The following is a 57,671-nucleotide window of genomic DNA, read 5'->3' on the forward strand; positions in this document are numbered from 1 at the left end:
AGTTTGATTTGACTTTGTTTGTAGAAGAGGTAAATTCAGGACTAAAAGCGACTTTTGAGTACAATACCGACTTGTTTGAAGCTGATACTATTGAACGGATGGCAGGGCATTTGCAAACACTGTTGTCTGGAATAGTTGCTAATCCCCAGCAGCGACTTTGGGAGTTACCACTGCTTACTGAGGCTGAAAAGGTGCAGTTTGCACGCTGGAATCAAACCCAAACTGAGTATCCACAACAGTGTATTCATCAACTATTTGAAGCGCAAGTAGAGCGTACACCCGATGCTGTAGCTGTAGTGTTTGCAGACCAAAATTTGACCTACGCACAACTGAATCAGCGTGCCAATCAACTGGCGCATTATTTGCAAAAGCTGGATGTGAAGCCAGAAATGCCTATAGGCATCTGTGTAGAACCTTCCCTTGAGATGATAGTGGGGCTTTTAGGAATTCTCAAGGCTGGTGCAGCATATTTGCCGCTTGACCCTGCTTATCCACAACAGCGATTAGCTTTCATGTTATCTGATGCAGCTGTTCCAGTGATATTAACTCGGCAACAGTTAATTAAAAGACTTCCCGAACATAAAGCACAGTTAGTTTGCCTAGATACAGACTGGGACACCATTGCCCAAGAAAGCCTAGAGAATCCCTTTAGTCATATAACAGCCGACAATCTTGCTTACGTCATCTACACCTCTGGTTCTACTGGCAAACCTAAAGGAGTTCTCGGACTTCATCGAGGTGCTGTCAATCGTTTTTACTGGATGTGGCAGACTTACCCATTTACAGAGGGAGAAGTTTGTTGTCAGAAAACATCCTTAAATTTTGTAGACTCAGTTTGGGAAATTTTTGGGACTTTACTGCAAGGAGTAAAAACGGTAATTGTACCCGATGATGTTGTCAAAAATCTACAACAGTTTGTGGAAACACTGGCCAACAATCACGTTACGAGGTTGGTACTTGTTCCTTCATTGCTGCGCGTACTATTAGAGATTGACAGCGACTTGCAAAAGCGACTACCCCAATTGAAGTTTTGGGTAACTAGTGGAGAAGCTCTATCTTTAGAACTTTCGCAGAAGTTTCGGCAGACTATGCCTAATAGCATCCTCTTAAATCTTTATGGTTCTTCAGAAGTATCTGCTGACGTTACTTGCTATGAGATGGGTACTGAAGATGAGACTTTGCGTGTTGCGATCGGTCGTCCTATTAACAACACACAAGTTTATGTAATGGATAGTAACCTACAGCTTGTTCCTGTTGGCGTACCTGGAGAGCTGTATGTTAGCGGTGCAGGATTGGCAAGAGGCTATCTCAATCAACCAGATTTGACAGCACAGAGGTTTATCTCAAGTCCGTGTGAGAAGGTAGGGAAAGCAAAGGAGCAGAGGAGCAGGGGAGCAGAGGGAGAAAACTATACTCAGCACCCCTTACTCAGCACTATTTCAATTCTGGAGGATAAACCAAAGCGTTTGTACAAAACAGGAGACTTAGTACGTTATCGAGCTGATGGTAACTTAGAATTCTTGGGGCGAGTTGATTATCAAGTTAAGCTACGTGGCTTCCGCATTGAACTAGGAGAGATTGAAGCGGTGTTAAGACAACACCAAGGAGTGCAGGAAACTGTAGTCGTGGCTAAAACAGATGAACACAGTCAACAGCAGTTAGTAGCTTATGTTGTTTCTCAAGCCGAGCAAATCATCACTATTACCGAGTTGCATCGCCTGCTAAAAGAGAAGCTTCCCGAATACATGGTACCAACAGCTTTCGTAATGTTAGAAGCTTTACCATTACTGCCTAATGGCAAGGTTAACTACCAAGAACTTCCGATGCTGGAGGGCGCACGTCCCGAACTAGACCAAAAATTACAGCTTCCTCAAACCGACATAGAACAAGCCATTACTGATATTTGGCGTGAGGTGCTTCATATTCAAGAAATAGGTCTACATGATAATTTCTTTGAACTTGGTGGTCATTCACTAATATTGATTCAAGTTCATCACAAGTTACAACAAAAATTTCAACACGACTTTTCTTTAGTTGAAATGTTTCGATATCCAACTATTAGTCACTTAACAAAGGTTTTCAATCAAGGGGAAAGCGCACAAATATCTTTAGGACAAAATGTTCGCCAATTTGAAACCAGAACAGCATCAATACAGCGTCGTAAAGAAGTTAGACAAAGGTACAGAACAGCTAAACCAAAAGGGTAGAATTTTTATATTAAAAATTCTATTTAATGAGTAAAAACGAATTTTTGAGAGCCACAGAGAAAGCAAAAATATTTTGGATAAAAATCACATGACATTAAGCCAACAAGAAATTTCCAAGCTAAATTATTTTGTTGATAGCGAGCAAATATTGCATTACGGGATTGAGAAAGAAATAATGCAATTGTTTAATCCATCTAGCCAATCGACATCTGTAGAAAAAAATATAGATGAGTTGGTTGATAATTTATGTAATTCTTTTTTAAGCGCAAATAATGCTAATACTGATATTGATTTAAATTTTTTAAAAAATCAGTTCTTTGACAGTGAAATACCTGAAAATCCTGCTGATTTTGAAAAGTATATTGAATATTTAAGCGATAATGTTATTGACCATTCAATACACACATCTTCGCCAAGGTTTATTGGTCACATGACCTCGGCACTCCCTAATTTTGTGATACCCATTGCCAAACTGATGACGGCAATGAATCAAAACGCCGTTAAAATTGAGACTGCTAAAGCTCTCAGCTTTTATGAACGTCAGGCTTTGGCGATGATGCACCGTCAAATTTACAATTTTTCTGATCGCTTTTACGAGCAACATATTCAAAATAGTCAAAGTACGTTGGGAATATTGGTATCTGGTGGTACTACAGCAAATATTGCTGCACTTTGGTGCGCTCGCAATGCGGCTTTGGGAGCTAAGGATGGTTTTTCTGGTGTAGAAAAGGAAGGCTTAACAGCAGCACTCAATTTTTACGGTTACAAAGGAGCCGTAATTATTGGCTCGGAATTGATGCACTATTCTTTTGATAAAGCCGCAGACTTATTAGGTATGGGTCTTCGGAGTTTAATTAAAGTTCCCACTGACAGTAACAATCGAGTCAATTTGCGATCTCTACGCCAGGCTGTGACAGAATGTCAAGAACAAAACTTGTGTATTATTGCGATCGCTGGTATTGCTGGCACTACAGATTCTGGTGGGGTAGATTCGCTCTTAGATATTGCAGAAATAGCACATGAAGCTAATGTTCATTTTCATGTAGATGCTGCTTGGGGCGGGCCGTTAGTTTTTTCCAGACAACATCGCTACAAGCTTGCAGGTATCGAACTGGCTGATTCAGTCACCATTGACGGACACAAACAACTTTATCTGCCAATGGGTATTGGTATGGTTTTCATGCGCGAACCGTACACCGCACAGGCGATTGAAAAGCAAGCTAGCTATACCATGCGTAAGGGATCATTCGATTTGGGCAAACGTGCTTTGGAAGGTTCTCGACCAGGTATGGCTTTATTCTTACACGCAGGACTGAATCTCATCGGGACTCAGGGATATGAATTTTTGATTGACGAGGGAATTAGAAAAACTCAGTATCTTGCTAATCGTATTTCTGCAATGCCTGAGTTTGAATTGCTCGCAGAGCCTGATACTAACTTAGTTATATATCGCTATATTCCTGAGCAATTTCGAGAAATTGTTGCTCAAAAAAATTTGACAGAAATTGATAATTTACTCATTAGTGAATTTAACCAAACTCTGCAAAAATTACAGCGTCAAGCTGGTCGTACTTTTATTTCGCGAACAACAAAAACGACTAACTGCACGGGTAAAGAAATTCCGATTATTGCTTTGCGTGCAGTCCTCGCTAACCCGTTAACAACTGAAAATGATATTGATGCAGTTTTGAACGACCAAATACAGATTGCATCGGAAATTTCTATATCTTGAACTGGGGATTGGGGACTGGTGAATTAATTATTTCTCACCCTGCTCCCCTGCCTCCTCTGCTTCTTCTGCCTTCTACTAAACACCAGGAATAAATTTAACAGATTTGATAAGGTATAGATTGATGGATATTTTGCATGATTTAAATAGCTCCTCTGGACAGGATGAAATAGCTATTGTTGGTATGGCCTGCCGTTTTCCTGGTGCGAAAGATGTTGATAGCTTTTGGCAAAATTTGCAAAATGGTGTAGAGTCAATTTCTTTTTTTAGTGATGAAGAATTGAACACAGCAGGAATAAACCCTACTGTATTAAATGACCCCAACTATGTTAAAGCTGGCGGTGTAATGAAAGATATAGAATTATTTGATGCTGCTTTTTTTGGTTTTACTCCTCAAGAGGCAGAAATTACAGATCCCCAACATCGCCTTTTTATGGAATGTGTTTGGGAAGCTTTAGAAAATGCTGGGTATAATTCCGAAACTTATCCCGGTCAAATTGGTCTTTTTGCTGGTACCGCTCTCAGTTCTTACTTACTAACAAATATATTTTCTAATTTCTATGCCCATTGGGATTTATTGAAACCAGCAGAAACATTCAAAATTTTTATTGGCAATGATAAAGACCACTTACCAACTCAAATTTCTTACAAATTAAACTTGAGGGGCCCAAGCGTTAATGTTCAAACAACCTGTTCTACATCCTTAGTGGCTGTTCATTTTGCTTGTCAAAGTTTGCTCAATGGCGAAAGTGATATTGCTTTAGCAGGTGGTGTTTCAATTACAGTGCCACAAATAACTGGTTATTACTATGAACAAGGGGGAATTGTTTCACCAGATGGACACTGTCGAGCCTTTGATACCAACGCTGGGGGGACTGTTTTTGGTAATGGTTTGGGTGTGGTAGTACTGAAGCGACTAGAGGATGCTATTAGCGATCGCGATTATATTCATGCAGTTATTAAAGGTTCGGCAATTAACAATGATGGCTCTTTAAAAGTTGGTTACACAGCTCCAAGTGTGGATGGACAAACAGCAGTAATTTCGGAAGCAATGGCTTTAGCTGGAGTCGCTCCCGAAACTATTTCTTATGTCGAAACTCATGGTACTGGCACTTCCTTGGGAGATCCAATTGAAATTGCCGCTCTGACACAAGCTTTTGCTTGCAGCACTGATAAAAAGAATTTCTGTGCAATTGGTTCTGTAAAAACTAATGTTGGACACCTAAATACAGCAGCAGGTGTAACTGGCTTAATCAAAACTGTTCAAGCTCTAAAATACAAGCAAATACCCCCCAGCTTAAACTTTGCTCGTCCCAATCCCCAGATAGATTTTGCCAACAGTCCGTTTTATGTTAATACCACACTATCAGAATGGAAAACTAACGGTGTCCCTCGCCGTGCTGGAGTTAGTTCCTTTGGTATAGGAGGAACTAACGCTCATGTGATTTTAGAAGAAGCACCTGTAACAGAGCAGGGGTACAGAGAGAAGTCCGAGCGGAGGCTTCCTCCGTTGGCGAAGCCCGCCGAAGGCATCGGAACTTCGGAGGGTGCAGGAGTGCAGGGGAGAGCATATCAGTTGTTGTGTTTATCGGCTAAAACTGAGAATGCTCTTGAGCAGGTGACAGCTAATCTTGTTAACCATTTAAAAGAGCATCCCGAACTTAACTTGGCTGATGTTGCTTATACACTCAACATCGGGCGGCAGACTTTTGAACATCGCCGGATGGTGGTTTGCCATGATTTTGATGATGCATTAAAGGCTTTGATTACCCTAGATCCGCAACGAGTTTTTAACTATTACCAAAAACCTAGCAACCGTCCAGTCATCTTGATGTTTTCTGGACAAGGCGTGCAATATGTAAATATGGCGCGGGAACTCTACGAGGTTGAGCCAATCTTTCGTCAACAAGTGGATATATGTGCGGATATTCTCAAACCTCACTTGGGGCTTGATTTACGTCAGCTAATTTATCCCAGCAAACAACAAATAGCAACAGCCCCAGCGCAACTGCAACAAACAGCACTCGCTCAACCTGCACTATTCGTGATTGAATATGCGATCGCCAAGTTATGGATGCAATGGGGAGTGCGCCCCACTGCTATGATTGGTCATAGCATCGGTGAATATGTAGCCGCAACTTTAGCAGGCGTTTTCTCTTTGGAAGATGCTTTAGCTATAGTCACAGCCAGGGGTGCAATGATGCAGTTATTACCTGCTGGAAGTATGCTTGCTGTACCACTACCAGAAAAAGATGTACAACAATTTTTGGGTAAGGAACTCTCTGTTGCTGCCATTAACAGTCCATCTACTTGCGTAGTGTCGGGAAGAACAGAGGCTATAGAAGCACTACAAACCTACTTAGGCTCTAAAGATATAGATTGTCGCCTTTTGCATACATCTCATGCCTTTCATTCTCAGATGATGGAACCTGTTTTAGCATCGTTTCAAGAGCAAGTCAAAAAAGTTCGCTTAAAATCGCCTCAAATTCCTTTTATCTCCAACCTTACTGGCACTTGGATTAGAAATGATCAAGCCACAAATTCAAATTATTGGAGCCAGCATCTACGCTCTTGTGTGAGATTTTCTGCTGGGATATCTGAGTTATTGAAACAGTCAGAAGGAATTTTTTTAGAAATTGGCCCAGGACGAACATTAAGCACATTAACTAAACAACATTTAGCACCGGATACAAATAAATTGGTACTCACATCCTTACGTCATCCTCAAGAACAACAATCAGATATTGCTTTTTTATTAAATACATTAGGTCGCCTTTGGCTGGCAGGTATAGAAATAGATTGGTCGCAATTATATCAGCAAGAACAGTGTTATCGCATTCCTTTGCCTACTTACCCTTTTGAACGTCAGCGTTATTGGATTGAAGCCAAATTGCCATCTTTATTAACAGATGAAAGAAATCAAACTTTTGATTCTATAGCGCATCCGCAAGATACAGAAGTAAAAGACTTATACTCACAATATTCCCGACCCAAACTCGGTAATTCTTACGTTGCGCCAACTAACGAATTGGAACAAAGAATTGCCCAGATTTGGCAAGAAGTTTTGGGAATTGAGCAAGTCGGTATTTATGATAATTTCTTTGATTTAGGAGGAGATTCTTTAATTGCTACTCAATTAGCTTCTCGTCTACAAGTGAATTTTCCTATGGAATTACCACTACGTGAACTTTTACTGCAAGCTTTGACTGTCGCCAAGCAAGCAGAAATGATTGAGGCATTTATGATTGAAAAAATTGCTGAATTATCTGAAGAAGAAGCTGAAGCTTTTTTGAATACTATTCAGGGTTGATTGTTTCTTTACTTTTTTAAACGCATACCGCTAATACCAATTCGCAATTGATAAATCCTGACTTGACAAGGGTTTCTGGGTTTGGATCTGTATCAGAATTTTAGTGAATGGGTATAACGCAAAACCCGCAGGATAGGTGCGCGGAGATTGGCGCAAAGGTACGCAGAGTTTTTATAAAGTTAACTGGGCAAATTTTTATTGGGGATTGAAGTTTATAAACGAAATAAAAGCCTGTTTGACATCTGACTCCTAACTCATGTTTTAATTATCAGTACATCTTTAATTATGGACAAGCAATATTCTAATTTATCAACTACTAAAAAGGCTCTTTTAGAAAAATTAAAAGGAGGAAAATTTAAAGCTGAGACTATTCCTCAACGTCAAAGCTCTGAACCTGTACTTTTGTCTTTTTCTCAGCAGAGACTGTGGTTTATTGACCAACTTTATTACGGTAGTTCTTTTTACAATATTTCTAGTGCTTTACATTTAAAAGGTTTTTTAAATGTCACAGCACTTCAGCAAAGTCTTAACGAAATTATTCACCGTCACGAAGCTTGGCGAACAAACTTTATTACGGTAGATGAACAACCATTACAAGTAATATCATCCCAAGTCAATGGCAATTTAAATATTATAAATATTGAACATTTATTTGGGACAAATTGGGAAGTAGAAGTTACAAAAATAGCAAATACAGAGGCTAAAAAGCCCTTTGATTTAGCTAAAGATTTGTTAGTAAGAGCTACTTTGCTACGCTTGAGCGAAGAAGAACACGTTTTGCTTTTGACTATACATCACATTGTCACAGATGGATGGTCTATGGGTGTATTTGCACAAGAACTGGCAAAGTTGTACGCTGCTTTTTGTGCAGGTAAACCTTCCCCTCTACCCGAACTTCCCATCCAGTATGGAGACTTTGCTATTTGGCAGCGCGATCGCCTGCAAGGTAAACTACTCGAAACCCAACTTAATTACTGGAAGCAACAATTAGGAGGTAAGCTACCAGTACTACAGTTGCCTACGGATCGTCCACGTCCTGCTGTTGCTACTTTTAAAGGTGCAAAACAATATTTTACGTTTTCCAAACAATTGACTCAAGCACTCAATAAGTTCAGCCAGCAAGAAGGATGCACCTTATTTATGACTCTGCTGGCAGCTTTTAATACATTACTTTACCGTTACACAGACCAAGAAGATATTTTAGTAGGTTCTTCAATTGCAAACCGCAATCGAGCTGAATTAGAAGGGTTAATTGGTTTATTCGTTAATAATTTGGTACTGCGTAACAATCTAGGTGGTAATCCCAGCTTTCGAGAATTTTTAAGTCGAGTCCGAGAAGTAACTCTTAATGCTTATGCACATCAAGATTTGCCCTTCGAGAAGTTAGTAGAAGCATTACAACCCGAACGCGACTTAAGCCGTAATCCTTTGTTTCAGGTGATGTTTATTCTACAAAATGCACCCACGCCTGTTAAAGAGGTTTCTGGTTTAAACTTGCGTGCTTTGGAAATTGATGGTGGTACATCTGAGTTTGATATTTCTGTGTCTATTTCTGAATTTGAACAAGAATTAACTGGATTTTGGGAATACAATACAGATTTATTTGATTCTTTAACAATCAAAAGATTGATTGATAATTTCCATACTTTATTAGAAAGCATTGTTAGTAACCCTAATCAAAATATTTCTGAATTGCAGCTACTAACTGCTCAAGAGCAAAAACAATTATTAGGAGAGTGGAATAATACCCGCGCAGATTATCCTGGTGATGTATCTTTGCACCAATTATTTGAACAGCAAGCCAAGCGATCGCCCAATATTTTGGCACTAATTGACCAGTCAGAACAGCTAACTTATCAACAACTCAATCAAAAAGTAAATCAGCTTACTCATTATTTAATCAATTTAGGAATTACCAGTGAAACTATTGTTGGTATTTGTCTAGAACGCTCGATTGATATGGTAGTGGCAATTCTAGCTATTTTCAAAGCTGGTGGTGCTTATCTACCCCTTGATCCTAATTACCCGGTTGAGCGTCTTCAGTTTATGCTTGCTGATTCCCAAGTTTCATTAGTAATTAGTAATACATCATTAATTAATCGCTTAGACAAAATAACAGCGATCGCTCTTGATACAGAGTGGGATACTATCCAGAAAGAAAGTCCAGAAAATCCCGTCAGCAAATCTTCAGAAAACGATATTGCTTATGTAATTTACACCTCTGGTTCCACCGGAACGCCTAAAGGTGTTCTCGGTACACATAGAGGTACAGTTAATGGCTTACATTGGTTGTGGAAAACCTATCCTTTTACAACCGATGAAATTTGTTGTCAGAAAACAGCTATTAGTTTTGTAGATTCGGTATGGGAAATTTTTGCCCCCTTATTGCGGGGGATTCCTACCGTTATTATCCCTGATGCGATCGCTAAAGACCCCCAACTTTTCTTAGAAAATCTCACTCGTCACAAAGTTTCGCGCTTGGTGCTTGTTCCCTCACTGCTGCGAATACTCTTAGATTCTTACAGCCATCTCACTCAAAATTTGTCCCATCTCCGACTTTGGATTTGTAGTGGAGAAGCTCTTAGTGTTGATTTAGCGCAAAATTTTCAAAAGTTACTCCCAAATGCAAAACTAATTAACCTTTATGGTTCCTCTGAAGTCTCTGCTAACGTAACTTTTTACGATACAAGTTTGTTAACTGAAAAGTCTACAAATGTTCCTATTGGTTATCCCATAGACAATACACAAGTTTACGTCTTAAACCGTTATTTGCATATTGTTCCCATCGGGGTAGTTGGAGAATTATGTATTGGTGGATATGGATTAGCAAAGGGTTATTTACATCGTAAAGAACTAACTGACGAACGATTTATTGATAACCCTTTTGTTCCAGGGAATAAGCTTTACAAAACTGGTGACTTAGTGCGCTTTCTCAACAATGGTCAGTTGGAATATTTAGGTCGCTATGATGACCAAATCAAAATTCGTGGTTTTCGGGTAGAGTTGGGAGAAATTACTTCAACAATTACGCAACATACATCTGTGCAAGATGCTGTTGTTATATCTCGTCAAGATGCTCAAGACGAGCAATATTTGGTTGCTTATATAGTCACTAAACAAGAAGATTTAATTCCACAAATAATACAATACTTGCAGCAGAAATTGCCGAGTTTTATGATTCCTGCTGCTTTCGTGGTAGTAGATACAATACCACTAACACCAAATGGAAAAGTAGACAAAAACTCACTGCTAAATGATGATGTAATTCGTTTCCATTCTACTAAATCCTTCATTGCTCCTCGAAATTTTACAGAATTAGCATTAGAAAAAATCTGGTCAAATCTTCTCAATATTAGTCCTATAGGAGTAACCGATAACTTTTTTGATTTAGGTGGACATTCTTTTTTAGCCGTGCGCTTAATGGCTAAAATTTATGAGCGTTTTGGTCACAATCTACCTCTATCTACTCTTTTTGAAAATACAACAATTGAAAAACTAGCAAAGATTGTTAGCCAGCCAGTTAGTTTGGGTTCTGGTTCTCCTTTGGTAGCAATTCAGCCTTCTGGTTCTTTGCGTCCTTTCTTCTGCATTCATGCAGCCGGAGGGGATGTTAATAATTATCCCATTGTGGTAAAAAAGCTAGGGAAAGAACAACCATTTTATGCTTTAGAACAGACTCCCGAACAACTCGATTTTGCAGTTATTTCAGTAGAAGCCACAGCCACTAACTACCTCAAAGAAATTCGTACTGTACAGCCAAAAGGCCCTTACCTTTTGGGGGGTTGGTGTTATGGCGGTGTCATTGCCTTTGAAATAGCACAACAATTACAAAGGCAAGGTGAAACTGTTGATTTGCTTGTGGTAATTGACGCTATATTGCCAGAAACAGTTATTCAACCGACAAAAGATGATGATGCTAAATTCTTACTTCGTCTAGCTGAGTCTGTAAAAAGCTGGTTTAATGTTGATTTTTCTGTTTCTTACGAAGAATTGAGAAATTTGCCAGTAGATGAGCAATTTCATCTGTTATTTAAAAAAATAAACCTCGAATTGAGTAATACGGAGATGGAACAATATATAAGTGGTTTTAAACTATTTAAAGCTCACATTCAAGCTATGCGAAACTATGTTCCACAAGTTTATCCTCATGAGATTACTTTATTTATAGCTAGCGAAATCATTAATCACGATTTTGACAGTTCAGAATTCTATACTGATGACCCCCTGTTAGGTTGGGGCAAATGTTCTAGTCAACCCATCAAAACAGTTGAAGTGCCAGGTAATCATTTCTCTATGTTCACTGAACCCTATGTCCAAGAGCTAGCAAATCAATTAAAAAATTGTCTTGCTCATGCTCAAAAAGTTTTGATGTAAATGTATATTAATTAGGTTAATTACAATAATGAAAATACCTGAAATCAAAAAAATTCCTCTCTGGTCTGACTATAAAATTACAAAAGATCCTCTGAACTATCTCGATAAGATAGCTCAAGACTATGGGGATATTTTCACTATCCTTTTCGGTTCTACACCTATAGTCTTCGTTGGCAATCCACAGGGAATTAAGCAGATTTTTAGCAATACAAAAGATATTACAGCTCCTGGTGAATTGAACCAAGATATGGCTTTGATTACAGGGAAGCAGGGATTACTTCAACTTGATGGAGTGCGCCACAAAAATCGACGTAAGCTAATCATGCCAGCTTTTCACGGTGCTAGGATACAAGCATACGGACAGCAGATTTGCGAGATGACTCAGAGAGTCATGAATCAGCTGACCATTGGTAAACCTTTCTTAGCCTACCCTACCATCGAAGCTGTTACATTGCAGATAAGCATAGAAATTGTGTTGGGTTTACGTGAGGGAGAGCGTTACGAACGACTCAAGCAATTACTTCCTGCCCTATTTGAACATATGCGATCGCCAATGATGCAAATGGGCTTTGCTCTTCCGTTTTTGTTACAAGACTTAGGCTCTTGGAGTCCGTGGGGATACCTTCTCCAGCTAAAAGAAGAAATTTACCAACTACTCTACGCCGAAGTTAAAGAACGCCGCGAACGAGCAGACTCTTCTCGCACTGATATTCTATCCGAACTCATATTTGCCCGTGACGAAACGGGTGAACTTATAGGGGATGAAGAAGTGCGCGACTTGTTGCTTTCGCCACTGTTAGCCGCTCAGGATGCTTCAGCTGTGGCGATCGCTTGGTTGTTGTACTGGACTCATAGTTTACCAGAAGTTTGCGAACAATTGCTGAGAGAACTTAAGAGTCTTGGTGAGTCCCCCAACCCAACTAACATAGTTCAACTCCCCTATCTCAACGCTGTTTGTAATGAAGCTTTGCGAATTTATCCAACTCAATTATTCGCATTTCCCCGCAGAGTAGAATCACCAACTGAGGTAATGGGTTATGAGTTGAGTCCAGGGACAATACTCATGGGCTGTATTTATCTACTCCACCAAAATCAAGATTTATACCCACAACCACAGCAATTTAAACCAGAGCGTTTTTTAGAGCGGCAATATTCTCCTTATGAATTTATGCCCTTTGGTGGTGGCACTCGCAGCTGTATCGGGGCGGCATTAGCTGTATTTGAAATGAAGTTAATATTAGCAACTATTTTTTCACACTATCAATTAGCACTAGTCAACAGACGACCAGAGCAAGCAAATTTTGATGGTCTAATGTGTTACCCAGCCAGTGGTCTCAAGATGGTGATGCGTCAAATAAATCAACACCAAAGTCAACCACAACATTTTGTTTCTGGCTCTGTTTAGGAAAATCATCCAGCAGCTCGAAAATCAAAAGTTGCTTGGCATCACTAAATTATTGCTTATAAATATCATGAAACTACCTCAAACCTCGAATATTCCCGGTTGGTTGCTGAGAATGCAATTTGCCGCCGATCCCCTTGGTTGTATGGATAATTTTTACAAACGTTATGGTGAAATTTTCGCGATCGTGTCGGATTCTACGCCGATAGTGTATGTTAGCAATCCGCAGGGAATGAAGCAGATTTTTACCAATACAACGGAGATTATAGCCTCTGGAGAATTGAACCAAGATGTGGCTCCATTGGTGGGAAACAACGGATTACTTCTATTAGATGGTTTACGCCACAGACATCGGCGCAAGCTACTGATGCCTGCTTTTCACGGTAATCGGATACGAACCTACGGAGAGCGCATTTGTGAGTTAACAGAAAAAGTTATGGAGCAGTTGCCAGTTGGCAAATCTTTCTTAGCTTACCCAACTATGCAAAAGATTACTCTAGAGGTAATCTTAGATACTTTGTTTGGCTTACGTGAGGGAGAGCGTTACGAAAAACTCAGACAAGTACTTTCTACTTTAATGAAGTATGCCAGGTCTAGTTTTGTTGGTCTATCTTTATCTTTTCCATTTTTACAACGAGATTTGGGTAGATGGAGTCCGTGGGGTTACTTTCTTTACCTATGGCAACAATTTGACGAGTTGCTTTATGCTGAAATTAGCGATCGCCGCCAACAACCAAATTCGTCTGGTATCGATGTCCTCTCCGAGTTAATATTTGCCCGTAATGAAACAGGCGAGTTAATGACAAATGAAGAAATACGGGATTTGTTTCCTTCATTACTGTTTGGTGGTCGAGATGCTTCAGCTACTGCAATTACTTGGTCATTGTATTGGATTCATCGTCTCCCAGTCATCCGTGAGCGATTGCTAGAAGAAATCGCCAGCCTTGGTAACTCAAAAGATCCCATGAAAATTTTTGAACTCCCTTACCTCAATGCTGTTTGCAATGAAGTCTTGCGGATTTATCCGACTCAAGTAGTAACTTTTCCCAGAATCATAGAATCACCGATAGAAATTATGGGCTATAAGTTAAATCCAGGAACAATTATCATCGGCTGTATTTATTTGACACATCAAAATCAAGATTTATATCCGCAACCACAGGAATTTTTGCCAGAACGTTTTTTGGAACGACAGTACTCTCCCTACGAATTTTTACCCTTTGGCGGTGGCGCTCGTCGTTGTCCTGGCGAAGCTTTAGCTCTATTTGAAATGAAACTAGTACTGGCAACTATCCTTTCACGGTATCAGTTAGCACTTAGCAATAATAAACCAGAGCGACCTCAAGCGCAAGGTGCAAATTTTCCTCCCGCTAGCGGTTTGAAGATGATGAGACTAGAGACTATTCAACATCAAGAGCACTTAAGCATCTTAAGCAAATGACAGCAAAATTTTCATCGAATAAACATTCTCCTCTTCAACGGTTACTTAACTACGGAAAAAAATCTCAAAGACAAATTTATCAAGCTTTCACTTACTCTGTAATTAATACAATCTTAGATTTAGCACCGCCTTGGTTAATTGGTGTTGCTGTAGATATATTAGTTCAACAACAAAATTCTTTTATTGCTAAATTCGGCATTAAAGCAGTAGTATGGCAATTTGCTCTACTTTCACTATTAACTGTTATTGTTTGGATATTTGAATCCCTTTCTCAATATGCTTATGATAGACTTTGGCGTAACGTAGCCCAAGATATTCAACATAGTTTACGTTTAAATGCTTACAATCACTTACAACAATTAGAGTCAGCTTATTTTGAAGACAGTAGTACAGGCAGCTTGATGTCTATTCTCAGTGATGATATCAACCAACTGGAGGATTTTTTAAATGGGGGAGCCAATGAAATCATCCAGGTGACAACTTCGTTGATAATTTTAGTTGTTGGTGCTTTTTTTATTTTACCTACTAACATTATTATAGCAGCAATGTTACCTATACCCTTTATTCTTTGGGGTTCCTTAATATATCAAAAACGTCTTGAACCTCGTTATGCTGATGTCAGAGAAAAAATTAGTTTTCTTAATTCACGTTTAGCAAATAATATTAGTGGCATCACTACAATTAAAAGTTTCACTTCAGAAAAGTATGAAAGTGTAAGATTAGCACAAGAAAGTGAGGCTTATAGAGCAAGTAATGCTAAAGCAATTAAACTTTCATCTGCTTTCATTCCTTTAATTAGAATGTTAGTTTTAGTAGGATTTACGGCTTTATTATTTTTAGGAGGTATGGCAGCATATTCAGGAAAAATATCTATAGGCAATTACAGTGTTTTACTAGTTCTTGTACAAAGGTTATTGTGGCCGTTGGTATTTTTAGGAGAAACTTTTGATAGATATCAACGAGCAATGGCATCAACTAAGCGTGTGATGGATTTGTTAGATACGCCTATTCAAATTACCACAGGTGATGTGCCTTTAGTTGTAGAGAATGTGCAGGGTGAAGTTGATTTTAAAAATGTTACTTTTGCTTATCGTAATAGTGAACCAATCATTAAAGACTTATCTTTACATATTCCTGCGGGAAAAACGATTGCAATTGTTGGCTCGACAGGTTCTGGTAAAAGTACTTTAGTAAAATTATTATTGCGCTTTTATGATGTTTCTAGCGGCTCAATTACAATTGATGGAATTGACATTCAAAAGTTGAATTTATATGATTTACGTCGCAGTATAGGCTTAGTTAGTCAAGATGTGTTTTTATTTCACGGTACGGTAGCAGAAAATATTGCCTACGGTACTTTTGATGCTCCTGATACAGCTATTATTAACGCGGCGAAAATTGCTGAAGCACATGATTTTATTATGCGGCTGCCCCAAGGTTATGAAACAATAGTTGGGGAACGCGGACAAAAGTTATCTGGGGGACAACGCCAACGTATCGCCATAGCTAGAGCGGTTTTAAAAAATCCGCCAATTCTGATTTTGGATGAGGCGACATCTGCGGTAGATAATGAAACCGAAGCAGCTATTCAACGTTCTTTAGAAAAGATTACAGTGAATCGGACAACGATCGCGATCGCTCACCGACTTTCGACAATTCGCCATAGTCATTGCATATATGTAATGGAACATGGTCAAATTTTAGAGCAGGGTACACACAAAGAATTAATCGCGCTTGATAGAATTTATGCCAGCTTGTGGCGTGTACAGTCTGGGATTTAGCCCTCTCCTAATAAACAAGGCAGGAGGCAGAAGGCAGAAGTGAAGAGGATTTGACTTGTTTCTTCCATCCATAACGGAAGCGATCGCGTCCGTAAACAGCTTGTGTCACTTTAGGCAGAAGAAAAATAGAATTCAGGGTGATCCAGAAAGAGAAAAATTGGGGAAGTGAGCCTATAAACATACGATCAACTGGTCATGCAAAAGTTACCCTTGTAGAGCAACAAGGGGTTAATGTCTGCGTTCATAAGTACTGAGTACTTTTTAATTTACTCAGCACTCACGACTTATAACTCAGCTTTACGAAAGGACTGGTTGTGCTTCCTTAGACTCAGCTTTCTGCTTGAAGACGCTTGGTACTTCCGCGTTGAACACCTCACCTTGAACCACTTGTGAACGGGAACCATCAACCCCTACTGGAACATCGCCTGTGATGGTGGTGCGGTAGAGGAGACGTTCGACATCCAAATGATCCAAATCTTGAGGAGCCAAATGCACGGTGGCGCGGTTGTCCCAGAAGGCGATATCACCGTTGTTCCAACGGAAACGGGTGGTATAAGCAGGTTTGGTGACTTGGTTAAAGAACAACTCTAGCAACAGTCTGCTCTCTTCTGGTGACACATCAACAATGCGGGAGACGAAGCCAGGATTGACGAATAAGGCACGCTCACCAGTCTCAGGATGAACTCTGACGACTGGGTGAATAGAAACTAGGGGATTGACAGCAATGCGCTCGTCGAATTTGTTGTTGCGGGGTTGATAACCGCCTCCATTGAAGCGATGTTCCGCTTTTAATGTATCAGCTAGCGATCGCAGGGGTGCTGAGAGTCCCTCATAAGCTGCCACAAGATTACTCCACTGGGTGTCACCACCGAAACTAGGGACATTAACTGCGCGTAAAATTGACGCTGCTGGTGGGTTAATCGCCGCCGTTACATCTGTGTGCCAAGGGCCGCCAGTGCGAAAACCATACTGCTGCTCATAAAGCTTACGGTCTACGGGTTTGATCTGGGGAAATCCCGGTACTGGTTCAGGCTCTCCAAGTGGATGCGCGAAAGTTACTTCACCGAAACGAGATGTGAACTCAACCTGAGCAGCGTGATCGATGTTCTGACCACGAAAGAACACAACTTTCCATTTCAATAACGCTTTACGGATTTCTTGAACTTGCTCGTCAGAAAGAGGACGGGAAAGGTCTACGCCGCCGATTTCAGCACCGATGAAACCAGCTACCTGTTTAACTTCTATATGTTTGTAGCCCATTAGGATTCTCCAGAGTTTGATCTATCGGGAGGTGTTCACACTCGCCTATTTCCTTGAGAATTGCCGCTACCCAATATCTGCTAGCAACATTCCCATGCTGGGAGCATAACTGAAATTATCATACACTATTCCGATAGATTTATCGTAGTATATTGTTGCTAAATAGTAATTTCCTACGTTTTTACAGACCAATCCTCTTCTATAGTGATTCGATGTCAATGCGCAAAAGCCTTAGCTCAGACAGATAGCAGTCAAATACGCGATTATCTGATATTCTTAGTTAATCTAATTATTAGTAAATCATGATAAAATTTTCCTCATGAAAATTTGGCATAGACAACTAGGGGAAAGCATCAGTAATATCACTTACCACTATTTACCCGCCTTGCGCTGGCGTAACTTTCGCCTATTTTTCGGGGGACAGTTACTATCAATGTCTGGAACATTTATGACCCAGCAGTTAACTATTCCTTGGCTGGTATACGATTTGACTCAATCGCCTTGGTTGTTGGGAGTTGCGGGGTTTGTACAATTTTTACCTACCTTATTACTGATTCCCTTTTCGGGCATATTGTCCGATCGCTGGAGTCGTCGTGACTTGTTAATGGTGGTGCAGATATTAGGAATTAGCGTTTCCCTGGCTTTAACGATTCTCACCTTTACCAATTGGATTACCTTTCCTATCCTCTTGGTACTGAGTGCTTTCAATGGTTTGCTCAAGGGATTAGATATGCCCGTGCGCCATACAATCGTCACCGAAACCGTAGACGATCGCGCCGATTGGAGTAATGCGATCGCCTTGAATTCAGTAATGTTAAGTTCCTCTCTTGTCGTGGGGCCTGCTATGGGCGGGATTTTGATTGCTACACTAGGGGTAAAATATTGTTTTCTTTACGATACCCTCAGCTATATTCCTGCCATATTTACCTTGCTAGCGATGCGGCTGCCAGCCAGACAGATGCAACCCCTTACGGGCATTAGCGATACTTTGGAGAAATTGCGGGAGGGCTTTGAATATGTCTCGAAATTCCAGCCGATTAGAGTAATTTTATTAATGCTAGCGTTACATGGTTTCGTCGGGATGTCTCATGTTGCGCTGATGCCTGTTTTTGCAGCAAAGATTCTCAATGGAAACGCAACTACAATGGCTCACCTCAGCACTTCAGCACCGATTGGCTCGTTGTTTGCTTGTTTGTATCTAAGTGTCAGACGAGGGATTGTAGGCTTAGAGCGTTTGATTGTAGTCGCTCAAGTTTTGATTGGAATGAGTTTGATATTCTTTTCACTCTCGCGTCAAGTTTGGCTATCTATAATCATTCTGGTATTTGTAGGCTGCTTTTCTATCCTCAACATTACCAGTAGTAATATGATTATTCAAACCCTAGTTACCGAGGATAAGCGCGGACGGGTAATGAGTTTTTACGCCCTAGCAATGGTGGGTACAATGCCCTTTGGGAATTTGTTAGCGGGGACTTTGGCAGATAATTTTGGTGCGACTAATGCCTTGATTGTCTGTGGTAGTCTGATTATTTTAGGTGCGCTCTGGTTCTCTGCACAATTGCCAGCAGTAAGCCGTTGGATTGCTCGGTAAACAAGTCGCTTCTCTTTGTACAACAAAGCAGATATTTGGAAAACAAGCATCTTCTACTACACCTTAAAAGTGTAGTGGAAGACGATCAATTACATCAACTTGGCACAAGAAAGTTGCACTTATAGCTTAATACAGTTCAGTTAAGTATTTCTTCCTCCTCCTCCTTTGCGTTCTTCTCTGACGAGACGCTGCGCGAATGCGTCCTTTGCGGTTCGTGAAAAAATTGAATTTGACAAAGAGTTAAGCCTTAACTAAACCGTATTGACTTATAGCTGATAGCTGATTTTTTCATCCCAAGGAGCAGGTTTGCTAATTTGCTTCCATATAGGACTATACAAGGCTTCATGCAGTTCGCGTGCTAGTACTACCAAACCTGCATAACCAGCGTAAGCATGGTGACGTTCATGGTTAATGTCTAAAAAAGGAATTCCCGTTTTGAGTGCTGTATATTTATTGCCAGCCCCAGTAATCAACACATCAGCTTTTGTTTGGTGCAATACCTTTAATAATGCCTGGGGAGTTGTGTCAGACAAAAGCATTGCATCTGCACCAAGATATTGTTTAATTTTAGCTTTCTCCTCTTCTGTTGTTTTGCCATCTGTAGCTGCAATAACTTCCATTCCCAAATCTTGGGCTGCTAAAATAAGCGACCAACTTTTCACACCACCAGTAGAAAGAATAATCCGCTTACCTTTTAAATCAGCAAGGTAAGGAGCTAAAGCAATATCTAGAGCAGCATTTTCTTGAGCAATTAACTTTTCTGTACGTTCTTGCAGTTCAGAGGAAATAAGATTATCTCCCAAGGATATACTTAATTTGGTCGCAACATTCCGCAAGCAATCGTTTAAGTTAGTCGCACCATAAAACGATTCTTCAATATAAGAAATTCCATAGCGTTCTGCCATAGTTTGCGCCATTTGTATAGCTACATTTGAGCAAAGCACTACATTTAATTTGGCGCGATGAGCATAGCAAACTTCTTGATAACGAGCATCACCTGTAATTTTAGAAAGAACGCGAATTCCCATTTTTTGGAATAATGGTAAGATATTCCACGTTTCACCTGCAACATTATAGTCACCAACAATATTAATATCGAATGGTGTAGTAAATTCCGGTTCGGCTGTACCAATCACAGCATTCAATAAAGTTTCGTTACCAATGCGATTTCCTAAATTTTTACTACCAAGAAATCCAGGCGCATTTACATAGATAACTGGGATATTAACTTGTTGTGTAGCAAGTTGGCAAACACTATCAATATCATCACCAATTAAAGCAGACAGACAAGTAGCATAAACAAAAATAGCGGCAGGATGATAGCTTTGAGCAACATCCACAATCGCTTTGTACAGTTTCTTTTCTCCACCAAAAACGATATTACCCTCACTAAAGTCAGTAGTAAAAGCAGTTTGGTATAATTGTGAGCCTGATGATAGGCTGCCATGAGTTGCCCAAGGATTGTGAGTACAAGAAACAGCACCATGTACTAAATGAACAGCATCAGTAATAGCTCCGACAGAAACCATCGCTCCATCAAAAGGGCAATTTCCTTGAGTTGAACCTGGTTGTGGTGGTTTTGTGCAAGTGAGTTTTTTCTGGTTAGATTTGCAAGCTGTTTCGCTAATGGGTTCGTTTATTGTTACTTGAGTGTTTTTCATGTTTTTCCTGTGCTAAAAATAAGTACAAAACAGCCAATAATGAAGAATTAGGAGTATTATTTTTTCTCTATCTCCTATTTTTCTTACTTACCAATTTTGCTGCTTAGTCTCCACTCGTCTTTATCCCGGATTTCTCACCAAATCTCTCAAAACCTTGAGCAGGGGAGGCAGGGGTGCAGGGGAGAAATTTGCAGTAAGTCTTTCCCCTCTGCTCCTCTGCCCCTCTGCCCCTCTGCCCCTCTGCATTTCAAACTTGTGAGAAATGCGGGTTTATAGATGCTGGTAGACAAAGTTGATTGAGACTGATTTCTGAGAAATTATAAAAAACAGCAATTGATGCACTACGATTTCAGATAAAACAAGCAACTCCTCTGATGCATCCTGTATTTTTAGAAAGACTTGTTATCAAACAGAATACATGTGTCAGTCGCCAAAATTCAGAATTGAATTCTGTGCAACTGGTGGATAGCGCAGCGTTAGCGAGTCCATGAGCGTCTGAATAAACGGGTTTAAAACCCCAGACGCTCCTACGTCGCTCTAAGCGAAGCATCCCGAAGGGTGCGCTATCGTCTGCACGGTGTCTACAATTGGTTGGGGTCTGAATCCCCAACAAACATTGATTCTGACTCCTGAATTCTTACTTTTGAATTCTTCTTCAAGGCAACCCTCGCATAAGTTACGTCTTCGCCTGTAGCCCCTCACTGCAACGAGATGTAACTCACTCAGACGATAAACACTATAATTCTTTGGCTAGTGTTAGCTTATCTAAATATTAGTATAGCTAATAATTTATGAAATCAAGTATTGTTTTGAGATTTTTAGAATATAAATTATTAGATAATAAAATAGGATAATTTACACACATATTTCCTATGTAACTTATGTTATTTTTTATTATCTAAGCAATAAATTTATTGTTTACTAATAGTAGTTCAAGTATTTTATTTAACTAAAATAATAATCTATCCAGGTAATTGTAGCCTTAACTATTTTAAAAGGCTCTAAAACTATCGATAAGTATAACTATATTAAAAATTTTCTTGAAATTTGAAAAGTATACACTATTTGAACTATGAGCTTTAGCCGTAGCCCTAGTTGGATTGACGGTGGCGATCGCTTTGGAGATCCGAGAGATTTTACCAACAGCCCCCTGTGTCAAACATTTCCTGATTTCCTATTCCATATTTCTCATTTATATGCAATTCTTAATATTATAGCTAATAACTCCGGCAAGTCGATTGATATATAGTATTTTGCATCCTGGCTTTTGCAAAGCAATGCTCATAGCTCTGCAATACTCTAGGCAAATCAATGTCAAAAGGCTATAGAAATATCACAACCTTATTAAGCATCCCAACAAAAAGTAGAGCAAACCGTATGACGAAATATGTAAATCTTGGCAAAACTGGACTAAAAGTATCCCGTATTACACTAGGCACGATGACTTATGGTTCGCGTAAATTGCGCGAATGGGTATTAGAAGAAGAAGAAAGTCGTCCATTTATCAAACTGGCTTTGGAATTGGGGATTAATTTCTTTGATACCGCCGATGTCTATTCCTTGGGGAAGAGTGAAGAAATTGTCGGACGAGCGCTGAAAGACTTTGCCAAACGAGATCAAGTTGTGATTGCTACCAAAGTACATGGTAAAGTCGGCGATGGGCCTAACGATCGAGGACTATCTCGCAAACATATTTTTGACAGTATTGATGCTTCTTTGCGGCGGCTACAGACTGATTATGTAGACTTGTACCAAATTCACCGTTGGGACTATGAAACACCAATTGAAGAAACCCTAGAAGCACTGCATGATATTGTCAAAGCAGGTAAAGTCCGTTACTTAGGAATTTCTAGTGTTTACGCATGGCAGTTTGCTAAAGCCCTTTATACAGCAGACATTCACGGCTGGACTCGTTTTGTATCAATTCAAAATCACTACAACCTAGTCTATCGGGAAGAAGAACGAGAAGTGATACCCTTAGCCCTAGATCAAGGGATTGGTATTATTCCTTGGAGTCCCTTGGCGCGGGGCTTTTTAGCAGGGAATCGCAGTAAGTCAGACCATGGCCAAACACTGCGGGCAAAAACTGACGAATTTGCTCACAATCTCTACTATCAAGATTCAGATTTTAAAGTAGTCGATCGCGTAGTTGAATTAGCCGGAAAACGGGGTGTGAAACCCACACAAATTGCCCTAGCTTGGCTATTGCATCAACCAGGTGTGACATCTCCCATAATTGGCGCTAGTAAGATAGAACATCTTAAAGAGGCTGTGGAGGCGGTGGATTTAGAGCTTTCTGATGAAGAGCGTAAATTTTTAGAAGAACCTTATACACCCCATCCCATCTTAGGGCATCAACATCCCTCTGGAAATCGCCCATAGAGTAATCTTGCACCAGGCGACTGGAAGTCACGGCTACACAGGTAAAACCCGCCTACGCGGGTTAAAACCTTGATTTTACCTTTTATGACTATGCTTGAATACGCGCCTCCTCCGATTTGGCTAAATGCTCACATTCAAGAACCGCGTATCAACGTTGGAGATTACACCTACTTCGATCAGCACATCAGTTTGCCCCCTCATATTCTCAAAAATGGATAAAGTCGAGCTTAGAGGTAATCAAGCAAAGTAGCTACGGAATTAAACTTTACCCTGATCTATTATGGGAAGTATCTTGAGTTTCCACCACTAATCTGGCTCACGAGCTAATTTTAAATTTTAAGTTATTACTAATATTATTTATACAGTAAAATTACATAAGATAATGAATAAGGCTATCATTGTTGCAGCATTTCTACTGCTGATCTCTGGAATTACGCTTACTTTGGCTCCCCACTCCAACCTTGGATGCTTTTGCTATCTCAGCAGCTTGTTCAAAGCTCAGTTGATTCGGGCATTCCACCCCACCAAGTCGCGTTTTAGCCAAGCCGCTTTTAAGCAGTTCTTCCTGAAAGCTAATCTCAGCCTCACCCTGTCCACGAGCCATGACTTCAGCAACAGTGCGCCCCTGCTCATCTTTTGCCACTGGAATAATCATCAGTTGGTTATCAGCAGCAGCGACTAGCTTGAGCAATTTCTGTTTTGATTCATTGCTCAATGCTTGTCCTGGCACTTCGCCTTGTTTCACTTGTGGGGCATCAATTCCACAAAGCTCAACTGACATTTTACTGCCATCGGTTTGGCCGACTGTGATGCTGTCGCCATCTATCACTTGTGTAGCTGTCCATTCTTCGGTGAATGTGATGGATGGCTGGTTAGTTCTTTGGAAAATCAAGATAGTGGTGATGATAGCTCCAGCGATCGCAGTTAAGATTATGGGAGTTCTCCAGAATGGCTTCATGTTGCGATATCTGTTGTTGTAGGAAACCAAAATTTTAACTGCACTCCGTTCCAAATTCTGGGGAGTGCGCTCGCTACATCAAGGATTCCGTCGGTTTTCCACTGGTTCAGGTCGGCGGCTTCAAACCGTTGTAAAATAAGCTCTTTGGCTAATTGTGAGAGTGCTAGGTCGGCGTATGACTATTAAGTATGACTACATTGTTATTGGTGCGGGTTCGGCAGGCTGCGTTGTCGCCAACCGAATGTCACAAAACAGTGATACAACTGTGTTACTCCTTGAAGCAGGCGAGCCGGATACGAAACGGGAGATTCATATTCCGCCGGAATGTGTCAATCTACAAGGCTCCGAGGTGGACTGGGGCTATTTCTCTGAACCAGAGCCGTACTTGAATCATCGCAAAATGTTTTGTCCCCGTGGCAAAGTTTTGGGGGGCAGCAGTTCAATTAATCTCATGATTTATATCCGGGGCAATCCTCACGATTATGACCACTGGCAGGCACTAGGAAATCTGGGTTGGTCGTACCTTAATGTCTTGCCCTATTTTAAGAAGTCTGAGAACCAGCAACGCGGTAGTAATGCTTACCACGGGGTTGATGGTGAGTTGAGCGTCACCGATCTGATTTCCCCTGCTGTAGTATCGCAACGCTTTGTCGATGCCTGTATAGCAATGGGATACGACTACAATCCTGATTTCAACGGGATGCAGCAGTCAGGAACCGGACTTTATCAGGTGACAATCAAAGATGGTTTTCGGCACAGTGCTGCTGCTGCCTTCCTCTTGCCGATTCTTCAGCGTCCTAATTTGACTATAACGACAGGAGCGTTAGTGACTCGCTTGTTGTTTGAGGAAACTCGCGCTGTTGGAGTAGAATATCTGCACGAGGGAATGCTGCATCAGGTCAGGGTCAATCAGGAAGTAATTTTAAGTGCAGGCGCGTTTGAGTCACCCAAGTTATTGCTGCAAAGCGGCATTGGCGATGCAGAATACCTGCAAGGGCTAGGAATTTCTGTCGTGGCTGATTTGCCAGGGGTCGGTCAAAACCTGCAAGACCACCTGATCGTTCCAGTAACCCAACAGACGACTCAAGAGGTACACCCTGCCATCACTAGTAATGTGTCTGAAGCCGGACTGTTCTTTCATAGCGAGGGCAACCTGGAGGCTGCACCCGATGTCCAGTTCTTCTTCGGCCCCGATATATATTTACCGCCTGGCTATGTCCGTCCCAATTGGGGATTCACGGGTGTAGTCTCTTTGACTCGTTTCCAAAACATTGGCAGTGTCAGTTTGCGCTCATCTGACCCCCAAGATGCTCCAGTTCTGCGGATGAATTATTTGCAAAGTGAAGCTGATGTGCGTCTTCTCGTTGCCGGAATTCGATTAATGCGACAATTGTTTGAGTTTCGTGGTTTTGATGAGTTTGGCGTTAAGGAAATTGCTCCGGGTGCTGGTGTGACTAGCGATGCAGCACTCGTTGCTTACATCCGGGAAACTTGCAGTACTGGACATCATCCGGCTGGCACTTGCAAAATGGGTACTGACCTAATGGCAGTGGTAGATCCCGAACTGCGAGTATATGGGGTTAAGGGATTGCGGGTCGCGGATGCATCGATCATGCCAACTCTGGTCAGGGGCAACACAAACGCGCCCATTATTATGATTGGCGAAAAAGCAGCCGATTTAATTAAAGCCGCAGGTGGCATTTTATAGCAAGCACTGCTTGACCATTTAATGAAATTCAAAATTCACTTAGGAATAATTTGAATAATTTTGAATTAATTCTGGGTACAGAGCAAACACTGATTCAAAGAATTAGTGGTCTACAAGACGCTCTCTACGAGACGCTACGCGAACGCGGACTCGCTAACGCTACGCTATCATTGGCGGGTTCAGAGCAAACACTAATAGTGCAGCATTAGCGACGTAGGAGCGTCTTGTAATAATGAAATTGTTTTGACATACTCACAGTTAAAGTAGCTATACTAGCTGTTTGAAGAACTAGCTTGATTAAGAAGGTCAATAGCATCTTGGTCGAGATTTATATTGACAGCTTTGATGATATCGTTGAGTTGCTCAACTTTTGTTGCACTAACAATAGGTGCGGTAATGGTAGGATTAGCAATGAGCCACGCCAGAGAAACTTGGGTAGGAGTAGAATTATAAGTAAGAGCCACTTGGTCAATTGCCTCTAGAATTCGCAAACCACGAGGATTTAAATATCTCTTTACAGAGCTACCACGCAGACTAATAGACAAATCTTTTTCTGAGCGATATTTACCAGAGAGAAAGCCACTGCACAGAGAAGAATAGCTAATCACACCAATTTCCTGTTCTTGGCAAATTTGTTGTAAATCCTGCTCATAACCATCTCGGTCATACAAGTTATAACGGGGCTGAAGGCTTTCGTAGCGAGGATATCCATGTTGACGGCTAATTTCTAATGCCTGTAGTAAACGCTCTGCACTATAGTTTGAAGCACCAATTGCACGTACTTTTCCCTGACGAATCAATTCTGCGTAGGTTTCAAGAGTTTCTTCAAATGAAGTACTTTCATCGTCGATATGCGATTGATATAGATCGATATAATCGGTTTGTAACCTCTGCAACGAGTCTTCAACAGCTTGTTGAATGTGTTGGCGAGAAAGCCCTTTGCCTTTAACACCCATATCGTTGCCAACCTTCGTTGCAATCACCACTTGGTCACGATTACCACGAGAAATGAGCCATTTTCCTAAAATTGTCTCAGATTCTCCACCAATATTTCCTGCAACCCACTTGGAATAGACATCGGCTGTGTCAATAAAATTACCTCCAGCCGCTATAAAGTGATCTAAAATCTTAAATGAAGTATTTTCATCAATTGTCCAGCCAAAAACGTTTCCACCAAAAGATATTGGTGATATTTCTAGCCCTGAACGTCCAACTTTACGTCTTTCTATAATGGCCATAAGTTTTCTCTCAAAACAGTTTTAGAATTACTTGTGCCAACTATGGCTAATTCAAATGAAAAATACAGTATGCTATTAAAGCTACGATAAAGCTATCGGCAAACCGGGTTTTAAAATCCAAACGCAGATTATCATGGAAAATCATCCAAAATCAAGTCTTATTATCAGCAATAAGCTACGCTATTGACATAGACGAATGAGCATAAGCGCAGTGCTGGAAGCGATCGCACCCAATAATTGTTAACAAGTTTTAGTTCTGGGGGAAAGTATGGGAGAAGCGATCGCCCTAATTCAAGCGAACGCGAGTTAACTAATTTTCGACTTTGTAACTTTCAGGCTTACCTAGCTGAATCATGCGGTTAAGGGCAGCACATTGTAAAAATAACTCCACAGCCTGAGTGTCAAAAAAGCGTCGTCTTAACTTACCACCAAAAATGGTTTTGAGCTGAAAGATAGCAGTTTCGGATAAAGAACGGCGATGATATCCGCTTTCTTGTTTCCATTGTTTACGTCCAACTTGATTGATCCGACGCAGATTCTCATCCCTGTGATAGGGACTTGCTTGAGTGTTTGCGTGAAGTTGAATTTTGGCGTTGCTACGAGGTGGAATTGCTGCTTTTGCCCCTCGCTCGGCAATAGTGTCATAATAGCCTTTTGTGTCATAGCCACCATCACCAGAAACTTGCTCTATGGGCTGCTCTATCTGCTCTAATATATCTGGTAGTACTTCACAATCCGCTAAATCATTAGTAGTGACTACCGCAGCCAAAATTTCTCCACTCCCCTCATCAACTCCTAAATGCAACTTCCGCCACGTCCTTCTTTTAGCTACTCCATGTGTGCGGACTTTCCATTCACCTTCACCATAAACTTTTACCCCAGTTGAATCCACCACAACATGAACAGCTTTATCCTTTGGTATAACTGGCAGTTCTACTGATAACTTGGTTAAACGACGAGATAAAGTAGAGTGATCTGGGACTGCTAGCTCAATCCCCATGAGCATGAATAGCGATTCTAAAAACCATAAGAGCTTGCCGCCCAGGTAAATAAAATACCGATTGAATTGTCCCCATTGTAGCGATTGCCGTATCTGAGTAATAATTCGATGCTCCTTTTTTCCCCGTTTTCTGCTGGTTGCGCCACTGCTCGATGACTTCTTCGTTCACCCAGAAAGTTATACTGCCTCGTTGCTTTAGTGCTGCATCATAAGCGTTTCAATTTTTAACTTTATACTGGGCTTTGGTCTTCAATCGTTGGGCTAGGCGGCAAGCGAACATAGGCGATAGGTACAATTTACCATTTTGCCTATTCACGCAACAACTCCACTTTTATACCCTTAGTTTAATCTAGCTCAAACATTCTTCCCGGACTTGGTTGCCAATAACGATGTTTAGCCCACCTGATTGTGATGCTCCCAAACGGAGTCGCCTTCTTGCGATCGCTGGATCAACCAAAAACTGACCACATAAGGATTGTGACAGCCATCGCATGAGTTAAATCAACATATTTTGTCATCAGTATTAAAATTCAAGGGTCATCATTTCTTTAACAAACTAGGTATGAGTTCAACACTTCTGACAATTACGATTAATGTACAGGCTGACGATGATAATGGACAGTATGTTTGTGAACTGTTGTCATCTGTTGACCAACCAAGAGATGAAATTCGTTGCTGCGGGCAAACCAGAGAACACGCTATAGCTATTGCATTAGAACAGTTAGCCAGCGAATATCGTCAGATTGCCGAAGAAGGCCAAAATAAGGATTGGCTTGCAATGGAGGGTTCTGAGTCTGGAGAAGCAATACAAAAGCATTATCATGTGATTTTGCATTATGAACGTATTGGGAGAGCAGAGTCTAAGTTTGAAGCCATGCAGGACACGCTAATGGGAAATACAGTAGTTGAAAATGCCAAAGTTACTTTGATTGAGATTGATGTAAATTTACCAGTCCAGCCATTAACTTGATGACATTGAGGCGATAGCTCAAACGGTGATTAACCAATAACTCGAAGTCTATGTTGGCGTAGCAGAAAACGCACTCCAATTAAGGCGATGCTAAATATCGCCGCGTTATTCCTCGGTTCTGGAACTGTTTTGAACGTTTGAAACGAACCTGAGATTAGAGGTAGACCTCTTACAAGAGCAGTTGGATCTGGGTTGAGTGTAAGATTCTCCGACAAGAACAGTGTGCCAATCGCACCGTCGAATGTACCCTCTCCACCAGTAATACTTATAGTATCAGAAACCGTGCCCACAAAATTTTGAAAGTCAACACAAGGATTTGAGTTTTTGTCAAAATTTTGAAAAGATTAAGATTGAAAATTAAATCATCAAGAATTTTATGGTAACCGAACAAGAGCTTCAAGAGATTTTTAACGAATTAGATTCAGACGGTGATGGCAAGGTCAACATTGATGAACTTATTTCAAATAAGAATCAGGCTTTGTACTTATCAACGTTAGCTGAGACCGGAAATTTCAACAATCTGCTAACACAGTATGATTCGGATTCAGACGGTAGCCTTTCCTTTGAAGAATTAAAAACAGCAGTTTCAGCAGCAGGTAATTTAGAAGATTAATCCCCAGTAATCGCCAAGTTACCCACACTATCCAATAACTCAGACGTTAGCCCCGGCATTTTCTGATCGCGGAAATCCGGGGGCTTTTGCTTATCGTTCAATTAGCGGGGTCTACAGGCGATTGCCCTGCCTTGAGAGGGGAGCAATGCTAACAGTGAGATGGGGAAGCAGGGGAGGCAGGGGAGGCAGGGGGAGTGAAAGAAATAAGTGTATTCAGTTCTATCTAAGTAGTAAAAATTACCAAAATATTCTTTTTCTCCCTATGCTCCCCCTGCTACCCTTGTTCCCGAAGCTCATTTCACGATGATCTCACTTTTTCGCGTTGCTCCCGGATAATCCAGAACTCAGGGTAACTTTCAGTAGATCGAAAAGTTTTCCAGAAGCCTGAAGAGCCGTTCATTTGAGTTTAGGAACATAGTCTGCCGGAATCCTGTTGGAGTCTGCTTTTCAAGGAACGGGCATTGTTGGTGGGTTAAGAGTGCAGTGCAAGCGATCGCGATCGTCAATCCCAAAACGTCGGCTGAAACCCTGATTATTTCGTCAACTTATAAAAGTTTTCGATCTACTGACAATGGAAAAGAGAGAAAATATAATGTCTAGAACACCGAATAAACCTGTCGAATGTAGGTTTCAAGCAGCTGTTGTTGGCTGTAGATAGTGTGAGTCATAATAAATCAGTTCCTAACGGGACGGAAAGCGCTTCGATTACCAGTCTGGGGCGCTTTCTTTATACTTAATAGTGTAATCCATTAATTAACAGGTTGTTAACTGTTTAGTTGACAATTAACATATACTTTTAGAATTGGAATTATGACTATGACTGTGAAAGTAAGACGGATTATTAAGCTAGAAGTTGATGTTCCTGGATTGGGCGATCGCATTAAACAGGCCAGGGAAGCTAGAGGGCGACCAGTAACACAGATGGCCAAAGAAGTTGGAATATCTCGTAACTACTGGTATCAGTTAGAGGCGGAGGCTGTTTTAGGTGGTGTAGCAGAAGAAACTCTTCGGAAAATTGAAGAGATGCTGGGTGTAGATTTAGGGGTACAGTTTGATGATTGATCTTCATACTATTAATCCTCTTGCTCTCCCTTGTGTCTTAAATAACCATGCCATCGGTAACTTCTCTATCCGCTAAGGTCATGCCTTAGACCTTTTAGTGAGTTCATTACGAGAGCAATGGAAGCCAAGAGCATGGCGCGATAAATACCTGGAACTGCCAAATCTAGAATCACCTGGACAAAGGTGGTGGAATGAAGCTCGATAGCAATTTCCATTGTTCCGAAGTCAAGTCACTTGGGTATGATTTAGACATGGCTCTAGTCACGCTGTCGCATTTTTATCTACTGACAGATTATCGTTACTAGAGCTTTTTTTGACTTTCCAAACATCCTTTAAGCTGAGAACGCCTATGGCGTAGTAATTACCGCTACTGGGCAATGAGCTTTACTTAAGATTGCATCTACTCTGTGACCGAAGAAAACGCGACCCGTAACCATTCGGATACTACTCCCTAGAATAATTAAGTCAACTTCCTTGGTTTGGGCAAACTTGAGGATTTCCCTTTCTGGGCTAGTTCCTTGAAGAATATAGGTTTTGACATCAGCACCTAGATTGCGGCCAATTTCTGCCTGTTGTTCGAGCAGATCGTGGGCAATTTCTTTGACTGGAGTTAGCGATCGCTGTTCGTAAAGAATATATTCAAGCTGTGGCACATTTATCACGTTCACGATCATAACTAATGCGCCTGTTTGAGCAGCGATCGTACTTGCCATCTCTACAGCATTTTTGCTATAGTCTGTCCCTACTGTTGGTACCAGAATCTTTGTCAGCTGTTGTTGATCAATTTTGCATATCTCGCCTTTGAGTTGGGGTAGATGCGACTTCACTACCATCGTTGCACAAGGTGCTTCTTGTACTACCCGATCTACAAGCAAATTGAACAATGTTTTCTGGGGGCGGAGCTGTTCAGAAGCTCCCAGTACAATCAAGTCATAGTTTTTCTTCGCTTCATTTAGAATTACCCCCGCTTTATTACGCCCAGACTCCGTTTTTGTTTGCAGGGTGGTATTAGCAGGTAGCTGCATTTCTTCAACAACAGAGGTCAAAGCTTGCTCTGCGGCAGTATCTTTTACCTCGGTTGCCGTTCGACGGACTTTTTTTTGGGGCTGCTTATCACTCAGGGCATACAGAGATGTAACTTCTATCGAGTTTTGGTGAGCCATGTAACCGACTAGTTGCGCCGCGAGTTGGATGTTGGGGCCACCGCTAGTAGGTATTAAGACACGGTGAATCTGCTTGATAAAGCTGCGGCTATCCTGTTCTTCTTGTTCCAAACGTCTAGCTTCCTCATCACTCATAACCACCTTCGACAAACACCAGCGCAAAAGGGGTGGAGCCATTAGGGAAGTGACGATCGCCACCATAACAATAATCGAGTACATCTGGGGATTCAGCACTCCCAAAGATAAACCAATCGTGGCAACGACAATTTCCATCGCCCCGCGAGCATTCATCCCCGAACCCATCGCCAAACCTTCCCAATGGCTCAAGCCGCCTGCGCGAGAACCAAGGTAAGCACCTGTAAATTTGCCAACGCAGGCGACAGCGAGAACAATCAAGCCGAATATCAATGTTTTAGGGACTAACAGAGTTTCCAAGTTAACTTTCAAGCCAGCTGAAGCAAAGAAAATTGGCGCTAGAAAGCTTGCTGTGAAAATTTCTAGCATGTGTCCAGCTTCATTGCTAAAGCGGCGAGATTGGCCTGCCAGAATCCCTAGCACGAAAGCACCTAATGCTGCTTCTAGCCCTAATGCATGGGTAAGTGCTGCTGCTGAGAGCGAAAGAATCAGCACAACCGACATACTCGCGGCAATTCCACCAACATAATCATCAACCCAACGCAAAATCTGGTCTACGATGGTACGCCCAATTGTAAAGGCGATCGCTAAAAACAATATAGCCGCACTCACGGAATGGAAAATTGTCCCCAGGTCAAATTTGCCGCTACTAGCTAAACCTGAAACCACAGAAAGTAAAATCCAGCCGATAGTGTCGTCAGTCATGCCGGCAGCTAAGGTGACTTGACCAATGTCACGGCGAATCAAGTTTAAATCCATCAGCACCTTAGCAATTACTGGTACTGCCGAAATACTCATTGCTGTGGCGATGAACAGACTAAATACTAGACGCTTTTCTGGGTCGGCTAAAAAACTATCTGGCAATAGCCAGCCTAATCCGAATCCGGTGATAAACGGGACAATAATTCCGCCCAGTGAAATCAGCAGAGCCGTTTTCCCCTTACGAAGAATCAGCTTGAGATCCGTTTCCAATCCAGTCACAATCAGCAAAAATAACACGCCTAACCAAGAAATCACCGAAAGTAAATTAGACTGTTCTTGACTTTTGGGAAAGATATGTGTCTGTAAGTCTGGAAGGAGCAAACCAAATAAAGAAGGGCCAAGCACCACACCCGCTAGTAATTCTCCAACAACAGGCGGTAGGTTAATCCGGCGCATTAACTCACCTAATCCCCGCGCTACGAGAAGCAATAATGACAGTTGCACCAGCACCAACAGTAGCTCATGATGACCAAGAGGTTTAATTAAACCGTCACCTGCTACTTTCTGTGCAGCAAGTACAGGCATTAACATTAGGGGCAGGTTTTGCATATAAATGTCCAAAGGTTGGATTACAAATATTTAAAGGGGCTGTTCAAGTAAATCCTGAAAATGTTTACTTCCACATCGGTCTAAAAGATTAAACTGTCATTGTCATTAGTAACGGTAAGATTGTGATGCGCGATCGCCCTCATCTAATCTGTTAGTTCAGGAGCAAAGCTCATTAACTTATTTTCGAGCGCGAACAAAAAACTTTGTAGTATCTTCCCAAATACCCTGCTCGGTTGCTAGTTTCTCAATTTCTGCTTTGTACTCAACTTGCAACTGATTTAATTGCTCTTGTGATAATTTTGACAACAGTGGATTACCTTTAAAATTTATATTAATTACTGTTTCAGATAATTTGTTATCCCTAAGAAGGCGATAACGTCCTGATGGCTCAATCTTAATTTCGATATCTCTAAAACCTGCCTGATTGAGCAAATTTTGACATTTTTCTGGAGTTCCCAGTGGTTCAAGGATGTGTGGTAGCGATTCACCCAAAACTCTAGCGTAGATCCTCTGCTGAATAGATGCCATAAAAGCTGTTTCGGGAGGACAGGTAAATGCCACAAATCCTCCAGGTTTCAAGAAGCGATACCATTTTTTTAAAATAGCAACTATATCAGGAAAAAGTACAATTGCTTCACAGCAAAAGACAACATCAAAACTACTATCACTAAAGTTAAAATATTCTGCATCTGCCTCAAGTAACTCGATATTTTGTAATTTTGCTGCTGCAATTTTAATTCTTGCTTGATGCAACATTCCAGGGGTCATGTCAATCCCAATCACATAGCCCTCTGAACCAACTTTTTCAGCTGCGGGTATTGCAACTAAACCTGTTCCAGTCGCTACATCAAGGATTTTCTGTCCCGAATGTAGTGGAACAAATTCAAGTAAAATCTTGGCATCTAGAGGATGGCGAGTACCTTTCTCATGGTCATAAGCCGTTCTACTACCATAGAATTCTTTTAGTTGCTGCTTATAACTATCTAGATCAGTCATAACCAAATGTTGAATTTTCTCCACTTTATAGTAACTTTTATTGTGATATTGAGTTGCTTGCTGCTGAATCCAACCCTGACAGCACAAGCCGCAACTTCATCCAGCACTGTTTACGAACAACGGATAATCCATAGTCCAGATGGTATCGGCAAATATTATATGGGGCGCGAAATTGCCAAAGTTATGGGATATACAGGTGCAGGCTGGCTAGAACGTCCAAGCCGAGAGAGAGAGGAACAGCCAAGTAAAATCGTCAGCCTCCTCAACCTAAAACCTAGCGATGTAGTCGCAGATATTGGTGCTGGTACAGGTTACTTAAGCTTTCGCATTGCGCCGCTATTAACAGCAGGTAAGGTATTAGCTGTAGATGTTCAGCCAGAAATGTTGGAAATCATTGAGTTGTTCAAAAAAGAGAAAAATATCACCAATGTTGAGCCTGTTTTAGCAACTCTTAGTAACCCAAACTTACCATCTGAAAGCATAAATTTGGCGTTGATGGTGGATGCATACCATGAACTTGAATATCCCCAAGAAGTGATGCAAGGAATTGTGAAAGCACTTAAACCAGGTGGTCGGGTAGTGCTGGTTGAGTACCGGGGTGAAAATCCCTTTATTATGATTAAAGCTCTGCACAAAATGACTCAAAAGCAAGTTCGTAAAGAAATGCAAGCTGTTGGTTTGGTTTGGCGTGAAACTAAAAACTTGTTACCTCAACAGCATTTAATGGTATTTGAGAAACCTGATTATAGCGCTTCTAGTTTACTCTGATCTCTCTGTAAACCTCTCTTTTAAAAGGCTATCCATTACCCGGATTTTTCTTAACAATCAAACAAAATACTTCAAATAAGGCCAAAGAAGCTATAACAATCCTAAATGAGTTGTGAAAATCGAGAAACTAAGATCCCCGACTTCTTTAAGAAGTCGGGGATCTTATTGTTCACAACTGATTTAGTGCGCCGATATCGTGTAATGTTCTCTGACGGAGTAGTATCTCAAGATTTAATGACTCTCGCGTTGCAGTTTGATAGCTGAATCATTAGCCTTTACTTACACGTAGGAGCTGAAGCCGAGTTCACCTTTGTTAAATCGCCAGTGAATACTGCTGTGTATTGATAAGGTGATGAACCAGTGCAAGTCATAGAATTTGTATTAGCGCCACGAGGAGTCCACCATGACTTTGCCTGCACAGTCAAATTTGTGCCATTCCATGATAGATTTTGCACAACTAAAGAGTTAGTTTGTCCATTATCCGCCTTTTTGGCAGTTAAAAATGTGGCATAGTTAACCTGACCATTGGCTGGATTAATTCGGGCTATAACCGCGACTTTTGGCCCACCTCCGCTACCATAGCTAGACAACCAACGCCCAGTTGCAAAGCGGCGAAAATCACTACCAGTCTGACTACCAGTGGAGGAGTAAACACCATATAAAACATTCGCTCCATCCCAATACAATCCATAACCTGTACCATCGTCATTCGTTGTTTCGTAGTCAGTTCTACACCATGTTTTAATACCATTATTAAAACGGATTGTTACAGGGTTTTTATTATTAGATGAAACCTGCTGATAACCAATATAAAAGGCTGTATTTCCTTGAACTACTCTTGGGCCATTTTTAGCTTTGATTGTCGCTTCACTATCATTGCAACTGAATGTTACACCATTACCGATAGATGAATTTACCGTCTGGGCAAAAGCTGGAGGAGCTTTTTGTGTGATTACTAAATCAGCTACTAATACTACAGATAAAGAGAAAGTAGCCAAATACTTCTGCAATTTGTGAGAATAATTCATGGTAAAAATTTGCCGAATAATTGTCAGGGAAAACACCGTATTACTATAAAGTCTAATTAGCAATTAGACAAGCAAAATTATTGAAAATGCTGCAATGCGCGATTTTCAATATCACCAAAAATGAGCCTATGCTACAAAATGCATAATTAAATATGCATGATATTGCCTGATATTAACTACACCTAAAGCTTCTTTATCAAAGAGCATAAGTGGATAGAAGAAATTGCGTAGATATAAGTAAGCTACGCGCAGCATCTCGTAGAGAAGCCTACCAGAAGTGTCGCAGCAGTCCACAACCAATGGTTTTAATGAACAAGTGGGATTTGCTTTTTGCTTTTGGAAAAGTCAATCATAAATAAAGCGATTTTATCAGCATCAAGCATAGTACAGAATTGCTCAATTGATTGAGCCATATTTCGCAAATAGCAATTATCACCAAACCATACTTAAATCAATTGTTTTTAGTCCAGCCAACTCAATTCAGCTTTTTCTAAAACACTGATTTACGTTTTGGATGAGACACAGATATATTCGTTAGAGAGGGTTCTAAAGCTAGTTTGGCTTAGTAAAGCTGTTTGCTGCTTCAGTAAAATTAGTGAATATTTTTTTTATTTTTTAAAAAACTAATATATAAAACTGAGTAATTTCTCTTAATTCAGATATAGCACTTGGTTTTTTGAACAATTGCTTTAACGTTAGTTATTAATGTTGCCATGTTGCTCGTAATGGCTTAGTAAAGCTTTAACAAACTAGGTTTTTAAGATTTGTGTGTACACCATAGCCTAAAAGGAGAGAAGCTTAGAATCTTACTTCCCAACGTTAATAAGCTCTATTGAACTCAACCCAGAAGCTTCATAAATGCTGTTTCACCACATCTAAACGTGAACAATTCCAATAATCGACATGGGAGACAATCAAACCATCAGAGTTGAGACTTAATTCACTCCAACCAGGAATAGAGATTCGTGGTTTCCAGGGAAGAGGAGTATTCCAACTTAGTGTCCACTCAGTTTTTATTGTGTCTCCTAAACGTTGAATATTATGTAAGTCCATCTTGGGATCTAAAAACCAAGTTTGGATAAAATTAACCATTTTCTTATAACGTTTAACGCCACGAAATTTATTTAGTGGATCTTGAAAATAAACGTCTGGAGCGTAAATGCTGTAAGTTTGATTTACTGGGAATCTTTGATAGTCTTCTTTGAGGATTTCAATGATATCCATGATAAATATATATTTATAAAATTGGTTATATGAAAATGTGGTGTGGATATAAATACTTATTAAAAATTGAAATTAACCCTCATTCCATAAACGTTCTAACTGACGTCGCCAAGCGACTAAAACTTCTTCTCGCGCCTCTGAACTTTGATTTATTTCACCCATCAATCCTTCTGCATAAAAGCGTTCCAAAGTTTGCATAGTAGCTTGCAGAGATTGTCCTTGCTGTTTTGCTGCCTGAATAATTTGCCGGATACGGCTTTCTATTAATCGATTAAAGACATTATCTAATCCAGCTTCATGGATAGATACAAGTCGATTGATTGCATTGGATAAATCTGCACCCACTAAAGTGCTACTGTTATGTTGAAATACTCCATAAATCACCCCTTCAAACAAAGCGTAACGTACTTCTTGAGTGTCATCAAAATTGGCTTCTAGGAACTGTTCTAAAAATGGTTGGGCTTCTTGGATAGGTACAATAGGTAGTAAAACTCGCAACCAAGTATTATCTTCAGAAAGCAGCACCAACAGCCGGAAAACTGAAGTGTCTACTTGCCAAGATCCAGGAGCGATCTCTACGACGGGCTGCGCCAACGTACCAACGGCCGATGTGCCAAATAATTCTGTTAGCGTACCAGCAATTTCTTCGGGTGTCATAACGCTTTATTTATATATAGCCTCTAGATTAGCGCAGAGGTGCATCAGCTTATTCACTAAAACCCTGTGTTATTTGGTTACTGGAAAATTTTTCAGTCTAAAGACGTAGTGAGGGCGTACACTTAGCTGCACGCCCCCACAAATAAATGTATTCTACTAAGTTGAAATATGTGATTTAGATTATTGAATTGCTCAAAAACACAATGCCGATCGCACAGAAAGCGAAGCCAGCAATAGTAATTTTCCAGGGTAAAATTTGGTTTACTCCCATACCCATTGCACTACCAATTTTTCTGGCACTCATGGCAACTGCAAACAGAGTTAAGGTCATGCCTAGCATATAGGCAGTTAATGGCATGATTCCTGCGCCAATAATAGATTCGGCATCAGCGTAACCCTGAAATAAACCAGCACTGATGCCCACCAGAGCAAGTACTATAAAGTTTGGTTGATTTGGCATCATCAGCATAGTACCAAAAAGGATGGTAGAAATGGCGATCGCTATTTCTGTACCTGGCAAATTTAGCTGAAATGTATGAATTACAATCCCCAAGATTGATGCTAAGACAAAACATCCAGCGATCGCAGCACCACGAACAAATACAGATGATAGTAAGCCAATAGCAATAATACCAACTAAACAATTCAAGCCAATTACTGGATCTGCCAATCCCCAGATAAAGCCTTCCCAGCAGTTAGAGATGGTATGGTTAACTGGTGTTCCACTCAATGAACTCAGTAAGCTGATTAAAATTAGAACTGCGATCGCGCCAATATGGCGATGCATTAACCTCAAGGTGGAAAATTCGCCCCAAGCATGGGATTGTGATAATTTAGTTTTGAACATCAGCATCTGCCAAATTAGTTGTTTCGGTAATTTATACTACCCACATACCCAAAAAAACTAACCTGGTAATCATGCCAGATTACACTACCTTCATCAAGTATTCCTGACGATGCACTCAACCAAATTTTGAATTATTTCAGCATCTGTTTCACTTAAACTTTCCAATTCAAGTCTGTTCCCCTCTTCTGGGGTACTAAATTGACTACTGTATATACGGCGACTTAATCCTACTGGGCTATTCTGTAAAAATATTGTATAAAATACGCAAGCTGCTACGTAGGAACCAATAGGACTAGGGTGGCTTTGATCTGGACTATAAAGGTTTAATTTTGGATTAGCTTCCTGAACTTTTTGCCAAGCTATTCCAACAGGTGCAACTTTGGCTTTCAGTTCTTTCGCAATTGTCATGTATGAATCGGTCAATATCTGTTGCGTTTCTGGTTGATTTTGCTTTGCCCAAGTCAAGTAGAATACTGTTTGAGAATTCACTCGCTTGATTTGGGCATCAAACAGACTGGCGTACTTGTACATCTCCTTGGGATTAGTAATCGGTAAGGTACTTTGCTCTTGAAGTACTACGTAGTCCCAGCGTTTCGCTCTCAATATCCTGAGTGCTTTACCACGTTTCCAGTGATTTTTGAGGATAGCTCCTCCGACGACAACCATTTCAGTTTCGAGCATTCTAGTTTCTTTTGCTGACTCAGCCAACTGTTGTGTCAACCAAGGAAGGTCATTGACATAGGTATAGCTGTTGCCGATAAATAAAACTCTGATTGTCTGCTTTTCAGTTTCTTGGAAGGTATTTGCCTCAGTTGGCTTCTCTATGAGCCGAAACAAAGCAATCATCAAAAAGAGAAATAAACATATATATACGATCTTTGTAATTATCATCATCCTCAAGACTTTTGCAGCATAATACCAATTCTGTATGAGGATGCACATAATAAGACTTCCCTGTAGTCCCCCCTTGATAAGGGGGGACGGCGTAGCTGGGGGGTAAATATATGCAGCTTCACAAAGAAACGGTATAACTTATTATTGAACAAGCTTTTTTAGAAAATAGCTCTAATTTTTATCAATTTGTATAGGTTGAATGGAACACAAGCTTTACCTAAGCTAAAGCTTATCTTAACTGAACTCTATTAAGAAGAAGACTAATCTAGAAAATACATTCATTGGAAGAGAGAATGAAATTTATTAAATTGCTACTACTTAGTATTGCTTTCATCTTCTTTGTATGGATTAGTCCACTGCAAGCTAGTCCAATAGCTCAATTGCCAACTCCTGTACCTTCAGTTCCAGAACGTGAAACAACATCTCTAAAAAATTCCGAGGATGTATTGACTGTTGCAAGTTTTAACGTCGAGAATTTAGATCCGAAAGATCGACGTTTTGATAATATTGCCAAAATTATTCTCAATAATTTGAATGCACCAGATGTCATCAGTTTAATTGAAGTTCAGGATAACAACGGGCCAATCAATGATGACGTTGTGAGTGCAAACCAGACTTACCAAAAACTGATTGCTGCACTCGAAAACATCGGTAGTCCAGCATACGATTTTGTTGATATTCCGCCCCGTGACGATGAAGATGGTGGAGAACCTGGAGGTAATATCCGTGTCGGTTTATTATTTCGACCCAGCCGGATAACTCTAGCAAAACTGCCCAGAAGAGTCGGTTCATTAGATGCTGTGACTGTTATTCAAGGGTCAAATGGTCTTGACCTTTCGCTTAACCCAGGTCGCATTGACCCTACAAATAGTGCTTTCGAGCAAAGCCGTAAGCCACTTGCGGCAGAGTTTATATTTAACGAGCAAAAACTGTTTATTATTGCGAATCACTTTGTTTCTAAAAGAGGGGGTTCTCCCACCGACGCTCAACGAGTGAAACAAGCCGAAATCGTTAATGAATTCGTAGCGCAACTATTACAAGTTGACCCGCAAGCCAAAGTAATTGTACTGGGTGATTTAAACGATGTACCAGATTCCCTACCTCTGAAGACCTTGAAGGGTAACATTCTGGAAAATCTGACTGATCGTTTACCTCTTAGCGATCGCTTTAGTTTCAAATTCAGTGGAAATCTTGAACTTATTGACCATTTGTTAGTCAGTGAAAATCTTTCTCGTGTTGCTCAACCGGAAATTGACATTGTACATGTCAATGTTGGCTTTAGTAGACCTGTCAGCGACCACGATCCGGTGATTGCAGCGTTTACATTACCTACTAACCAGTCCACCTCTAACACCATCCCTCCTGTTAACCAACCTCCCGTAAGTGACACCATCCCTCCTGTTGGTCAACCCACTCCCGCGAGTGATTCGGCAATTATATTGCCTCAATTAGCAAAATTCGCTCTAGTTGACGAACTAGCTAAGGAGTATACGCCTAGCAAAATTTTGAATTACGATCGCGCAAGAGACGAAATGTTTGGCATTATTGATAACCGAGCAGGGATTGTGACAGATATTTATGCCAATTACCCAATTCGTTTAACTGGCAATGGCGATCCTAGTCAGGAAGCTGACAAATTAGGGCTAAATACGGAACATGTTTGGCCACAGAGTAAAGGTGCTGACAAAAGTAATTCCCGAAGTGACCTTCATCATCTATTTCCTGCACGAGAAGATATCAATAGTGAGCGAGGCAATAAACCCTTCGACGATATAGCCGACACAATAACTAAGAAATGGTATCGAAATGATACTGTTCAATCTACAATTCCTAGTAGTGCAATTGACGAGTTTAGCGAATCAGGATCTGCCAAATTTGAGCCGAGAGAGAAAGTAAAAGGGGATATAGCTAGGGCAGTGTTCTACTTTTACACCATCTATCGGAATCAGGCTGAGAGCGTAGACCGAAATTATTTTCAGAATCAGCGTCAGACTTTGTGTAAATGGAATCAGCAAGACCTACCTGATATTACTGAAATAGAACGCAGTCATGCGATCGCAAAATTTCAAGGTAATGACAATCCATTCGTATTAGATGCCACATTAGCAGAACGGGCATACTGTAATCCCTAAAACGGTAATGTTTGAGATTGGTTGTTTTACGTCTTGATAAATAGACCAAATTACCATCAAATAAATTTTATCCTCTGTTTGGTTTTTTCTAGCACGGGAGAGATTCTTTTTTGGCATAGCATTAATGCATACTTTTTATTAAACTTTATCTTTCTAGAGTGTCTCAATGGAACAGTATCGTAGTTCAGTAAAATTTGCAAAAAAAGGTGTTTCTTGTAAGAAGATTGGAATACTAGCTCAGTAATTACACGACAATAAACTTGTGTTCTGAATGAATGGACTTGTGTTCTGAACGAATGAACTTGTGTTCTGAACGAATGGACTTGTGTTCTGAACGAATGGACTTGTGTTCTGAACGAATGGACTTGTGTTCTGAACGAATGGACTTGTGTTCTGAACGAATGGACTTGTGTTCTGAACGAATGGACTTGTGTTCTGAACGAATGGACTTGTCCACTTAATTACTTTTTAAACCTGAAGAAGCTCACCCTTGCTAAGGCTACAGTGGTGTACACAAGTCTGAAATAGCTGATTAAACAAGATTTTACCCCACCCTAACCCTCCCCTTGTAAAGGGGAGGGTACTAGATTTCTTTCCGGCTTCCCCCCTTTCCAAGGGGGGATTGAGGGGGGTAATTTGACTTGTGTGTACACCGAGCAAAGAGGGTTTGTGATATTATTTGTTCTCAGAATGAGGATGTCTGGGTAATAGGCTCTTTTTCTGTTTTTCTTGGAAACTGCTAGCTTGTTTCAGGACTGGAATACACTGGTTAATCATCCACATTAAAACCTCGATTGGTGAGTCTCCTTGCTGAAGGCGGTTTTCGGCATTTACGCCAATTAATATTGTTTGCAAAATTAGCAAGAAAGCGTAGGCGTAACCCGTCGTAGACATCGCTCTTTGACTTGCACTTTTACCACGTTTTTTAGCTGACATCTAAAATTCACCTTGTTTTTGAGTTTACAAGGTCAATTATTTTTTTGGGTGTTTCCCCAGACACATCCCCCACGCAACGTCTATAATGCTTGTATCGTCAGCTTTTGCGGCTTGGGGAAGCTTGTTTGTTTGGGTAATTAAAAATTATTTGACTGATGTCAAGAAATATTCGTGCAGATGAATCAGTTTTAGAGAATGTACTCAGTCTGGTAGAAGGATTGCTGCAACTCTCGGAAAAGCAAGATTGTGAGTCAAAACTTCCACTTTGCGTTGTCTGGAATGCTGAGAAGTTGCGAATTACCGGATATAAAAGCCAACAAACAAGAGGAAACAGAAGCAAAACAACTGAAGTTGGTACAAAGAAGGAATATTTACTCAACCAGATTAAAGATGCTGGCAAAACTTTAAAACTTCCCCCGCAAAAAGCAGAATCTAACGTTTCTCAGAAAGACAGAGAATTACAAGAGCTTCAAATTGCACTTGACTGGCTATGGAAGTTGGGAGTGCGAGAACCGCAAAAAGCCGCGAATAATCAAGGTTATTGGAAATTTACTCTGACGCTAAAACATCAGACAGCAACGATAAAAGAGAATCTAGAGGTGGTTAAGCAAAAGTGGAAGGAATACCAAAAGACGAATTTAAAAGAAACATTCCAGTTACAAACAACAGATAATAGCTTCGATTGGCAAGAAATCTGCGGCGCTATGCTGGAAAAGCACAAGCGTCTTACCACAAATGAGTTGCTGTTTGCTGATGATGAGATGAAATTTGAGCTAGAGGCAATTCATGTCCCTTTAGCATTGGTAGAACGTAACAAACCGAAGAAATGCAGCGAGGATATTTCCGCAGAACAAGGTTCGCGGCTTTACGAACCGAGTTATGAAGAGAAGCAGCGATTTGAACATCAGGCTTTTTTAGAGAAAATTATCCGTGATGGTGTTGGTAAAACTCAAGGACACCGCATCGCTTTAATTGGGGAACCGGGTGCAGGCAAGACTACTCAGTTGCAAACTATAGCTTTTTGGATATTAAAGAAGAATCTGGGTTTACCAATTTGGATTTCTTTGGCAGACTTGCAAGGAAAGAGTTTAGAAAATTATCTGCTACAAGATTGGCTGAAGAATGCTTTAGAAGTCGTGCGTGTAAAAGAAGAACAGGAAAACGCTTTTGCAGATTTATTCAAAAATAATCGTGTGTGGTTGTTGTTGGATGCAGCAGATGAAATGTCTTCACTCCAACCATTAACTGAGATTTCCCAGCAGTTGACGGGATGGGTGAAACATGCGCGGGTTGTGCTGACTTGTCGGATGAATGTTTGGGAAGTAAACGGCGGCGCTTTAGAAAATTTTGAGACGTATCGGTTACTCAATTTTGAATATCCGCAACAAGTGCAAGAGTTTATTCGGCGTTGGTTTCACAACAAGGATGCAGACAAAGGCGAAAGATTATGGCAGGAATTAGATAAAGCTGAACGTCAGCGCATCCAAGATTTAGTTAAAAATCCTTTGCGGTTAGCGCTGTTGTGTAGCACTTGGCAAGGTTCCGACAAAGGTTTACCGGAAACTAAAGCCGGACTTTATCAGCAGTTTGTGGAAGAGGTTTACAAGTGGAAAGAAAACCGCTTCCCTACCACCGAACAGCAGCAAGATGAATTAAACGCTGCGTTGGGACGTTTGGCAAAACGGGCAATTGATCAAGAAGCGTCACGGTTTCGGCTACGTCATAAGTTGGTGCGTGAGGAATTAGGTGATGCAAAACAGCAAGATTCTTTATTTTCGTTAGCGTTAAAGTTGGGATGGCTAAATGAAGTTGGACTGGCTGCGGAATCAGCAACGAAAGAGAAAGTTTACGCTTTTTACCATCCCACATTTGAGGAATATTTTGCAGCGTTAGCGATCGCTGATTGGCACGAGTTTCTGAATCATGTTCCCGACAACCCCGCGCTAGGCGTTTATCGCATTTTTGCACCGCAGTGGAAAGAGGTGATTTTGCTGTGGTTGGGACATGAGGATGTGGGGAGGGAGAAGAAAGAAGAGTTTATTCAGGCGTTGGTGGAATTTGATGATAGTTGTGGATTTTACAAGTTTCGTGCTTATTTTCTTGCTGCTGCGGGGGTTGATGAGTGGAAAGATTCTTGCAACGCAGATACTATTGTGGCGGAAATCGTTAAATGGGGCTTTGGCGAGTTTAAGGTTGAGCAAAACAAGTGTGTAAAATTTCTCACACCAATCGCAGAGGGAGCAAGGACAGTACTGCCTCAGACAAATCGCATAAAAGCGATTGATGCTTTGGTAGAGTTAATCGACAAACCACAACTGGATGATTCTACCCGAAGCCAAGCGCTAGAAAGCTTAGAGAAAGTTGGCTCTGGCAACCAAAAAGCGATCGCTGCTTTGGTGGAGTTAATCGGCAAACTACATCTGGATGATGATACCCTCAGCCTAGCAGCATATAGCTTAGAGAAAATTGACCCTGGCAACCAAAAAGCGATTGATGCTTTTGTGGAGTTTATCAGCGAACCACGCTCACCTACTTACACCATCAGCCTAGCGGTAGAAAGCTTAGGTGAAATTGGCTCTGGCAACCAAAAAGTGATTGATGCTTTAGTAGAGTTAATCGGCGAACTACAACTGGATGATTATGCCATCAGGGAAGCGGGAGAAAGCTTAGAGAAAGTTGGCTTTGGCAACCAAAAAGCGATTAATGCTTTGGTGAAGTTAATCTACGAACCAGAACTGGATGATGATATCCTCAGCCTAGCGGCAGAAAGCTTAGAGAAAATTGACCCTGGCAATCAAAAAGCGATTAATGCTTTGGTGAAGTTAATCGGTAAACCACAACTGGATGATTATACCCTCAGCCTAACGGCAGAAAGCTTAGGGAAAATTGGCTCTGGCAACCAAAAAGTGATTGATGCTTTGGTGGAGTTAATCGGCAAACCACAACTGGATGATTTTACCCGAAGGCGAGCGGCAGAAAGCTTAGGGGAAATTGACCCTGGCAACCAAAAAGCGATTGATGCTTTGGTGGAGTTAATCGGCAAACCACAAGTGGATGATTTTACCCGAAGGCGAGCGGCAGAAAGCTTAGAGAAAATTGACCCTGGCAACCAAAAAGCGATTGATGCTTTGGTGGAGTTAATCGACAAACCACAACTGGATGATTTTACCCGAAGGCAAGCGGCAGAAAGCTTAGGGCAAATAGACCCAGGCAACGAAAAAGCGATTGATGCTTTGGTGGAGTTAATCGGCAATCCACAATTGGATAATTCTACCCGATGCCAAGCGGCAGAAAGCCTAGGGCAAATTCTGTTAGAGGAACAGATGCCGAGTGTTGTCAGCGTGTTGAAGAATTACTTATCACCTGAAACTTACAAAAACCACTTTGGACTATTTGATAATTGCTACCAAGTTATCTGGAAGTGCGCCCAAAGTATGCCCTACCCTACTTTTTATCAAGCTTGGCAATCAACAAGAGAAAGTGAAAAATGGAGAGTAGGAAGGAAAAATACTTCCTTGAGACAAAACATAGGCGAAATGTAGAAGCAGGAATCCCTTGTAAAAACGCGATGAATCGCCTCTTGTAAGCGTCTCGTAAATCTATTGCGTCTAATATTTCCGCAATCCAGGAAATGCAATGCCCCTAATCAAACAGATATTGTGAACAGAATGGGAATGCGTAGGCGTAGCCCGCCGCAGGCATCGTTTTTTTATCCCCCCTTGTAGAGACGCGATTCATCGCGTCTTCTTCCTTCCCGTCATTTACATAGCGCCAATAATTCCGAGTTTTTTGGGTTGGCAATTACATCAATGCAAAGCAATAATTGCATAAATTTTTGTATCAACCAAAGATGTAATCATGAATAATTCCGATCCTCAACCAAAAAACAACAAACCTAAATACAAAGGTAAATATCGCATTGATTCAACCCGTTTACCAGCATGGAGTTATGCTAGCAATGCTGGATATTTCGTTACTATTTGCACCTACGGTAAAAAATGCTTTTTTGGTAAGGTTGTGCAGGGTGAAATGCAGTTATCACCCATTGGGGAAATTGCTCATAAATTGTGGTACGAGATTCCTGAGCATTTTTCTAATTGTCAGATAGATTCGTTTTGCGTCATGCCTAATCATATTCATGGGATTTTGGTTATTAATCAAATACGAGAAGGAGACGCGATGAATCTACAAACACAGGAAGGAGACGCGATGAATCCACGAACACTGGAAGAAGACGCGATGAATCGCGTCTCTACAAGTCAACGGGGGGATGGGGAACGGGGTGGGGTTACTGGGTTATTTAATCCGATGTTGTCTAAAAATTCTCTTTCTAAAATTGTTAGGTGGTACAAAGGACGATGTACATTTGAAATTAATCAAATTTATGAAGGTTTTGGATGGCAAGAAAGGTTTCATGACAACATAATTCGTAATGAATTCGCCCGCGATCGCATTAGACAATATATTATCAATAACCCAATCAATTGGGAACGCGATGCCTACGGCGGGGCATAGCCCAACACGAACAACCACCCCATCCCCCCTTGTAGAGACGCGATTCATCGCGTCTTCTTCCAGATTCATCGTTATTGACGCGTATAACGATGTTTCACCCCAATAGGAAAATATTCAAAATCACCCATTGGTGCTAACGTAACCTGTGGTGTTTGATATTCTGCGGGAACATAATTAGCAAACTCGCTATTTAAACGTAGCAGTTGTGAAAGAATAGAAGATGCGATCGCTTGTCTTCGCTCTTCACTACCCTCTACCCCTGCTCCTAATTCCACAACCACAGATAAAAATCGATTCTTATCTGCATCTTCCTTCACCTGCAACACAAATTTACCCGTCACCCATTCTTGAATTCCTGGTTGTTCTAATCCCACCGTCACATTTTCAGGATAGATATTTGCGCCAAAGTAAGAAACTGTAAAGTTAGAACGCCCGAAGACATAAACAAAAGGTAGCTGATGAATACCTCTAGGTGAGTGGGTAGAGACGCGATTAATCGCGTCTGTATGGAGTGGGGAGTTTTCTAACGCTGCAACAGGGTTAAATCCCCATTCTGCTAAAAATTGCAGCATGGCATCATAACTAATTATCCCGCCAGTATCCAAGATGTCATAACGGACTAAGGGAATACCGTTATCTCCCGAAAACAGCAATCCGCCATCTTGAACTTCAAAAAAGCGATTGCAAGGATCATACTGTACCAGCGTGGGTAAACGTGATTCCCCAAATAAAGCTCTAGCAGCATTAGGATTTTCTGCCAAAAAACGGCGAATGCAGATACTTAACGGTGTTTCATTACCCAAAACTCCTGCATCCGCAGTGCCGTAAAGTGATGCAAAATCATAACAAGGATTTTGTGAACCAACTCTTTCACCAACTAAACTCCGCCATTCTTCACTAAATACTTCTCCCGCCATAACTAACTTAATCTGATATTGCTGCCACTCCACACCAGAAGCGATACCAGTATCAATCACATCTTTTAAAAATGGCGGGTATCCCAATAACACCACTTGTTCAAATGCTGAACCTAATTCTTGAACAACTCGCAAAATTTCTTCTTTATTGTTACCAGGGGTAATTACAGTGATGAGATAACCTTTGCTAGCAAGATAACGACAGCAATTAGTAGTAAACATTCCACCTACCCAAGTACCTAAAGTGAAACAAATCACTGCTAGGGTACGTCTGGTATCTGTATAGAAACTATCGTGAAAAATTTGTTCAAAGCGTGTGGCGATTTGGAGTTCATCTGTGAAAAAACGAGGCCAAAATGTCGGTTTACCACTAGAACCGGAAGACGCAGCTATCATGTCGCATCCTTGGAGTTGTCCGTTGCGGCACAAGTCAGTTAAAGGATAGCGCAGTATATAATTTTGTTTAGCGATCGCTGGTAGTTTTTGAAACTCCTCTAAAGTTTGAATAGTCGCGGGATTAATTTCCCTCTCTGCTAAAAAAGCCTTGTAGGCAGGTACATTAGCCGCGACATCGTGAAAAAAACTCAAAGCTGCCGAAGTTTGAGTGTTGAGATGCCGTTGCAGTATCGTTTCTAGGGGGGTAGACAGAAAATCTTCAAATGCTTTAATTACTTGCTGCTGTCTTGATTTCTGGTTCATGACGCTTGTTGTTTATCCTGAAGTAGAACCAACACCGTTACTTGCTGCCAGTATTTTAGCTGTTATCTAATACCCCCAAAACCCCAATTATTCTTAGCAACACGGATTTAATATAGGAATACTCAGCCCCTAATATTTCCTAAAATATCCGAAAATGAGATCATGCACTTGTAGTCATTCAATAAAACCTTCATTTATCCTTGGGCACCATGCAGCTCTATTGCAGTAAACAACACACAAATAATGGTAGTAACCGCTTTTGTACCCATTGTGGTGAACCATTACCTCTTGCTGTGGGACAGATGGTGGATAATCGCTATCAAATTATCCGTCAATTAGGGCAGGGTGGCTTTGGACGCACCTATTTAGCGGAGGATAGAACTAAATCCCATCAAACCTGTGTGCTGAAGGAATTTGCACCCCAAGTAGAAGAAAAGCAAGATTTACAAAAAGCTAAAGAGTTATTTGAACGAGAAGCAAACGTTCTGAAAACACTCCAGCATCCACAGATACCGCATTTTCACGCCTCGTTACAAGTGAAGATAGGCACTAAAGATTTTTTCTTTTTAGTGCAAGATTATGTGGATGGTGATAATTATTACCAATTATTAGAACAGCGTGAAACTCAAGGAAAAACTTTTAGTGAAGAAGAAATAATCACCCTACTGCAACAGATTTTACCTGTGTTATCCTACATTCACTCACGAGATGTAGTTCACCGTGATATCTCTCCTGATAATTTAATTTGGCGGCGTTCTGATAATCTGCCAGTATTAATTGATTTTGGTGGTGTTAAGCAATTGCCAGCTTCTCAAGGTTTTTGGCGCACCAAGTTAGTTGGAAATAACACTTTACTGGGTAAAAAGGGTTACGCCCCAGAAGAACAACTACGCCAGGGAAAAGCATTTTTTAGTAGTGATTTCTACTCTTTAGCGGTGACATCACTAGTGTTGCTCACAGGGAAAGAGCCGCAAAAATTATACGACAGCTATCAGGGAATTTGGGGATGGGGAAAGGAAATCCGAGTTAGTCCGCAACTGGAAGCAGTGTTGAAAAAGATGCTGGCTTATAAACCAAGCGATCGCTATCAAAGAGCCGAGCAAATCCTCAAAGATTTACCATCGCCAACTGCGACTAAATCCACAGGTAATTATATTACTACCAAGATTAAAACGATGGTAGTTGCTCCAGGAAGACAACGCGCCAGTGCTGTTATGAGTAGATTCCAGAACAAAACGCAAGCAATAGCGAAACCCATATCTTGGCCTGTTTGGATTCGCCCTTTTGTGATGAGTTTAGGGGGAACAGCTTTAATTGTTTTAACTGGTGCAGGTACTTTGGCGGTGGTAAATGCAGTCATTAGAAGCGTAACTTCTATTACTATCCCATCAATCTCATTACCGCAAATTCCACAGCTTCCAAATCCAATCGGTAAACCAGTCAGCGACAAAGGAAAAAATCGCAATCTTCAGGAAATTATCAGTCGTCGTCAACAGCTAAAAATTACTGAAGGATTTTTTACTCCCTTTGTAGATGATTTATTTTATACAAAAAAACCAGAATTAAAGGGACGTAGCCTCACATCTAAATCTGAAGATGCTGGTTTACGAGATGAATGGTATGGTATTGCTGACGATTTATTGGATAAACTAGAACAGGCTGACCTCAGTACAGCAGCTCGTCAAAAATTGGGTAAATATAGTCAAAAAGATTATGTAACATGGAGACGGCAAGCGCGATCAGGGCAGTTTGGGAATTATACAATTGATCAGCTGACCAAAGATACAAATGAAAAATTTGATCGGTTGTTTCCCGATCAGGAACGTGGGAAACTCAATCAACAGACTTTCGGTCAAGTTTGGTATGCGATCGCAGCCGATCAAGTCAGTAAAGTACAATCTGGCAAGTAAAGGGATTGGGAACTGGGAACTAGGGACTAGAGACTGGGGAAGAATAACAAATAACAAATGACAAATAACAAATGACTAAAATATATTGTTCTCAAGGACATGAAAATTCCCCAGGTAGTCGCTTCTGTCTCCAGTGTGGTGAAAAGTTGTTGGATACACCCATAAGTTATAGTATCCAACCGGGACTAACTTTAGGCGATCGCTATGTGATTGTACGTCAAATTGGCCAAGGTGGTTTTGGACGGACTTATTTAGCTGAAGATGTCAATCGTTTCCGCGAACTTTGTGTTTTAAAAGAATTTTCTCCCCAAGTTCAAACCGCCTACGTTGTCCAAAAAGCTGAAGAACTGTTTGAGAGAGAAGCGAGTGTTCTCTATAAACTGCAACATCCCCAAATTCCCCGCTTCCGGGAACTGCTTCGGATGAACTTAGGAGGTAAAGAATATCTGTTTTTGGTGCAAGATTACGTAGAAGGGGAAACTTACAACTCGTTGTTAAATGACCGACTACAACAGGGTTTGCGCTTTACAGAAGTAGAAGTACGGCAATTGTTGCTTTCAATTTTGCCAGTGTTAGAGTATATCCACTCTATAGGCGTTATTCATCGAGATATATCTCCAGATAACTTAATGCTTCGCACTGTTGACAAATTGCCAATGTTAATTGATTTTGGCGGTGTCAAACAAGTAGTAGCAACTGTTGCTTCCCAATATTATCAACCCGGCGTAGTTGCATCTTCCCCATCACCAACCCTATTGGGTAAGGTAGGATTTGCACCCCCAGAACAGATGCAAACTGGGTTAGTCTCTCCCCACAGCGACTTGTATGCAATGGCGGCAACAATGTTGGTTTTACTGACAGGTAAACAACCCCAAGAATTAATTGATACCTACAATCTGACCTGGCAGTGGCGACGGGAAGTAAGCCTGAGTCCGATTTTGGGACAGGTGTTAGATAAAATGTTATCTGCCAGACCAAGCGATCGCTATCAATCAGCCCGTCAAGTACTCCAAGCCCTTAACCCGCCCCCAGCTAACTTTCCCCCAACTCAATACCCTACCCCACCACAACCTACAGCCGCCACCGTCGCCGTCTCTCCACCTCCCCCATCCCCCACCCTGCGGGAAGCTGAAGCTACATACCCCTCATCTCCCCCATCCCCTCAACCCACAAGCTGGTGGACACCAACAAAAACCTTCCTAGTAGCGGCGGTAGTAGCCGGTACTGTTGGATTACTTTGGTGGGGACTGAATAGCAACCGTGATATAGCGGACAAACCTAATCCTATAGCCAGCCCAACCCCAACCAGTGAGCAACCAACCGATCCTTTAGCGCAATATTCACCAGCCGAACGGCAGCGTAAAGAACAATTAAGCGATCGCCGTCAACAGTTGGGTATTAACTCCAACTTTTACGTAAACTTGGTGAATGAAGTTTTTTGGGATAGAAATCCTAGTTTACGAGGACGCACTCTCAGCGATGGCCCTGAAGATGCAGATTTACGGGCAGAATGGGATAAAACAGCCTCAGAACTGCTGGAAAAATTAGCGCCACTGAGTTCTAATGCACGCCGACAACTGGGAACTTATACAAGTGCTGAACGCGATCGCTGGAAAGTGGAAGTAAACAAAATTAACGTTGGCAGCCGTTCTTTGTATGATTTAGGGGATGCAGCTTTTTTCAATGTATTCCCTGAACAGCGTGGTAAAGATTTTCGAGATCAGCCCATTGGACAAGTTTGGTACGGATTTGTTAGCGATCAACTCAGTGCTATCCTCGCCAGTAGTGCTTTCCAGAAACTTGTCTTTGAGCCGGGGGCTATCAGCAAAACAGTCAGTGGTACTCTTCAACCTGGTGGTGGTAAAGTATTCATCGCTGGACTTGCTAAAGAGCAATCTTTGGGATTGAAGCTACAAGCAAATTCCCAAGTTTTGTTATCAGTTTATTCACCCTCTGGCAAAATCAAATTTTTAGAAGATTCTAAAGAGCGAAGTTTGTCAACTAAATTACCAGAAAACGGATTTTACGAGTTTGTCGTGGTTTCCACAGCATCGAAACCAATAGATTATCAACTCAGCATTACAGCAGAAAATCCCACCCCTCCTCCATTGCCAACACCAACGCCCACAGAAACACCCACCTCAACGCCAACTCCTACACCAACTCCTACACCAACTCCCACAGAAACCCCCACTCCTACATCGACACCAACACCAGAAACAGCACCTCAATAAACCGCGTTGCATAATTGCAGGATAATTTAGTAACTTCCAAAATTCTTCCCCTGCCTCCCCTGCTCCCCTGCCCCCCTGCCCCCCTGCCTCAAATTATCCCTTGTCCACAACTCCTAAACGCAACGCAATTCGTTTGTATTTCATTGCATCATAAGGTGTACCTCTGTGCATCACCTGGGAGTTGTCCCAAAAAATAATATCTCCTGGTTGCCAAACATGGGAGTAGATTGGTGTACAGTCTAGAACAGCCGTAAACAAATCCTGCCAGAAACGTTTTGCTTCCTCTGGTCTATCTTCCATACCCACTGCGATCGCAGTGTCCGAACCTAGATATAATCCCTTTTTACCAGTGACTTTGTGAGTAGACACAATCGGATGCACTTTTCTTGGTACATCCTCTACATTGCTACTTTTAGAAAACATTGGTGGTGAGTGATACATCGACATCTGCTCTAACTGCTGCTGATGTTGGTGATCTAGGTTATTATAAGCCTCTATCATGTCGAGAAACTCTGTAGTATGGGGCTGCCCATTTACACCTTCTGGAGGCACTTCGACACCATAAAGCATGACAACATATAGTGCATTCATATCCAATCCCTCTGTGCTGGGGACACCATCTTTATCATGATGCCATTCCCAAGCGAACTTCCCTACAGGTGTTTCAGTAAGTCCCTTGGGATTACCCAATATATACACACCCTGGCTTTGCAGGTCTGGGCTAATATTGGGATCTAATGTTTTGGTTTTAGAATAGCCAAACATGAAGTCACCAAAGGTTTTACTAGAAAATTCTTTCAACTGCTTTGCGGTGATGTCTTGCTGTCTAACTACCACAACGCCGTGTTTCCAAAGTGATTCCTTTAATTCACGCGACTCTAGATTTGTGAGGTTGCTAAGATTACAACCCCGTAGGACTTCAACTCCGAGCCTTGATTGGTGTTTAGTTATTAGAGTCATTGTTATGCAATTATTTTTGGAGCAAACTATATTAACAATTAGTTAGTGTAAATAAAAAATTTGTCTAAATAGACTTTTGATCATTGAGAATTGTTTCAACAGTTTATGTAGGTATGCAACAGGTAATTTTTTCAACCCAAATAACTACCCAAAAGAGGTTGCAGACAATGCTGTGCGTCAAAAGGTAGAACTTTTTTTCAATGGTTACTTACAGCATAACTATAAAGTAAAACAGGCTTTATACCTAATTTTGAGACTTAGGTTGTATGTAAAACTAATATTTGATTTCTGAAGAAGCTCTGTACAGATCGAAAAACCTAATTTCTTATTTCCTACTCCCTACTCCCCACTCCCCGCCCACGTAGATAATTTCAAAAATCAAATACGATTCCTATACTTCACTAAATTGAAATCCTCTGGAATTTGGATAGACATAACTTTTTCAATTTTTTGACAAGCTCCTGTCACATCAAGCTATTAACTTAAAAAAGATTAGCTTTGGCAAAATAATTATACATGACAACAACCAGAAAAATCTAGACTAATTCTTGAGTTTGACCTTTTAAAGTCAAGCTAACAAACGATTCTAGTCAAATTAACCTTAGCAACTTAATTATCAAAATTAAGAATTGCATTCTAATTTCATTTTTGAATTTTACACTAATCCTCTCGGATTGAAATTTATACCAATTCTCCAATTTACTGGATCTAAATTTTTCAATTGCTCTCTTCGTAGCGGGACGTTCGCTGTTAGTGTCTCCAAGAGTTGCCCATTGCAAATTGGTATTATTTTCCTCTAAAGCAACAAGTACTTCTGAAGGTTCAAATAACTATGAATAATCTATCTACCCAGTCTCTAGAAAAAAGTTATAAAAATCAAAAACCTTTATCTCCTGGTGATTCAGTGCGTACTTATCTGCGCGAGATTGGACGTATACCTTTATTAACTCATGAGCAAGAGATTAATTTGGCCAAGCAAGTTCAACAAATGATGGCTTTACTTGCTGCCAAAGAAAAATTAGCTATTCAATTAAAACGCCAACCCACACAGCAAGAATGGATTGAAAATATAAATATCGGTGAGAAATCACTGCTGCAACAGCTACATCAAGGACATGAAGCCAAGCATATAATGATTCAGGCTAACCTGCGACTTGTAGTATCTATTGCTAAGAAGTATCAAAGACGTAACTTAGATTTTCTTGATTTAATTCAAGAAGGAAGTTTAGGTTTAGAGCGAGGAATTGAAAAATTTGACCCTACTAAAGGGTACAAGTTTTCAACCTATGGCTATTGGTGGATTCGTCAGGCAATTACACGAGCGATCGCCGAACAAGGACGTACTATCCGCTTACCTATTCATGTTACAGAAAAACTGAACAAAATCAAGCGTATTCAACGTGAACTAACTCAAAAATTAGGTCGTACTCCTACAGTAGTTGATATCGCTGATGAACTATCTTTAGAACCTAAAGAAATTCGACATTATTTACTTTTAGCACGTCAACCTGTCTCTCTAGAATTGCGAGTTGGCTCAGAAAAAGATATAGAATTACAAGATATGTTGGAGGATGATGGACTCTCGCCAGAATTATACGCTGACCAAAAGTTTCTCCAACAAAATATTCAAAATTTGTTATCAAAATTAACTCCCCAGCAACGGGAAATATTAATTTTACGTTTTGGTTTAACAGATGGAAATGAACTTTCTTTAGTGGAAATTGGTCAACGCATAGGTATTAGTCGAGAACGAGTGCGACAAATAGAGCAACAAGCTTTGAGTACTCTACGAAGACATAAGGATAAGATACACAGCTATAGGAATCGTATTTGATTTTTGAAATTATCTACGTGGGCGAAAAGTAGGGAGTAAGGAATTAGGCTTAGTTCTTGCTGGGAGGAAGGAGAAAGAGGCTTTTCTGATTTTTGCACATATGGGGTAATCATAAGTGATTAACCGGATTTGATATAAGAGCGTCTACGCAATCTACAAAAACAGAGATTGAACAGTCAAATCCTTCTGAGTAATGGTGAAGTTAGGCTGTTCTGCTGTGGCAATGAATGAAACGATCGCTTCACACGCCACAGCTACGGTTAACATTACTAGGTTTCGTGTTAGGGGATAATCACAGACATCATCATTAACCTTGGAAGGAACGCGATAAACGTCATTCCAAATTACTTCTGCATAATCAGCTGATAGCCCAGCATGAAGACAAGGAATGCTTAATTGTTCAGCATAATCTTTCACTGCTTGACGTGCCACACTATTATCAAAGACATCAACAATTAGCTGACTGTCTTTCAGTAATTGAGTTGTATTTGCTGATGTCAACTCAAGAGTTTTAGCATCAACTTTAGTACCAATTGCTCGATATAAATTGTTAGCCAAAATTTTCGCTTTGAAGGCTCCAACATCAGAACGGTAATAAGGCTGAGTCGAAAGGTTACGCTCCTCAATGCGATCGCGATCAATCACTGTAAGTTGATCAAAACCAGACCGAGCTAAGTTTTCCGCAATGTTAGCTCCTAATGCTCCAGCGCCACAAATTGTTACAGGATAATTTTTTAGCTTTGCCATCACTGCATTGCTGCGGTAAAGCTGTTCGTGAAAAAACATGTTCATTGTCCTCACTACTCTTGTTGTTCCATCACACCTACTAAGGATTGCAAGTCAAAATCGCGATCGCGTCCACTCAGACAAATGCCAGAACTGACAACAGTCAAGTCAGCTTTAGCGATCGCACTGGTATGGCGAACACCATCAGCAGTTGTCCAATCGACTGTCCAATAATTGCCGCGATCGTGGAATTGATTTAATTCACCGCCACCCATCCGCAATGCCTTTTTCAGTCGCTTTTCATCCTGTTGGGGTTGAGTAAAGCCCTCAATGCGCCGCGTTGCTAATTCATACACTGTGCGGATTTCTGGAGTAATGCCTTTAAACTGTAATTCTTCAGCAGAAATGAGTTGCTTGACGGCAGATTGCAGAGTTTCAACAATTGCCGGATCGGTACGGCGATCAACTTCCTCAAACCAGCAAGACTGTCCATTCCAACGGGCAATAATTTGCTCAAAGGTAACGCCCTCAGTAACTAAGTGGACTGCGATCGGTTTAACTACCTTCAACCGTTGACGCATATCTGCTTCATTCACGGGGTATGCTAACCAAGTTTGTTTTTGCAGTTGATGTGCTAAACGCAGTCGTATTTGGGGAAAGTGTTGCAGGTATTCTGCAACCTGGGGTAAGTCTGCTTCTTCTACAACCGTTGCTATTTTCTCATCCACAGGCTGAAAGATGCCCCAACCTTGAAATTTACTAGGCTTTGGCGTGAAGGTGTAAACCATCCCGGCTACCCGTGTGCGAACTCGTCCACCCTTGATACAAGGCGCAAGGAATTGGGTTGTAGACAATTGTGCTTGTGCGATCGCAATTTGGTTAATTAGCTTAAATATGTTAGTCATAACTAATACCAATTTTTTTAAACAAGGTTACAGATGCAACCCTATAAAATCTGATTTTCTTAATTACGAATTACGAATTACGAATTAATAAAATTCTGCGTGCAAGTTGGTGGAGCATTGCGTATTCTCAGTTACTAGAGGGACTCCACTGGTGAGTTGTTACACACTCTTTAAAGGATGGCTACTTTTAAGC

At 40.9% G+C, this 57,671-nt stretch carries 41 protein-coding genes and 2 pseudogenes; 23 read left to right on the plus strand and 20 right to left on the minus strand.

The window, feature by feature from the left end; translation table 11 throughout:
* The 8 genes and pseudogenes from RMZ43_RS16345 to RMZ43_RS16380 all read left to right on the plus strand — a co-directional run.
* The coding region (locus RMZ43_RS16345) for a non-ribosomal peptide synthetase (RefSeq protein WP_428850741.1) at nt 1-2,207 on the plus strand (2,207 nt) is incomplete at its 5' end.
* 88 nt (nt 2,208-2,295) lie between these two features.
* Nucleotides 2,296-3,939, plus strand: a complete 1,644-nt coding sequence (gene panP / locus RMZ43_RS16350) for a pyridoxal-dependent aspartate 1-decarboxylase PanP (RefSeq protein ID WP_322655278.1) — start codon at nt 2,296-2,298, stop codon at nt 3,937-3,939.
* 121 nt (nt 3,940-4,060) lie between these two features.
* Nucleotides 4,061-6,826: pseudogene (locus tag RMZ43_RS16355) on the plus strand (type I polyketide synthase); the annotation flags it as partial.
* 138 nt (nt 6,827-6,964) lie between these two features.
* Nucleotides 6,965-7,246, plus strand: coding sequence for a phosphopantetheine-binding protein (locus tag RMZ43_RS16360; protein WP_428850749.1), 282 nt, complete (start codon nt 6,965-6,967; stop codon nt 7,244-7,246).
* 285 nt (nt 7,247-7,531) lie between these two features.
* Nucleotides 7,532-11,620, plus strand: a complete 4,089-nt coding sequence (locus RMZ43_RS16365) for a non-ribosomal peptide synthetase (protein ID WP_322655279.1) — start codon at nt 7,532-7,534, stop codon at nt 11,618-11,620.
* Between the two features lie 28 nt (nt 11,621-11,648).
* A complete protein-coding gene (locus RMZ43_RS16370; protein WP_322655280.1) occupies nt 11,649-13,025 on the plus strand; it encodes a cytochrome P450 in 1,377 nt (458 codons plus the stop codon).
* Nucleotides 13,026-13,092: 67 nt separating this feature from the next.
* Nucleotides 13,093-14,463 (plus strand): cytochrome P450, encoded by a 1,371-nt coding sequence (locus RMZ43_RS16375; protein WP_322655281.1) that lies wholly within the window; start codon nt 13,093-13,095, stop codon nt 14,461-14,463.
* Complete coding sequence (locus RMZ43_RS16380; protein WP_322655282.1) at nt 14,460-16,244, plus strand: ABC transporter ATP-binding protein; 1,785 nt, start codon at nt 14,460-14,462, stop codon at nt 16,242-16,244. Before RMZ43_RS16375 ends, RMZ43_RS16380 begins: the two co-directional genes overlap by 4 nt.
* Nucleotides 16,245-16,541: 297 nt before the next feature.
* On the opposite strand, the gene RMZ43_RS16385 is transcribed toward RMZ43_RS16380, so the two are convergent.
* Complete coding sequence (locus tag RMZ43_RS16385) at nt 16,542-17,504, minus strand: TauD/TfdA dioxygenase family protein (protein ID WP_322655283.1); 963 nt, start codon at nt 17,502-17,504, stop codon at nt 16,542-16,544.
* A 319-nt stretch (nt 17,505-17,823) separates the two neighbouring features.
* Here RMZ43_RS16385 and RMZ43_RS16390 point away from each other — a divergent pair, with 319 nt between their 5' ends.
* A complete protein-coding gene (locus tag RMZ43_RS16390) occupies nt 17,824-19,095 on the plus strand; it encodes an MFS transporter (RefSeq protein ID WP_322655284.1) in 1,272 nt (423 codons plus the stop codon).
* 266 nt (nt 19,096-19,361) lie between these two features.
* On the opposite strand, the gene nifE is transcribed toward RMZ43_RS16390, so the two are convergent.
* The gene (gene nifE, locus RMZ43_RS16395) at nt 19,362-20,756 is read right to left on the minus strand and encodes a nitrogenase iron-molybdenum cofactor biosynthesis protein NifE (protein ID WP_322655285.1); all 1,395 of its coding nucleotides are present in this window, start codon (nt 20,754-20,756) and stop codon (nt 19,362-19,364) included.
* A gap of 1,072 nt (nt 20,757-21,828) precedes the next feature.
* On the opposite strand from nifE, the gene RMZ43_RS16400 reads away from it, so the two are divergent.
* Entirely contained in the window at nt 21,829-22,005 is a 177-nt protein-coding gene (locus RMZ43_RS16400; RefSeq protein WP_322655286.1) for a hypothetical protein, read from the plus strand.
* Nucleotides 22,006-22,133: 128 nt separating this feature from the next.
* Complete coding sequence (locus RMZ43_RS16405) at nt 22,134-23,138, plus strand: aldo/keto reductase (protein WP_322655287.1); 1,005 nt, start codon at nt 22,134-22,136, stop codon at nt 23,136-23,138.
* 412 nt (nt 23,139-23,550) lie between these two features.
* On the opposite strand, the gene RMZ43_RS16410 is transcribed toward RMZ43_RS16405, so the two are convergent.
* Complete coding sequence (locus RMZ43_RS16410) at nt 23,551-24,096, minus strand: thermonuclease family protein (RefSeq protein WP_322655289.1); 546 nt, start codon at nt 24,094-24,096, stop codon at nt 23,551-23,553.
* A 175-nt stretch (nt 24,097-24,271) separates the two neighbouring features.
* Here RMZ43_RS16410 and RMZ43_RS16415 point away from each other — a divergent pair, with 175 nt between their 5' ends.
* On the plus strand, nt 24,272-25,804 hold the full coding sequence (locus tag RMZ43_RS16415; RefSeq protein WP_322655290.1) for a GMC family oxidoreductase: 1,533 nt from the start codon (nt 24,272-24,274) through the stop codon (nt 25,802-25,804).
* Between the two features lie 50 nt (nt 25,805-25,854).
* Nucleotides 25,855-26,013: a hypothetical protein gene (locus RMZ43_RS16420; protein ID WP_322651815.1), complete on the plus strand. Its 159-nt coding sequence runs from the start codon at nt 25,855-25,857 to the stop codon at nt 26,011-26,013.
* A gap of 63 nt (nt 26,014-26,076) precedes the next feature.
* Here the strand turns inward: RMZ43_RS16420 and RMZ43_RS16425 are convergent, their stop codons facing one another.
* The 3 genes and pseudogenes from RMZ43_RS16425 to RMZ43_RS16435 form a co-directional block, all read right to left on the minus strand.
* Nucleotides 26,077-27,042 carry an aldo/keto reductase gene (locus RMZ43_RS16425; RefSeq protein ID WP_322655291.1) on the minus strand — a complete coding sequence of 322 codons (966 nt, stop codon included), beginning with the start codon at nt 27,040-27,042 and terminating at the stop codon, nt 26,077-26,079.
* A gap of 310 nt (nt 27,043-27,352) precedes the next feature.
* Nucleotides 27,353-28,223: pseudogene (locus tag RMZ43_RS16430) on the minus strand (IS5 family transposase).
* Nucleotides 28,224-28,391: 168 nt separating this feature from the next.
* Nucleotides 28,392-28,535: a hypothetical protein gene (locus tag RMZ43_RS16435; RefSeq protein WP_322651813.1), complete on the minus strand. Its 144-nt coding sequence runs from the start codon at nt 28,533-28,535 to the stop codon at nt 28,392-28,394.
* Between the two features lie 69 nt (nt 28,536-28,604).
* Here RMZ43_RS16435 and RMZ43_RS16440 point away from each other — a divergent pair, with 69 nt between their 5' ends.
* Nucleotides 28,605-29,012 carry a hypothetical protein gene (locus RMZ43_RS16440; RefSeq protein WP_322651812.1) on the plus strand — a complete coding sequence of 136 codons (408 nt, stop codon included), beginning with the start codon at nt 28,605-28,607 and terminating at the stop codon, nt 29,010-29,012.
* 29 nt (nt 29,013-29,041) lie between these two features.
* Here the strand turns inward: RMZ43_RS16440 and RMZ43_RS16445 are convergent, their stop codons facing one another.
* Nucleotides 29,042-29,302 (minus strand): hypothetical protein, encoded by a 261-nt coding sequence (locus tag RMZ43_RS16445; RefSeq protein WP_322655292.1) that lies wholly within the window; start codon nt 29,300-29,302, stop codon nt 29,042-29,044.
* Between the two features lie 86 nt (nt 29,303-29,388).
* On the opposite strand from RMZ43_RS16445, the gene RMZ43_RS16450 reads away from it, so the two are divergent.
* Both RMZ43_RS16450 and RMZ43_RS16455 read left to right on the plus strand, forming a co-directional pair.
* On the plus strand, nt 29,389-29,625 hold the full coding sequence (locus RMZ43_RS16450; protein ID WP_322655293.1) for an EF-hand domain-containing protein: 237 nt from the start codon (nt 29,389-29,391) through the stop codon (nt 29,623-29,625).
* Nucleotides 29,626-30,441: 816 nt separating this feature from the next.
* Entirely contained in the window at nt 30,442-30,687 is a 246-nt protein-coding gene (locus RMZ43_RS16455) for a helix-turn-helix domain-containing protein (protein WP_322652448.1), read from the plus strand.
* 347 nt (nt 30,688-31,034) lie between these two features.
* Here the strand turns inward: RMZ43_RS16455 and RMZ43_RS16460 are convergent, their stop codons facing one another.
* Complete coding sequence (locus RMZ43_RS16460; protein ID WP_322652449.1) at nt 31,035-33,296, minus strand: cation:proton antiporter; 2,262 nt, start codon at nt 33,294-33,296, stop codon at nt 31,035-31,037.
* Nucleotides 33,297-33,473: 177 nt separating this feature from the next.
* Nucleotides 33,474-34,292 carry a class I SAM-dependent methyltransferase gene (locus RMZ43_RS16465; RefSeq protein WP_322652450.1) on the minus strand — a complete coding sequence of 273 codons (819 nt, stop codon included), beginning with the start codon at nt 34,290-34,292 and terminating at the stop codon, nt 33,474-33,476.
* A gap of 6 nt (nt 34,293-34,298) precedes the next feature.
* Between RMZ43_RS16465 and RMZ43_RS16470 the strand changes: the two genes are divergently transcribed.
* Nucleotides 34,299-35,060, plus strand: coding sequence for a class I SAM-dependent methyltransferase (locus tag RMZ43_RS16470; protein ID WP_322652451.1), 762 nt, complete (start codon nt 34,299-34,301; stop codon nt 35,058-35,060).
* A 275-nt stretch (nt 35,061-35,335) separates the two neighbouring features.
* On the opposite strand, the gene RMZ43_RS16475 is transcribed toward RMZ43_RS16470, so the two are convergent.
* The 5 genes from RMZ43_RS16475 to RMZ43_RS16495 form a co-directional block, all read right to left on the minus strand.
* Nucleotides 35,336-36,088 carry a hypothetical protein gene (locus RMZ43_RS16475; RefSeq protein ID WP_322652452.1) on the minus strand — a complete coding sequence of 251 codons (753 nt, stop codon included), beginning with the start codon at nt 36,086-36,088 and terminating at the stop codon, nt 35,336-35,338.
* Nucleotides 36,089-36,940: 852 nt separating this feature from the next.
* Nucleotides 36,941-37,312, minus strand: coding sequence for a DUF2358 domain-containing protein (locus RMZ43_RS16480; protein ID WP_322651804.1), 372 nt, complete (start codon nt 37,310-37,312; stop codon nt 36,941-36,943).
* Between the two features lie 72 nt (nt 37,313-37,384).
* The gene (locus tag RMZ43_RS16485) at nt 37,385-37,969 is read right to left on the minus strand and encodes a leucine zipper domain-containing protein (RefSeq protein WP_322652453.1); all 585 of its coding nucleotides are present in this window, start codon (nt 37,967-37,969) and stop codon (nt 37,385-37,387) included.
* A 175-nt stretch (nt 37,970-38,144) separates the two neighbouring features.
* A complete protein-coding gene (locus tag RMZ43_RS16490; protein WP_322652454.1) occupies nt 38,145-38,816 on the minus strand; it encodes a HupE/UreJ family protein in 672 nt (223 codons plus the stop codon).
* Nucleotides 38,817-38,909: 93 nt separating this feature from the next.
* Nucleotides 38,910-39,710, minus strand: coding sequence for a hypothetical protein (locus RMZ43_RS16495; protein WP_428850742.1), 801 nt, complete (start codon nt 39,708-39,710; stop codon nt 38,910-38,912).
* A 293-nt stretch (nt 39,711-40,003) separates the two neighbouring features.
* On the opposite strand from RMZ43_RS16495, the gene RMZ43_RS16500 reads away from it, so the two are divergent.
* Nucleotides 40,004-41,842 (plus strand): endonuclease, encoded by a 1,839-nt coding sequence (locus RMZ43_RS16500; RefSeq protein WP_322652456.1) that lies wholly within the window; start codon nt 40,004-40,006, stop codon nt 41,840-41,842.
* Nucleotides 41,843-42,086: 244 nt separating this feature from the next.
* On the opposite strand, the gene RMZ43_RS16505 is transcribed toward RMZ43_RS16500, so the two are convergent.
* Together RMZ43_RS16505 and RMZ43_RS16510 are read right to left on the minus strand one after the other, a co-directional pair.
* Nucleotides 42,087-42,299: a hypothetical protein gene (locus RMZ43_RS16505; protein WP_322652457.1), complete on the minus strand. Its 213-nt coding sequence runs from the start codon at nt 42,297-42,299 to the stop codon at nt 42,087-42,089.
* A 218-nt stretch (nt 42,300-42,517) separates the two neighbouring features.
* On the minus strand, nt 42,518-42,778 hold the full coding sequence (locus RMZ43_RS16510) for a hypothetical protein (protein WP_322652458.1): 261 nt from the start codon (nt 42,776-42,778) through the stop codon (nt 42,518-42,520).
* A gap of 155 nt (nt 42,779-42,933) precedes the next feature.
* On the opposite strand from RMZ43_RS16510, the gene RMZ43_RS16515 reads away from it, so the two are divergent.
* Both RMZ43_RS16515 and RMZ43_RS16520 read left to right on the plus strand, forming a co-directional pair.
* Nucleotides 42,934-46,320, plus strand: a complete 3,387-nt coding sequence (locus RMZ43_RS16515) for a HEAT repeat domain-containing protein (RefSeq protein ID WP_428850743.1) — start codon at nt 42,934-42,936, stop codon at nt 46,318-46,320.
* A gap of 316 nt (nt 46,321-46,636) precedes the next feature.
* Nucleotides 46,637-47,293 (plus strand): transposase, encoded by a 657-nt coding sequence (locus RMZ43_RS16520; protein ID WP_322652460.1) that lies wholly within the window; start codon nt 46,637-46,639, stop codon nt 47,291-47,293.
* A gap of 71 nt (nt 47,294-47,364) precedes the next feature.
* On the opposite strand, the gene RMZ43_RS16525 is transcribed toward RMZ43_RS16520, so the two are convergent.
* Nucleotides 47,365-48,909, minus strand: coding sequence for a phenylacetate--CoA ligase family protein (locus tag RMZ43_RS16525; protein WP_322652461.1), 1,545 nt, complete (start codon nt 48,907-48,909; stop codon nt 47,365-47,367).
* Between the two features lie 209 nt (nt 48,910-49,118).
* On the opposite strand from RMZ43_RS16525, the gene RMZ43_RS16530 reads away from it, so the two are divergent.
* Together RMZ43_RS16530 and RMZ43_RS16535 are read left to right on the plus strand one after the other, a co-directional pair.
* Complete coding sequence (locus tag RMZ43_RS16530; protein WP_322652462.1) at nt 49,119-50,819, plus strand: serine/threonine-protein kinase; 1,701 nt, start codon at nt 49,119-49,121, stop codon at nt 50,817-50,819.
* Nucleotides 50,820-50,890: 71 nt separating this feature from the next.
* Nucleotides 50,891-53,053 carry a serine/threonine-protein kinase gene (locus tag RMZ43_RS16535; RefSeq protein WP_322652463.1) on the plus strand — a complete coding sequence of 721 codons (2,163 nt, stop codon included), beginning with the start codon at nt 50,891-50,893 and terminating at the stop codon, nt 53,051-53,053.
* 93 nt (nt 53,054-53,146) lie between these two features.
* On the opposite strand, the gene RMZ43_RS16540 is transcribed toward RMZ43_RS16535, so the two are convergent.
* Nucleotides 53,147-54,013 carry a TauD/TfdA dioxygenase family protein gene (locus RMZ43_RS16540; RefSeq protein WP_322652464.1) on the minus strand — a complete coding sequence of 289 codons (867 nt, stop codon included), beginning with the start codon at nt 54,011-54,013 and terminating at the stop codon, nt 53,147-53,149.
* A gap of 832 nt (nt 54,014-54,845) precedes the next feature.
* Between RMZ43_RS16540 and RMZ43_RS16545 the strand changes: the two genes are divergently transcribed.
* Nucleotides 54,846-55,847 carry an RNA polymerase sigma factor, RpoD/SigA family gene (locus RMZ43_RS16545; protein WP_322652465.1) on the plus strand — a complete coding sequence of 334 codons (1,002 nt, stop codon included), beginning with the start codon at nt 54,846-54,848 and terminating at the stop codon, nt 55,845-55,847.
* Nucleotides 55,848-56,000: 153 nt separating this feature from the next.
* Here RMZ43_RS16545 and RMZ43_RS16550 read toward each other — a convergent pair whose 3' ends face one another.
* Nucleotides 56,001-56,639 (minus strand): HesA/MoeB/ThiF family protein, encoded by a 639-nt coding sequence (locus tag RMZ43_RS16550; protein WP_322652466.1) that lies wholly within the window; start codon nt 56,637-56,639, stop codon nt 56,001-56,003.
* 8 nt (nt 56,640-56,647) lie between these two features.
* A complete protein-coding gene (locus tag RMZ43_RS16555) occupies nt 56,648-57,478 on the minus strand; it encodes a hypothetical protein (RefSeq protein ID WP_322652467.1) in 831 nt (276 codons plus the stop codon).
* Between the last annotated feature and the right edge of the window lie 193 nt (nt 57,479-57,671).

It is taken from the genome of Nostoc sp. CmiVER01 (genome assembly GCF_034531135.2).
Lineage (GTDB): Bacteria > Cyanobacteriota > Cyanobacteriia > Cyanobacteriales > Nostocaceae > Nostoc.

Coding starts and splice junctions, on each gene's coding strand:
- panP (WP_322655278.1), top strand. CDS start 2,296: ATGACATTAAGCCAACAAGAAATTTCCAAGCTAAATTATTTTGTTGAT.
- RMZ43_RS16365 (WP_322655279.1), top strand. CDS start 7,532: ATGGACAAGCAATATTCTAATTTATCAACTACTAAAAAGGCTCTTTTA.
- RMZ43_RS16370 (WP_322655280.1), top strand. CDS start 11,649: ATGAAAATACCTGAAATCAAAAAAATTCCTCTCTGGTCTGACTATAAA.
- RMZ43_RS16375 (WP_322655281.1), top strand. CDS start 13,093: ATGAAACTACCTCAAACCTCGAATATTCCCGGTTGGTTGCTGAGAATG.
- RMZ43_RS16380 (WP_322655282.1), top strand. CDS start 14,460: ATGACAGCAAAATTTTCATCGAATAAACATTCTCCTCTTCAACGGTTA.
- RMZ43_RS16385 (WP_322655283.1), bottom strand. CDS start 17,504: ATGGGCTACAAACATATAGAAGTTAAACAGGTAGCTGGTTTCATCGGT.
- RMZ43_RS16390 (WP_322655284.1), top strand. CDS start 17,824: ATGAAAATTTGGCATAGACAACTAGGGGAAAGCATCAGTAATATCACT.
- nifE (WP_322655285.1), bottom strand. CDS start 20,756: ATGAAAAACACTCAAGTAACAATAAACGAACCCATTAGCGAAACAGCT.
- RMZ43_RS16400 (WP_322655286.1), top strand. CDS start 21,829: ATGAGCTTTAGCCGTAGCCCTAGTTGGATTGACGGTGGCGATCGCTTT.
- RMZ43_RS16405 (WP_322655287.1), top strand. CDS start 22,134: ATGACGAAATATGTAAATCTTGGCAAAACTGGACTAAAAGTATCCCGT.
- RMZ43_RS16410 (WP_322655289.1), bottom strand. CDS start 24,096: ATGAAGCCATTCTGGAGAACTCCCATAATCTTAACTGCGATCGCTGGA.
- RMZ43_RS16415 (WP_322655290.1), top strand. CDS start 24,272: ATGACTATTAAGTATGACTACATTGTTATTGGTGCGGGTTCGGCAGGC.
- RMZ43_RS16425 (WP_322655291.1), bottom strand. CDS start 27,042: ATGGCCATTATAGAAAGACGTAAAGTTGGACGTTCAGGGCTAGAAATA.
- RMZ43_RS16435 (WP_322651813.1), bottom strand. CDS start 28,535: ATGCGATGGCTGTCACAATCCTTATGTGGTCAGTTTTTGGTTGATCCA.
- RMZ43_RS16440 (WP_322651812.1), top strand. CDS start 28,605: ATGAGTTCAACACTTCTGACAATTACGATTAATGTACAGGCTGACGAT.
- RMZ43_RS16450 (WP_322655293.1), top strand. CDS start 29,389: ATGGTAACCGAACAAGAGCTTCAAGAGATTTTTAACGAATTAGATTCA.
- RMZ43_RS16455 (WP_322652448.1), top strand. CDS start 30,442: ATGACTGTGAAAGTAAGACGGATTATTAAGCTAGAAGTTGATGTTCCT.
- RMZ43_RS16460 (WP_322652449.1), bottom strand. CDS start 33,296: ATGCAAAACCTGCCCCTAATGTTAATGCCTGTACTTGCTGCACAGAAA.
- RMZ43_RS16465 (WP_322652450.1), bottom strand. CDS start 34,292: ATGACTGATCTAGATAGTTATAAGCAGCAACTAAAAGAATTCTATGGT.
- RMZ43_RS16470 (WP_322652451.1), top strand. CDS start 34,299: ATGTTGAATTTTCTCCACTTTATAGTAACTTTTATTGTGATATTGAGT.
- RMZ43_RS16475 (WP_322652452.1), bottom strand. CDS start 36,088: ATGAATTATTCTCACAAATTGCAGAAGTATTTGGCTACTTTCTCTTTA.
- RMZ43_RS16480 (WP_322651804.1), bottom strand. CDS start 37,312: ATGGATATCATTGAAATCCTCAAAGAAGACTATCAAAGATTCCCAGTA.
- RMZ43_RS16485 (WP_322652453.1), bottom strand. CDS start 37,969: ATGACACCCGAAGAAATTGCTGGTACGCTAACAGAATTATTTGGCACA.
- RMZ43_RS16490 (WP_322652454.1), bottom strand. CDS start 38,816: ATGTTCAAAACTAAATTATCACAATCCCATGCTTGGGGCGAATTTTCC.
- RMZ43_RS16495 (WP_428850742.1), bottom strand. CDS start 39,710: ATGATGATAATTACAAAGATCGTATATATATGTTTATTTCTCTTTTTG.
- RMZ43_RS16500 (WP_322652456.1), top strand. CDS start 40,004: ATGAAATTTATTAAATTGCTACTACTTAGTATTGCTTTCATCTTCTTT.
- RMZ43_RS16510 (WP_322652458.1), bottom strand. CDS start 42,778: ATGTCAGCTAAAAAACGTGGTAAAAGTGCAAGTCAAAGAGCGATGTCT.
- RMZ43_RS16515 (WP_428850743.1), top strand. CDS start 42,934: ATGTCAAGAAATATTCGTGCAGATGAATCAGTTTTAGAGAATGTACTC.
- RMZ43_RS16520 (WP_322652460.1), top strand. CDS start 46,637: ATGAATAATTCCGATCCTCAACCAAAAAACAACAAACCTAAATACAAA.
- RMZ43_RS16525 (WP_322652461.1), bottom strand. CDS start 48,909: ATGAACCAGAAATCAAGACAGCAGCAAGTAATTAAAGCATTTGAAGAT.
- RMZ43_RS16530 (WP_322652462.1), top strand. CDS start 49,119: ATGCAGCTCTATTGCAGTAAACAACACACAAATAATGGTAGTAACCGC.
- RMZ43_RS16535 (WP_322652463.1), top strand. CDS start 50,891: ATGACTAAAATATATTGTTCTCAAGGACATGAAAATTCCCCAGGTAGT.
- RMZ43_RS16540 (WP_322652464.1), bottom strand. CDS start 54,013: ATGACTCTAATAACTAAACACCAATCAAGGCTCGGAGTTGAAGTCCTA.
- RMZ43_RS16545 (WP_322652465.1), top strand. CDS start 54,846: ATGAATAATCTATCTACCCAGTCTCTAGAAAAAAGTTATAAAAATCAA.
- RMZ43_RS16550 (WP_322652466.1), bottom strand. CDS start 56,639: ATGAACATGTTTTTTCACGAACAGCTTTACCGCAGCAATGCAGTGATG.
- RMZ43_RS16555 (WP_322652467.1), bottom strand. CDS start 57,478: ATGACTAACATATTTAAGCTAATTAACCAAATTGCGATCGCACAAGCA.